Annotated in this window: 52 protein-coding genes; 15 read left to right on the top strand and 37 right to left on the bottom strand. The window is 72.2% G+C overall.

Annotated features, from left to right (window positions below):
* Window positions 1-279: 279 nt before the first annotated feature.
* Window positions 280-1,158, bottom strand: coding sequence for a sugar kinase (locus BXA11_RS38875; RefSeq protein ID WP_076442809.1), 879 nt, complete (start codon window positions 1,156-1,158; stop codon window positions 280-282).
* 67 nt (window positions 1,159-1,225) lie between these two features.
* Window positions 1,226-1,771, bottom strand: a complete 546-nt coding sequence (locus BXA11_RS38870; protein WP_030510804.1) for a type 1 glutamine amidotransferase domain-containing protein — start codon at window positions 1,769-1,771, stop codon at window positions 1,226-1,228.
* Window positions 1,772-1,854: 83 nt separating this feature from the next.
* Here BXA11_RS38870 and BXA11_RS38865 point away from each other — a divergent pair, with 83 nt between their 5' ends.
* Window positions 1,855-2,637 (top strand): DUF72 domain-containing protein, encoded by a 783-nt coding sequence (locus BXA11_RS38865; protein WP_076442807.1) that lies wholly within the window; start codon window positions 1,855-1,857, stop codon window positions 2,635-2,637.
* A gap of 34 nt (window positions 2,638-2,671) precedes the next feature.
* Here BXA11_RS38865 and BXA11_RS38860 read toward each other — a convergent pair whose 3' ends face one another.
* On the bottom strand, window positions 2,672-3,181 hold the full coding sequence (locus tag BXA11_RS38860) for a hypothetical protein (protein WP_143734778.1): 510 nt from the start codon (window positions 3,179-3,181) through the stop codon (window positions 2,672-2,674).
* 168 nt (window positions 3,182-3,349) lie between these two features.
* Between BXA11_RS38860 and glnII the strand changes: the two genes are divergently transcribed.
* From glnII to BXA11_RS38835, 5 genes are all read left to right on the top strand, one after another.
* Window positions 3,350-4,405: a glutamine synthetase gene (glnII, locus tag BXA11_RS38855; RefSeq protein ID WP_239105322.1), complete on the top strand. Its 1,056-nt coding sequence runs from the start codon at window positions 3,350-3,352 to the stop codon at window positions 4,403-4,405.
* A gap of 232 nt (window positions 4,406-4,637) precedes the next feature.
* Window positions 4,638-5,561 carry a metal ABC transporter substrate-binding protein gene (locus tag BXA11_RS38850; RefSeq protein ID WP_076442803.1) on the top strand — a complete coding sequence of 308 codons (924 nt, stop codon included), beginning with the start codon at window positions 4,638-4,640 and terminating at the stop codon, window positions 5,559-5,561.
* Entirely contained in the window at window positions 5,558-6,319 is a 762-nt protein-coding gene (locus BXA11_RS38845; RefSeq protein ID WP_076442800.1) for a metal ABC transporter ATP-binding protein, read from the top strand. The genes BXA11_RS38850 and BXA11_RS38845 overlap by 4 nt, the downstream gene beginning before the upstream one ends.
* Complete coding sequence (locus BXA11_RS38840) at window positions 6,316-7,197, top strand: metal ABC transporter permease (RefSeq protein WP_030510810.1); 882 nt, start codon at window positions 6,316-6,318, stop codon at window positions 7,195-7,197. The genes BXA11_RS38845 and BXA11_RS38840 overlap by 4 nt, the downstream gene beginning before the upstream one ends.
* Complete coding sequence (locus BXA11_RS38835) at window positions 7,194-8,021, top strand: metal ABC transporter permease (RefSeq protein WP_076442797.1); 828 nt, start codon at window positions 7,194-7,196, stop codon at window positions 8,019-8,021. The genes BXA11_RS38840 and BXA11_RS38835 overlap by 4 nt, the downstream gene beginning before the upstream one ends.
* 3 nt (window positions 8,022-8,024) lie before the next feature.
* On the opposite strand, the gene BXA11_RS38830 is transcribed toward BXA11_RS38835, so the two are convergent.
* The 8 genes from BXA11_RS38830 to BXA11_RS38795 all read right to left on the bottom strand — a co-directional run bounded on the left by BXA11_RS38830 (window position 8,025) and on the right by BXA11_RS38795 (window position 14,894).
* A complete protein-coding gene (locus BXA11_RS38830; RefSeq protein WP_076442795.1) occupies window positions 8,025-9,206 on the bottom strand; it encodes a zinc-dependent alcohol dehydrogenase in 1,182 nt (393 codons plus the stop codon).
* A 51-nt stretch (window positions 9,207-9,257) separates the two neighbouring features.
* Window positions 9,258-9,533, bottom strand: coding sequence for an isoamylase early set domain-containing protein (locus BXA11_RS38825; RefSeq protein ID WP_076442793.1), 276 nt, complete (start codon window positions 9,531-9,533; stop codon window positions 9,258-9,260).
* A 76-nt stretch (window positions 9,534-9,609) separates the two neighbouring features.
* The gene (locus BXA11_RS38820; protein ID WP_204054082.1) at window positions 9,610-10,428 is read right to left on the bottom strand and encodes an SAM-dependent methyltransferase; all 819 of its coding nucleotides are present in this window, start codon (window positions 10,426-10,428) and stop codon (window positions 9,610-9,612) included.
* 15 nt (window positions 10,429-10,443) lie between these two features.
* A complete protein-coding gene (locus BXA11_RS38815) occupies window positions 10,444-11,163 on the bottom strand; it encodes a hypothetical protein (protein WP_076442789.1) in 720 nt (239 codons plus the stop codon).
* Window positions 11,160-12,620, bottom strand: coding sequence for a hypothetical protein (locus BXA11_RS38810; protein ID WP_076442787.1), 1,461 nt, complete (start codon window positions 12,618-12,620; stop codon window positions 11,160-11,162). The genes BXA11_RS38815 and BXA11_RS38810 overlap by 4 nt, the downstream gene beginning before the upstream one ends.
* Entirely contained in the window at window positions 12,617-13,471 is an 855-nt protein-coding gene (locus BXA11_RS38805; RefSeq protein WP_076442785.1) for an ABC transporter ATP-binding protein, read from the bottom strand. The genes BXA11_RS38810 and BXA11_RS38805 overlap by 4 nt, the downstream gene beginning before the upstream one ends.
* Window positions 13,468-14,292 (bottom strand): zf-HC2 domain-containing protein, encoded by an 825-nt coding sequence (locus tag BXA11_RS38800; RefSeq protein WP_076442783.1) that lies wholly within the window; start codon window positions 14,290-14,292, stop codon window positions 13,468-13,470. Before BXA11_RS38800 ends, BXA11_RS38805 begins: the two co-directional genes overlap by 4 nt.
* Window positions 14,289-14,894: an RNA polymerase sigma factor gene (locus BXA11_RS38795; protein ID WP_076442781.1), complete on the bottom strand. Its 606-nt coding sequence runs from the start codon at window positions 14,892-14,894 to the stop codon at window positions 14,289-14,291. The genes BXA11_RS38800 and BXA11_RS38795 overlap by 4 nt, the downstream gene beginning before the upstream one ends.
* 103 nt (window positions 14,895-14,997) lie before the next feature.
* Between BXA11_RS38795 and BXA11_RS38790 the strand changes: the two genes are divergently transcribed.
* Window positions 14,998-15,987 carry a zinc-binding dehydrogenase gene (locus BXA11_RS38790; RefSeq protein ID WP_076442815.1) on the top strand — a complete coding sequence of 330 codons (990 nt, stop codon included), beginning with the start codon at window positions 14,998-15,000 and terminating at the stop codon, window positions 15,985-15,987.
* Here the strand turns inward: BXA11_RS38790 and BXA11_RS38785 are convergent.
* Both BXA11_RS38785 and BXA11_RS43535 read right to left on the bottom strand, forming a co-directional pair.
* Window positions 15,984-17,042: a sulfite oxidase gene (locus BXA11_RS38785; protein WP_076442778.1), complete on the bottom strand. Its 1,059-nt coding sequence runs from the start codon at window positions 17,040-17,042 to the stop codon at window positions 15,984-15,986. The genes BXA11_RS38790 and BXA11_RS38785 overlap by 4 nt on opposite strands.
* A gap of 36 nt (window positions 17,043-17,078) precedes the next feature.
* The gene (locus BXA11_RS43535) at window positions 17,079-17,243 is read right to left on the bottom strand and encodes a hypothetical protein (RefSeq protein ID WP_156081127.1); all 165 of its coding nucleotides are present in this window, start codon (window positions 17,241-17,243) and stop codon (window positions 17,079-17,081) included.
* 189 nt (window positions 17,244-17,432) lie between these two features.
* On the opposite strand from BXA11_RS43535, the gene BXA11_RS38780 reads away from it, so the two are divergent.
* Both BXA11_RS38780 and BXA11_RS38775 read left to right on the top strand, forming a co-directional pair.
* A complete protein-coding gene (locus BXA11_RS38780; RefSeq protein WP_030510822.1) occupies window positions 17,433-18,398 on the top strand; it encodes an LLM class F420-dependent oxidoreductase in 966 nt (321 codons plus the stop codon).
* Between the two features lie 59 nt (window positions 18,399-18,457).
* A complete protein-coding gene (locus BXA11_RS38775; protein ID WP_076442776.1) occupies window positions 18,458-19,171 on the top strand; it encodes a dienelactone hydrolase family protein in 714 nt (237 codons plus the stop codon).
* Here the strand turns inward: BXA11_RS38775 and BXA11_RS38770 are convergent.
* Window positions 19,153-20,112 carry a sulfite exporter TauE/SafE family protein gene (locus tag BXA11_RS38770; RefSeq protein ID WP_239105321.1) on the bottom strand — a complete coding sequence of 320 codons (960 nt, stop codon included), beginning with the start codon at window positions 20,110-20,112 and terminating at the stop codon, window positions 19,153-19,155. The genes BXA11_RS38775 and BXA11_RS38770 overlap by 19 nt on opposite strands.
* A gap of 148 nt (window positions 20,113-20,260) precedes the next feature.
* On the opposite strand from BXA11_RS38770, the gene BXA11_RS38765 reads away from it, so the two are divergent.
* Genes BXA11_RS38765 through hypF form a run of 4 tightly spaced genes read left to right on the top strand, consistent with a single transcriptional unit; the run spans window position 20,261 to window position 25,627 of the window.
* Window positions 20,261-21,862, top strand: coding sequence for a PP2C family protein-serine/threonine phosphatase (locus BXA11_RS38765; RefSeq protein ID WP_076442774.1), 1,602 nt, complete (start codon window positions 20,261-20,263; stop codon window positions 21,860-21,862).
* Window positions 21,863-21,888: 26 nt separating this feature from the next.
* Window positions 21,889-22,911, top strand: coding sequence for a cobalamin B12-binding domain-containing protein (locus BXA11_RS38760; protein WP_076442772.1), 1,023 nt, complete (start codon window positions 21,889-21,891; stop codon window positions 22,909-22,911).
* Window positions 22,911-23,237 carry an STAS domain-containing protein gene (locus BXA11_RS38755; RefSeq protein ID WP_076442770.1) on the top strand — a complete coding sequence of 109 codons (327 nt, stop codon included), beginning with the start codon at window positions 22,911-22,913 and terminating at the stop codon, window positions 23,235-23,237. The genes BXA11_RS38760 and BXA11_RS38755 overlap by 1 nt, the downstream gene beginning before the upstream one ends.
* 29 nt (window positions 23,238-23,266) lie before the next feature.
* Window positions 23,267-25,627: a carbamoyltransferase HypF gene (hypF, locus tag BXA11_RS38750; RefSeq protein ID WP_076442767.1), complete on the top strand. Its 2,361-nt coding sequence runs from the start codon at window positions 23,267-23,269 to the stop codon at window positions 25,625-25,627.
* Here hypF and BXA11_RS38745 read toward each other — a convergent pair.
* A complete protein-coding gene (locus BXA11_RS38745; RefSeq protein WP_076442764.1) occupies window positions 25,510-26,379 on the bottom strand; it encodes a LysR family transcriptional regulator in 870 nt (289 codons plus the stop codon). The genes hypF and BXA11_RS38745 overlap by 118 nt on opposite strands.
* A gap of 123 nt (window positions 26,380-26,502) precedes the next feature.
* On the opposite strand from BXA11_RS38745, the gene BXA11_RS38740 reads away from it, so the two are divergent.
* Entirely contained in the window at window positions 26,503-27,222 is a 720-nt protein-coding gene (locus BXA11_RS38740; RefSeq protein ID WP_076442761.1) for an SDR family oxidoreductase, read from the top strand.
* Here BXA11_RS38740 and hypE read toward each other — a convergent pair whose 3' ends face one another.
* The 20 genes from hypE to BXA11_RS38645 all read right to left on the bottom strand — a co-directional run bounded on the left by hypE (window position 27,223) and on the right by BXA11_RS38645 (window position 41,583).
* On the bottom strand, window positions 27,223-28,311 hold the full coding sequence (hypE, locus tag BXA11_RS38735; protein ID WP_076442759.1) for a hydrogenase expression/formation protein HypE: 1,089 nt from the start codon (window positions 28,309-28,311) through the stop codon (window positions 27,223-27,225).
* A complete protein-coding gene (hypD, locus tag BXA11_RS38730) occupies window positions 28,308-29,432 on the bottom strand; it encodes a hydrogenase formation protein HypD (RefSeq protein ID WP_076442757.1) in 1,125 nt (374 codons plus the stop codon). Before hypD ends, hypE begins: the two co-directional genes overlap by 4 nt.
* A gap of 6 nt (window positions 29,433-29,438) precedes the next feature.
* A complete protein-coding gene (locus tag BXA11_RS38725) occupies window positions 29,439-29,687 on the bottom strand; it encodes a HypC/HybG/HupF family hydrogenase formation chaperone (RefSeq protein ID WP_319018774.1) in 249 nt (82 codons plus the stop codon).
* Window positions 29,662-30,069: a hydrogenase maturation nickel metallochaperone HypA/HybF gene (locus BXA11_RS38720; RefSeq protein ID WP_030510834.1), complete on the bottom strand. Its 408-nt coding sequence runs from the start codon at window positions 30,067-30,069 to the stop codon at window positions 29,662-29,664. The genes BXA11_RS38725 and BXA11_RS38720 overlap by 26 nt, the downstream gene beginning before the upstream one ends.
* Window positions 30,070-30,074: 5 nt before the next feature.
* Entirely contained in the window at window positions 30,075-30,179 is a 105-nt protein-coding gene (locus tag BXA11_RS45890; protein ID WP_373320710.1) for a DUF6893 family small protein, read from the bottom strand.
* The gene (locus BXA11_RS38715) at window positions 30,173-30,640 is read right to left on the bottom strand and encodes a hydrogenase maturation protease (RefSeq protein WP_036408247.1); all 468 of its coding nucleotides are present in this window, start codon (window positions 30,638-30,640) and stop codon (window positions 30,173-30,175) included. Before BXA11_RS38715 ends, BXA11_RS45890 begins: the two co-directional genes overlap by 7 nt.
* Window positions 30,641-30,648: 8 nt before the next feature.
* Entirely contained in the window at window positions 30,649-31,929 is a 1,281-nt protein-coding gene (locus BXA11_RS38710) for a hypothetical protein (protein WP_204054081.1), read from the bottom strand.
* The gene (locus tag BXA11_RS38705; RefSeq protein WP_076442755.1) at window positions 31,926-32,561 is read right to left on the bottom strand and encodes a DUF6084 family protein; all 636 of its coding nucleotides are present in this window, start codon (window positions 32,559-32,561) and stop codon (window positions 31,926-31,928) included. Before BXA11_RS38705 ends, BXA11_RS38710 begins: the two co-directional genes overlap by 4 nt.
* Window positions 32,562-32,563: 2 nt before the next feature.
* Window positions 32,564-33,184, bottom strand: a complete 621-nt coding sequence (locus BXA11_RS38700; RefSeq protein WP_076442753.1) for a DUF5947 family protein — start codon at window positions 33,182-33,184, stop codon at window positions 32,564-32,566.
* Complete coding sequence (locus tag BXA11_RS38695) at window positions 33,181-33,675, bottom strand: NifU family protein (protein ID WP_076442750.1); 495 nt, start codon at window positions 33,673-33,675, stop codon at window positions 33,181-33,183. The genes BXA11_RS38700 and BXA11_RS38695 overlap by 4 nt, the downstream gene beginning before the upstream one ends.
* Complete coding sequence (locus BXA11_RS38690; RefSeq protein WP_076442747.1) at window positions 33,672-35,447, bottom strand: nickel-dependent hydrogenase large subunit; 1,776 nt, start codon at window positions 35,445-35,447, stop codon at window positions 33,672-33,674. The genes BXA11_RS38695 and BXA11_RS38690 overlap by 4 nt, the downstream gene beginning before the upstream one ends.
* A 2-nt stretch (window positions 35,448-35,449) precedes the next feature.
* Complete coding sequence (locus tag BXA11_RS38685; protein ID WP_076442745.1) at window positions 35,450-36,499, bottom strand: NADH-quinone oxidoreductase subunit B family protein; 1,050 nt, start codon at window positions 36,497-36,499, stop codon at window positions 35,450-35,452.
* Entirely contained in the window at window positions 36,489-37,154 is a 666-nt protein-coding gene (locus tag BXA11_RS38680; RefSeq protein ID WP_030510842.1) for a D-sedoheptulose-7-phosphate isomerase, read from the bottom strand. Before BXA11_RS38680 ends, BXA11_RS38685 begins: the two co-directional genes overlap by 11 nt.
* The gene (locus BXA11_RS38675; RefSeq protein WP_030510843.1) at window positions 37,151-37,375 is read right to left on the bottom strand and encodes a HypC/HybG/HupF family hydrogenase formation chaperone; all 225 of its coding nucleotides are present in this window, start codon (window positions 37,373-37,375) and stop codon (window positions 37,151-37,153) included. The genes BXA11_RS38680 and BXA11_RS38675 overlap by 4 nt, the downstream gene beginning before the upstream one ends.
* The gene (locus BXA11_RS38670) at window positions 37,372-37,941 is read right to left on the bottom strand and encodes a D-sedoheptulose-7-phosphate isomerase (RefSeq protein ID WP_239105320.1); all 570 of its coding nucleotides are present in this window, start codon (window positions 37,939-37,941) and stop codon (window positions 37,372-37,374) included. The genes BXA11_RS38675 and BXA11_RS38670 overlap by 4 nt, the downstream gene beginning before the upstream one ends.
* A 207-nt stretch (window positions 37,942-38,148) precedes the next feature.
* Window positions 38,149-38,421, bottom strand: a complete 273-nt coding sequence (locus BXA11_RS38665; protein ID WP_076442741.1) for a transglycosylase — start codon at window positions 38,419-38,421, stop codon at window positions 38,149-38,151.
* A 77-nt stretch (window positions 38,422-38,498) separates the two neighbouring features.
* Window positions 38,499-39,149: a response regulator gene (locus tag BXA11_RS38660; protein ID WP_076442739.1), complete on the bottom strand. Its 651-nt coding sequence runs from the start codon at window positions 39,147-39,149 to the stop codon at window positions 38,499-38,501.
* Window positions 39,146-40,321: a sensor histidine kinase gene (locus BXA11_RS38655; RefSeq protein ID WP_076442737.1), complete on the bottom strand. Its 1,176-nt coding sequence runs from the start codon at window positions 40,319-40,321 to the stop codon at window positions 39,146-39,148. The genes BXA11_RS38660 and BXA11_RS38655 overlap by 4 nt, the downstream gene beginning before the upstream one ends.
* Window positions 40,312-41,352, bottom strand: coding sequence for a LacI family DNA-binding transcriptional regulator (locus BXA11_RS38650; protein ID WP_076442735.1), 1,041 nt, complete (start codon window positions 41,350-41,352; stop codon window positions 40,312-40,314). The genes BXA11_RS38655 and BXA11_RS38650 overlap by 10 nt, the downstream gene beginning before the upstream one ends.
* Before the next feature lie 9 nt (window positions 41,353-41,361).
* Window positions 41,362-41,583, bottom strand: a complete 222-nt coding sequence (locus BXA11_RS38645; protein ID WP_076442732.1) for a hypothetical protein — start codon at window positions 41,581-41,583, stop codon at window positions 41,362-41,364.
* Window positions 41,584-41,666: 83 nt separating this feature from the next.
* Here BXA11_RS38645 and BXA11_RS38640 point away from each other — a divergent pair, with 83 nt between their 5' ends.
* The gene (locus tag BXA11_RS38640) at window positions 41,667-42,305 is read left to right on the top strand and encodes a phosphoribosyltransferase (RefSeq protein ID WP_076442729.1); all 639 of its coding nucleotides are present in this window, start codon (window positions 41,667-41,669) and stop codon (window positions 42,303-42,305) included.
* 10 nt (window positions 42,306-42,315) lie between these two features.
* On the opposite strand, the gene BXA11_RS38635 is transcribed toward BXA11_RS38640, so the two are convergent.
* Both BXA11_RS38635 and BXA11_RS38630 read right to left on the bottom strand, forming a co-directional pair.
* Window positions 42,316-42,528, bottom strand: coding sequence for a DUF1918 domain-containing protein (locus tag BXA11_RS38635; RefSeq protein WP_076442726.1), 213 nt, complete (start codon window positions 42,526-42,528; stop codon window positions 42,316-42,318).
* 2 nt (window positions 42,529-42,530) lie between these two features.
* A partial coding sequence (locus tag BXA11_RS38630) for a fructose 1,6-bisphosphatase (RefSeq protein ID WP_143734776.1) occupies window positions 42,531-43,068 on the bottom strand: 538 nt, incomplete at its 5' end.

The following is a 43,068-nucleotide window of genomic DNA, read 5'->3' as shown; positions in this document are numbered from 1 at the left end:
TGATCGGAAAGTGCTCGCGGGCCAGGGAGCCTTCGGACGACCAGAGCGGAGAATCGGCGGTCAACCGGTCCCACCAGCCGTCAGAGAAATTCGAATGACGAGGGCGGTCGGGATCGGCGTCGAACAAATCCGTCGCACCCCCTCATGAGATTCGAAAGCGTGTATGAATTCTTTCGTCTCTCTGTGGGCTGTGCAAGCTCACGCGAGAATCTCTTGGAGCCACAGATTGGGGACCGCAGAATCAGGCCGACGGCGTGCTCCGGCACGTGACGTCGCTGGTCACGGGGGCAGCTCGCCCCGGGTGGGCAGGCCCTGCCAGGAGCTGTGGCTGGCGACCGCGAAGGCGGCCACCGAGATGCCGCGCTTGAGGCGGTCGGCCGGGTGCAGGCCGTCCAGGATCGCGCTGAGGTAGCCCGCGACGAACGCGCCGCCGACCTCGGAGGGGTCGACCGCGGTCACGGGGGCGGCCTGGGTGTCGTAGCGCAGTCCCTCGACGGTGGCGCTGGCTCCCTTGACGCCCCGGGTCACGACCAGTTCGGGCGTGGAGGCGAGCACGGGCTCCACGAGCATGAGCTCGTCCTGGGTAGCGAAGAGCACGTCGGCCGAGGCGGCGAGTTCGGTGAGTCCCTGCCGGGCCTCCTCCGAGCTCTCCCACAGGTTCGCGCGGTGGTTGACGTCCACGGAGACGAGCACGCCGGCGTCCCTGGCGATTTTGACGGCGTGGTGGACGGCGCTCCACGCGAGGCCGCTCAGCCCGAGGGTGACGCCGGTGACGTGCAGGATCCGCGCCGACTGGACCGCCTCACCGGGCACGTCGCCGGTCGACAGGTGCGACCCGGCCGAGCCCTCCCGGTAGTGGACGGCGTGCGACGAACGGCCGATGCGCCGCTGCCGGAGGATCAGCCCGGTCGCCGTCGTCTCGTCCACCCGTACGTGGGAAACCTCTACGCCCTCGCCGCGCAGCACGGTCAGCGTGCGCATGCCCAGTTCGTCGGCGCTGACCCGGCCCAGCCAGCTCACTGTGTGGCCGAGCCGGGCCAGGCCGACCGCCGTCGTCAGCTCGGGCCCCTCCACGTCGAGGCGAATCGTCATGTCGTGCCGGAGCCGGTCGCCGGAGACGACGCCCAATGCCTCTCCGAGCGTGAAAACCTCGGTCATGCCGTAAGTCCGCGGGATCGCACCCGGAAAGCATGACAGAGCCTGATCCGCCCGGGAAAGCCCCGACTCAGGCGCCGAACGCGTCCACGGCGGCCTGGCAGAAGGCCTTCAGATCGTCTGGCTTCCGGCTGGTCACCAGCGTGTTAGGACCGTCCGTGCAGACCATGACCTCCTGGTCCACCCAGGTCGCCCCCGCGTTCCGCAGGTCGGTCTGGAGGCTGGGCCACGAGGTCAGCGTGCGCCCGCGCACCACGTCGGCCTCCACGAGGGTCCACGGCGCGTGGCAGATCGCCGCGACCGGCTTGCCCGCCTCGAAGAACTCCTTGACGAACCGTACGGCCTCCGGCCGCGTGCGCAGGAAGTCGGGGTTGGCGACCCCGCCGGGGAGGACCAGCGCGTCGAAGTCGGCGGCGGAGACCTCTCCGGCCACGGCGTCCACCGGGAAGGTGTCGGCCTTGTCGAGGTGGTGGAACGCCTGGATCTCGCCGCGTTCCACCGAGACCAGCTTCGGAGTGCCGCCCGCCTGCTGGACGGCCTTCCACGGCTCGGTGAGCTCGACCTGCTCGACCCCCTCGGGTGCGACGAGGAATGCGATCGTCTTGCCCTGGATCATCGTTGCTCCCCTCTTTTGCTCGTTCTTGACGTCGCGTGCCCCGTTGGCCGCGATCTATGCCGTCCACGGGGTAGGGGATGGGCATGCCCGTGCTGGTGGGGACCTCTGGATGGCAGTACGCCGACTGGCGCGACCTCGTCTACGGGGGCGTGCCGCAGAGGCTGTGGCTGGAGCGCTACGGCGAGATCTTCGCCACGGTCGAGAACAACAACGCCTTCTACCGGCTGCCGAAGCGGGAGACGTTCGAGTCGTGGCGGGAGCGTACGCCGCCCGGCTTCGTCATGGCGGTCAAGGCAAGCCGCTTCCTGACGCACATCAAGCGGCTGAAGGACCCCGAGGAGCCGGTCGAGCGGCTGATGGGCGTGGCCGAGGGCCTCGGCCCGAAGCTGGGCCCCATCCTGCTGCAACTGCCGCCGACCCTGCAGGTGGACGCCGGGCGGCTGCGGGCCTGCCTGGCCCGGTTCCCGCGCGCCGTACGGGTCGCGGTCGAGCCCCGGCACGCCTCGTGGTGGACCGACGAGATCCGCGCTCTGCTGACCGAGTTCGGGGCCGCGCTGTGCTGGGCGGACCGGCTCGGCCGGCCGGCCGGACCCCTGTGGCGTACGGCCGACTGGGTCTACCTGCGCTTCCACGAGGGAGGGGCGGAGCCCTGGCCCAACTATGGGCGGCGTGCGCTGCGCAGCTGGGTGGACCGCCTGGGGGACGCGCCGGACGCCTACGTCTACTTCAACAACGACCCCGGTGGCGCCGCCGTACGCAACGCGATCACCTTCGCTGAGCTGGCGTGCGCGCAGGGGCGGGACGTCAGCAGGGCGCGGCTCCCCGAGCCGACCTCCAAGCGGACCCCCGAGCCCGTCCGGTCGTGACCGGACGGGCGAGTGTCACCCCCGGCATGACGGATCAGGCGCGGCGGTCGTCGGCCGCGTGACGCCCGCCCGCCACCAGCTGGTCGGAGGACGACTGCTGGGCGGGGATGGAGAGGCGGTTGTGCGGCGCGGTGGGACGCTCCGCCTGCTCGGCCCGCTCGGTCCGGTCGTCGACTCCGTCGCCGTCCCGGTCGACCTTCGGGGTGGACGTCGGGGTCGTCGAGGCCGTCGGGGTCGTCTCCAGACGGCGCTCCAGGTCGCGCTTCTCGGCCTCCAGGCGGGACACGCGGTCCCGCTCCGCCAGGCGCGCCTCACGCAGCCGGCGGCGCTTCACGGCCGCGCGGCGCATGCCGCCGGTGATGAGCAGCAGACCGGCGACGAATACGGCGGCGGTCACGACACCGGCGATGAACAGCTCGAACGGGCTGAGGTTGAACGTGCGGTCCAGGACCGTGATCGGCATGGTGTTCGCGGTGTCGTTCACCGACACCTCGATCACAGCCGCCGCCGCGATCAGAACCAGAAGCAGGCCCAATAAGACCATCTGCGCTCACTCCCAGTGCGGTTGCGATTGGTGGACGCTCATCCGACTGCCCAGGAAAGCGGCGTTCATGTGCTGCGGGTCACAACACCGTCAAGGCAAAGAATGCGCGTTAACACTCCGGTTACAAACGGGCAAAAGCTACGAAATGCCAGAACGGCAATGTCGAGCGTGGCGGACGAACGCCAGGCCGCCTCGTTCGAAGGGATCGACGTGACCTACAAGGCCGAGTACATCTGGATCGACGGCACGGAGCCGACCGCGAAGCTCCGCTCCAAGACCAAGGTCCTTGCCGACGGCGCCGAGCCGCCGCTGTGGGGCTTCGACGGGTCCAGCACCAACCAGGCCACGGGTCACTCCTCCGACCTGGTGCTTAAGCCGGTGTTCACCTGCCCCGACCCGATCCGCGGCGGTGACAACGTGCTCGTCATGTGCGAGGTCCTGCACACCGACTTGACCCCGCACGCGACGAACACCCGCGCCCCGCTGGCGGAGGTGGCCGAGAAGTTCGCCGAGCAGGACTCGTGGTTCGGCATCGAGCAGGAGTACACCTTCTTCAAGGAGGGCCGCCCGCTCGGTTTCCCGCTGGGCGGCTTCCCCGCCCCGCAGGGCGGCTACTACTGCGGTGTCGGCGCCGACGAGGTGTTCGGCCGTGACATCGTCGAGCTGCACCTCGACCGCTGCCTGGCCGCCGGCCTGAAGATCTCCGGCATCAACGCCGAGGTCATGCCCGGCCAGTGGGAGTTCCAGGTGGGCCCGGCGGGTCCGCTGGAGGTCGGCGACCACATGTGGGTCGCCCGCTGGCTGCTCTACCGCACCGCCGAGGAGTTCGACGTCGCCGCCACGCTCGACCCGAAGCCGGTGAAGGGCGACTGGAACGGCGCGGGCGCGCACACCAACTTCTCGACCAAGGCCATGCGTGAGGGCTACGAGCCGATCATCACGGCCTGCGAGGCCCTGGCCGACAACGCCATGGAGCACGTCAAGAACTACGGCCACGGCATCGAGGACCGCCTGACCGGCCACCACGAGACCGCTCCGTGGGACAAGTTCAGCTACGGCGTCTCCGACCGCGGCGCCTCGGTCCGCATCCCGTGGCAGGTCGAGGTGGACAAGAAGGGCTACATCGAGGACCGGCGCCCCAACGCCAACGTCGACCCCTACGTCGTCGCCCGCCTGATGGTCGATACCTGCTGCACCGCTCTGGAGAAGGCCGGCCAGATCTGATCGGCTTCACGAGGAACTGAACGGTTCCCTCATCTCCCTACGGCTCCCGCGTTCCGGCGCGGGAGCCGTACGCGTTTTACGGCGGCTGTGCGGCGGCCGGCGGGCGGTCGAAGTGTCCCGAGTTGACAATGATTTTCATTTGCGAGACATTTGAAAGGGATGTTTCCCCTGATGCATCGCTTGATGCACTGCTTTGACGCACTACTTTGATATGCCGACTTGAGGACTCGTCGTGCTCTCGCCTCTCGCCCGTACGCTGTCGTCCGCCGCCCTGCTCGTGCTGTTCGCCGCCGGGTGCGGCGAAGGGAACGCGTCCTCTTCGCCTTCCGACCCGGCCCAGCCGCTGAAGGTGGTGGCGACCACCACACAGGTGGCCGACTTCGCCCGCAACGTCGGCGGTGACCGGGTCAGCGTCCACCAGTTGCTCAGGCCGAACGTCGATCCCCACGACTACGAGCCGTCCCCGGCGGACATGCAGGCCATCGCCGAGGCCGACGTGCTCGTCAAGAACGGCGTGGACCTGGAGAGATGGCTGGACGAGACGATCTCGGCCGCCGGTTTCGACGGGCCCGTGGTGGACGCCTCCCAAGGCGTGCAGATCCGCGACGGCAATCCGCACATCTGGCACAACCCCCTCAACGCCAAGACGATGGTCGACACCATAGAGAAGGCGTTCGCCGCCGCCGACCCGCGCGACGCCGCGGCCTACCAGGCCAACCGGGTGGCGTACGACGCGAAGCTGGACGCGCTCGACGGCGAGATCGCCAAGAAGGTCGAGTCCATCCCCGCCGACCGGCGCAAGCTCGTGACCAACCACGACGCCTTCGGCTACTACCTCGACCGTTACGGGCTGACGTTCGTCGGCTCGATCATCCCGAGCTTCGACACCTCGGCAGAGCTGTCCGCCAAGCAGGTCTCCGACCTCGTCGCCAAGATCAAGGCGACCGGAGTGGCGGCGATCTTCTCGGAGGCGTCGCTGCCGCCGAAGACGGCCGAGGCGATCGGGCGCGAGGCCGGGGTGCGGGTCGTGGCCGGAGAGGACGCGCTGTACGGCGACTCGCTGGGCCCCGAAGGGTCGGCCGGTGCGACCTACCTGCAGATGGAGGAGCACAATACCGACACCATCGTCAACGCGTTGAGGGGGACCGTCGCATGAGTGAGCGCGCGCCGACCCTGGTGCTCGACCGGGCGAGCGTGGCCTACGGCGACGTCCCGGTGCTGGAAGAACTGAACGGCGTCGTCCACGAGGGCGAGGCCGTGGCGCTGATCGGCCCGAACGGCGCCGGAAAGTCCACGTTCATCAAGGCGCTGCTCGGCCTGGTGCCGGTCGTACGCGGCCGGATCGAGGTGCTGGGCAGGCCCCCGGCGCAGGCCCGCCGCGACGTCGCCTACGTGCCGCAGGCCGACACGCTCGACCCGGACTTCCCGGTGTCGGTCGAGCAGGTGGTGATGATGGGCCGCTACCGGCGGATCGGCTGGCTGCGCCGCCCCTCCGCCGACGACCGGGCCGAGGTGGCCGACGCCCTGGAGCGGGTCGGGCTGGCCGGGCGGGCCCGTGACCGGTTCGGCACGCTGTCGGGCGGGCAGCGCCAGCGGGTGCTGCTGGCCAGGGCCATCGCCGCCAAGCCGAGGATGTTGCTGCTCGACGAGCCGTTCAACGGCGTGGACGCGGTCAGCCAGCACGCGTTGCTGGAGGCGATCGGCTCGCTCAAGGCGCAGGGCGCCTCCGTCGTCGTCAGCACTCACGACCTCGCCATCGCCCACCTCGCCTGCGACGAGGTGTGCCTGCTGAACCGGAGCCAGTTCGGGTTCGGCCCGACCGGCGACGTGCTGACGCCCGAGCGGCTGCGCGCGACGTACGGCGGGCACGCGCTCGAACTGCGCGGCGACCGGGTGATCGTGACCCAGACATGATCTTCTTCGAGCCCTTCCAGATGCCCTTCATGGCGCGGGCGCTGGTCGAACTGGTCCTCCTCGGCGCGCTCGCGGGCACCGTCGGCGTGCTGGTGCTGCTGCGCCGGCTCGCCTTCGTCAGCGACACCCTGACGCACACCGTCTTTCCCGGCGTGGTCATCGGCCACCTCATGGCCGGGAACGGCGGCATCTTCTGGGGCGCGCTGGCCGCCGGGGTCGTCACGGCCGTCCTGCTCACGCTGCTCACCCAGCGCCGCAGGGTGAGCGAGGACGCCGCGCTCGCCATGCTGCTGACCACGCTGTTCGCCGTCGGCGTCGTCATCGTGTCGCGGCAGACCGGCTTCACCGCCGACCTCACGGCGTTCCTGTTCGGGCGGGTGCTGACGGTCACCGAGGCGCAGCTCGCGCAGACCGCCGTCGTGACGGTCGTGGTCGTGGCGCTGCTGGCGGTGCTGCGGCGGCCGCTGCTGCTGCGGGCCTTCGACCCCGAGGGCGCCCAGGCGGCCGGCGTGCGCGTCGGCCTGCTCGACCTCGTGGTGAACGTCGCGGTCGCGCTGGTGGTCGTGGCCGCCGTGAAGGCGGTCGGCACGGTCCTCGTGATCGCGTTGCTCATCGTGCCGGCCGCGGCGGCGCGCAGCCTGTCGGACCGGCTCGCGGTCATCGTGCCGCTGGCCTGTCTCGTCGGCGCGGCCGCCGGGTGGCTAGGGCTGGTCGTGAGCTACGAGGCGTCGGTCGGGCATGGCATCAGGCTCGCCTCCGGCGCGACCGTGGTGCTCGCGCTGGTGGCGATGTACGGCCTGGCCCACGCCGCCGCGTACGTCCGCAGGAAGGCGGGCCTGAGCCGGGCCCGCCGCCGCTCGGTCCTGGAGGCGGCGTGAACTGGCTCGATTCCACCGTCCACCGGGCCCTCGTCGAGGCCGTCCTGGTCGGCGCGCTGGGAGGGGTGGTCGGGGTCTTCGTGGTCGCGCGGCGGCTGCCGTTCTTCACGATGGCCCTCACGCACGCGACGTTCCCCGGCATCGTCGTCGCCGCCCTGCTGGGGGTGAACATCTACCTTGGCGGCGGGCTGTTCGGACTGCTGGTGGTCGCCGCCGTCCTCGCGTTCGGCCGGGGCCGCGGGCAGGACTTCACGACGGCCACCGGCATCGCGCTGTCGGGCGGCTTCGCGCTCGGTGTGGTGCTGGTGTCGTCCCAGGACGGCTTCACCAAGGACCTGGCGGCCTACACGGTGGGCGATGTCCTCGCCGTCGGCACGGGCGACCTGGTGGCGACCGTCTCCGTCGCCGCGGGCGTGCTGCTCGTGCTCGCCCTGGTGGGCAAGGAACTGCTGCTCGCGGCGTTCGACCCGGTGGGGGCGGCGGCGCTCGGGCTGCCCACCGTGCTGCTGGACTTCGCGCTGCTCGCGGTCGTCGAGGTGACCGTCGTCGCCACCGTGCCCGCGCTGGGGACGATCCTCGCCGTGGCGCTGATCGTGGGCCCGGCCGCGACGGCCCGCCTGCTCACCGACAGGTTCGCGCCGCTGTTCCCGCTCGCCGCCGGGATCGGGGTCGCGTGCGCCCTCGCGGGCGTGTGGGTCTCCACGCAGTGGAACGTCGCGACCGGGGCCTCCATCGCCCTGTTCGTGGGCCTGGTGTTCGGGGCGGTCTTCCTCGGCACCGCCGTACGCGGACGGGCCGGACGGGCCGCCGCCGTCAGGGCCTGATCATCAGGGCGTGAGCAGCACCTTGATCGCGCCGTCCTCCTTCTTCTGGAAGATCTCGTAGCCGTGCGGGGCCTGGCCGAGCGGCAGGCGGTGCGTCGCCAGGTCCTCGACCCCCAGAGGATCGCCGTCGCCGGTCAGCAGCGGCATGAGATCGTCCACCCACCGCTTGACGTGGGCCTGGCCCATCCTGAGCGTGACGCCCTTGTCGAACAGCTGCAGCATGGGCATGGGGTCGGTCATCCCGCCGTACACGCCGCTGATCGAGATCGTGCCGCCGCGGCGCACGGTCTCGATGGCGTCCTGCAGGGCGGCGAGCCGGTCGAGGCCGGCGCGGGTCATCATGGCGGCGGCGGCCTTGTCGGGCAGCATGCCGGTGACCGTCTGGGCGAGCTTGCCCACGGTGTAGCCGTGCGCCTCCATGCCGACGGCGTCGATGACCGAGTCGGTGCCCCGGCCCCCGGTCATCGACCGGATCGCCTCGGGCACGTCGTCGGTCTCGTTCCCGTCGATCACCTCGATGCCGTGCCGGCGGGCCATCTCCAGGCGTTCGGGGACGATGTCCACGCCGATCACCCGGTAGCCGCGGTGGCGGGCGATGCGGGCGGACATCTGCCCGATCGGGCCGAGGCCGAAGACCGTGACGCTGCCGCCGTCCGGCACCTCGGCCCACTCGACGGCCTGCCAGGAGGTGGGCAGCACGTCGGAGAGGTAGACGAACCGCTCGTCCGGCGGCCCGTCCGGCACCTTGATCGGCCCGAAGTGCGCCTGCGGGACGCGCAGGTATTCCGCCTGGCCGCCCGGCACCTCGCCGTACAGCTTGGTGTAGCCGAAGAGCGCGGCTCCGGTGTCGTACTCGCGGACCTGGGTGGTCTCACACTGGGCGTACAGCGCGCGGTCGCACATGAAGCAGTGGCCGCACGAGATGTTGAACGGGATCACCACGCGGTCGCCGGGCGAGATGTGGGTGACCTCCGCGCCGACCTCCTCCACGATGCCCATCGGCTCGTGGCCGAGGATGTCGCCCTCGCCGATGAACGGGCCGAGCACCTCGTAGAGGTGCAGGTCGGAGCCGCAGATCGCGGTGGTGGTGACCCGGATGATCGCGTCGGTGGGTTCCTTGATGGCGGGGTCGGGGACCTCCTCCACCCGGACGTCGCGCTTGCCGTGCCAGGTAACTGCCTTCATGGTTCCCCGTCTGCCCCGCTTACGGCGGGGGAAACGGGCTCCATGTCCGGATCAGAGGTGCAGCACGCTGCCCTGCCCGTCCACATGGTCGGCGTGGTCGTCGTCGAACCACACGCCGCCCGTTGCGAGGTAGCGGAACCGGTGTGCGCCGGGCGGGAGGATCACCGACACGGTGCGGGTGCCGTTCCTGCGCCGCAGCAGTTCGTGGCGGCCGGGCAGCCAGTCGTTGAAGTCGCCCACCACGCTGACCGTTCCCGAGGGCTCGTCAACGGGCAGGGCGAAGGTGACGCGGGTCTTCTGCCCGAACAACCTGGTGCGTTTGAGCATGTCGCATAGCCTGGCGTATTGCCCCTAAAGGAAGAAACAAGTACACGCAGGACGTAACACAATATTCACGGCCTTTTCAGGGCGCGTGCCCGACGCCGCAGAGGAACCACGTGGGCAGGTGGCGGCCGGCCTGCCGGGCGAGCAGGTTCTCGTCGTCGGGCCGCCAGTCGTCGAGCGGGACCAGGCCCGGCTCGATGAGCCGGAAGCCGCCGAACAACTCGTGGATCTGCTCGCGGCTCCGCAGCGTGACGCCGTTGCTGGCCTGCCGGTAGACGGCCGCCCCCTCGCGGGCGTCGCCGGCCCGTTCCTCGTCGGTGACGTGGGACAGCACGAGGTGGCTTCCGGGGGCGACGGACTCCCCGAGGCGGGTGACGAGCTCGGCCGGCTTGTCGTCGTCGGAGAGGAAGTGCAGCACGGCCACGAGCAGGACGGCGACCGGCTCCGACAGGTCGATCAGCGACCTCAGCTCCGGATCGGCCAGGATCTCCTCGGGGCGCCGCAGGTCCCCGTGCACGGTGACGGTGGTGGCGGTGGCACCCGACAGCAGCGCCCGGGCGTGTGCGAGCACGACCGGGTCGTTGTCCACGTACGCCACCCGGACACCGGGGTCCAGCTCGTGCGCCACCTCGTGAACGCTGCCCTCGGTCGGCAGCCCGGTGCCGATGTCCACGAACTGCCGGATCCCGGCCTCGGTCACCAGATGGCGTACGGCCCGGCGCAGGAAGGCACGGTTGCGGCGGGCCAGCGAGGGGGCCTCGGGCGCGACCGACATGACCCGCTCCGCGGCTTCCCGATCGGCCGCGAAGTTGTCCTTTCCGCCGAGGAAATAGTTGTACATGCGCGCAGGATTGGGGACGCGCGCATCGATGCCGGGTGGCGGCGCGTCATCGGCCACGCAAGGTCTCCTCACTCACGGTAGTAAAGAGGACTTCATGCGAGCATAAGGGCCGCCGAGGAAAAACCCAACGAAGAACGCCATAACTCTGTGACTCCACCTTCCCACCGGATTTGCGTTCGCCAATAAGAGGCAGGCCACGGGCAGCGGCAGAAGGAAGAGCCACAGCCGGTGGGCGACCGGCCACTGCGGATCGTCCTGCAGGGGCCACAGCCAGAGCTCGGCGGTCAGGAAGAGCGTGACGGTGAGCAGCCCGAACTGGGCCGCCGCGCCCGCGAGGGCCGCGGACCGGCCGTGCCGGGGGCGCAGCCGTACGGCGACGGCGGCGCCGGACAGTCCGGTGAGCACACACGCGGCGGCCTCCAGCGCCAGATCGCCGGCGAGCAACGGAGAGCCCTGGGGCAGGAAGACGACGATCAGCGCGAGGGTCGTCCCCCAGGCCGCGAGGGCGGCCCCGGCGGCGAGAGCGGTGCGCAGCCACATGCGCAGCCACCTCGGCACAGGCGTGGCGAGCGTGCCGTATGCCAGGGGATCGACGAGAGCGAACCCCGCCGTGGCGCCCATCGCCCCGGCCGACAGCCGTGACAGGACCACGGCATCGCAGCTCACCACCGCACCGCGGGTGAGGGCGGCGGCGACGATCACGGCCGCGGACGCCAGCCACGTCCAGGCGAGCGGCGCCCAGTCGACGGCCCGCAGGAGCGGGCGGACGAGGATCAGTGCCGTACGGATCACGAGCAGTCCTTCCTATCGTCGGGGTCCGGGGTGAGGCCGAGCAGCGGAAGCGCCTGCTCGACCGTGGTCGCCGGGTCCAGGAGGGTCGTCCAGTGGGCCCACACGCGTGCGCGGGCGTCCGGGCGCGCGACCAGGCGCTCGGCATACCGGTAGAGGCGCTCGGCGGCGGGCCGCTCGGAGTCCTTCGTCTGTGCCCAGGACGAGGCGGCGACACGTACCGGCCCGGCCTGGCCGCCCAGCCACAGGGCGACGAGCGTGCGCGCCCGTCCCCACTCGGCGCATCCGGGCGTGCCCACACGAACGAAGATGCCGGAGGCGCCGTACAGCGGATCGGTGATCGACGTGCGCCACCACTCGGGGTCCGGCACGCCGGCCACCCGGGCCGCCGCCTGGCCGCCGAGCCAGGCTTCCGAGAGCTCCGCGGTCCCGTGCCTGCCCCACAGGAAGAACGGTCCTGTGGGGTGCGGCCACCCCGGCCTCGTCACCGTCCCCCGTCCCTGGCCGAAGGAGACGTCGCCGATCCGCTGCCTGATCTCGGGCACCCGGGCGTGCTGGGCGGGCGGAACCGCGGCGACCACGGGCCGCACCGCGCGCGCCCAGAGCGGGATCCACGCCTCGTAGCCCGGATAGGCGCAGTAACGCACCCCCTCGGCCTCCCGGCAGCGCTGCGCCTCGGCCGCCGACCATCGCGCCAGCCTCTCCTGAGGCACAGCATCGCGCAGGCCGCTGATCGCGACGGCCCCCGTGGGCACCGCGACCGCGAGCCCGGCCAGCGCGGCGAGCGAGCGCCGGGGCCGCAGGCCGTACCGGGTCATCCCGAGGGCGGCCGCCAGCGCGATCAGGGCCAGGACGTAGACGAGGTGGGTGCCCGACGGCCGAGGGTTGATCTCCACAGGCAGGTCGTGATGCACGATCACCGGAAGCAGCGCCGCCCACGAACCGCCCGACCTGGACAGCTCCGCGGGCGCCGCGATCGCGAAGAGCACGACGGGCCCGGTGGCCGGTCCGGGGAGCCACCGGCCCACGGCGACGCCGAGGACGCCGCAGAGCGCCGCCCCGGCAGGCCCGGTCAGCGCCTCCCACGGATCGAACCGGCCTGCCGGGTGCGCGGGCAGCAGGCTCAGCAGGTGGACCGCCGCGGCCGCGCAGGCCGTCGCGGCGGCGACCGCCGGAGCGGCGACCAGCAGCGCCCGGGTCCTGGCCGGGGCCCGGACCGGCAGCGCCCGGATGGTCTCCGGCATGCCGTGACGCCGCTCCCGGTTCACGGCGAGGTTCGCCGCGAGCAGCGCGCCCGCCCCCACGAGCAGGCAGCCGTACGCCGTGTCGATCGTCACCTCGGGCCAGGCGGGCGCACGGGTCCACGTCTGCCAGACGCGCAGCGCGACCATGAGCACCGCGGCTCCCCAGACCAGCGGGTCGCGCAGCAGCCGGACGGCCTCGAACCTGACCAGACTCATGCCGCCTCCTGGGTGCGGCCGACGAGGAGCAGGTAGCCGTCCTCCACCGTCGGCTCGGCCGGGACGGCGTCCGCCGGGGTATCGCCGATCGTGCGGTAGCGCCCGTCGGCCGTCCGCCAGAAGAGCGCGCCGGGCCCCGGACGGTGGTCGCCGAGGCTCACCCGGCCGGCGGCGACGGCCGCGAGCCCGGCAGGGGTGCCGTCGAACAGGATCCGCCCGCCGTCCATCACGACCACCCGTTCGCACAGCGCCGCGACGTCCTCCGTCTGGTGGGTGGACAGCAGGACCGTACGGCTCTCGCCCAGACGGGAGACCAGGGCGCGCAGCCGCAGTCGCTGCTCGGGGTCGAGGCCGACCGTCGGCTCGTCCAGGACGAGCAGGTCGGGCTCGTCCAGCAGGGCTTGGGCGAGCGCGAGCCGCTGCCGCATGCCGCCCGACAGCTTGCGCACCTTCGTGCGCGCCCGGTCGGCGAGGCCGACCTCGGCGAGCACCCGCGTGACCTCCCGGTGCCGTTCGCGCCGGTCCGTCATCTCCTTGAGGATCGCGACGTAGTCGAGCGTCTCGAAGACCGTGAAGTGGGGGTAGAAGCCAGGGTCCTGCGGCAGGTAACCGAGTCGCCGGCGCACGCCGGTCCGCCCGGACGCCGTGGCCGGATCGAGGCCCAGGACGCGCAACTCCCCGGCGTCGGGCGCGAGGGTCGTGGCCAGGCAGCGCAGCAGCGTCGTCTTGCCCGCGCCGTTCGGACCGAGCAGGCCCGTCACGCCGGCGCCGAACGCGATGTCGAGGCCGTCGAGCACGGCCGTGTGGCCGTACCGCTTGCGCAGGCCGCGCACAGTGACGGTGGGGGTCATCGGGGCTCCGCGGGGTCGAGGCGATGGCGCCGGACGTACAGGACGAGGGTGAGCAGCGCTACGGCGCAGCCGTAGAGCACCTGCGCGCCGGGCCGGAACGGCAGCGTGCGGTCGCCCGTCACCGCTCCCACCCCCGTCACGACTGCGACCCAGCCGCCGCCCAGGGCCACGGCGGCGAGAGGCAGCGGCACTCGCGTGGCCAGTGCCAGGCAACCCGAGGTCGTCGTCAGCGCGGGGAGCAGCCAGGCCCAGGCGACGGACGGCATGGTGGCGGCCGGCAGCAACGGCACGGCCAGAGCGGTCAGCGCGAGCGCCGTCAGGAGCACGGCTGTCGAGCGCACCAGCAGCAGCGGCGCTCCCGCCATGGGTGTGGCCGCGTACGTCTCGTGGGCGGGGTCGATCCGGCGGCCGTACGCGAGCGCGATGCCCGCCGTCGGCAGCACGGGGGCCAGTGTCAGGAACGCGAGGAAACCATGGCCGGCCAGGTGCGCGGCCGCCACGGCGAAGCCGAGGGCGACCGCGACGGCCGCCGCCCACGCGCGGCTCAGCGCGGGCGTCGCGGCGAGCAGCCGGGCCAGGTGCCCGGGTACTCCGGCGCCGTGCAGCAGCCGCTCCGTCAGCGGCGGGGCGGGGGCGGCGACCTCCGCCGCGATCCGCTCCCACGACGTGGCAAGCCACCCGCCGTCGGCGGGAACCGCCGTACGGCACCGGGCGCAGCGGACGAGGTGGGCCTCGACGGACATGACGCCCACCGGATCGAGCGAGCCGTCCAGGTAGCGTTCCAGCAGGCCGGGCGGGATGTGCCAGTCGCCGGTCGTCATGCCAGCTCCTCTCTCAGCCGGGCCTTGGCCCGCATGAGCCGGGTTTTCACGGTGCCTTCGGGAATGCCGAGTAGCCGGGACGCCTCACGGACGGTCAGGCCGTCGAGGACGGTCGCCTGGATCACGGCGCGCAGTTCCGGTGACAGGCGGGCCAGGGCGCCGCCGAGATCGCCGTGCTCGACCCCGAGCAGCACGCTGTCCTCGGCGGAGGCGAGGCGGGCGCCTGTTTCCGCGAGCGCGGTGTCGGCGAGCGCGGCGGCGGCGATCCAGCGTCCGCCGGGACGTCTCAGGGCGGAGGCGAGGCGGCGCACGGCGATCGTCCAGATCCAGGCGGCGGCGTCGTCGCCCTGCGGCGAGTAGCGGCGCGCCCCGCGCCAGATCGCGACGAACGTGTCCTGGATCGCGTCGTCCACGAGGTCGGGGTCGGCGCACCTGCGCAGCAGGCGGGCGCGCAGCCAGGGCGCGTGCCGGTCATGCAGCAGCCGGAGCGCCTCGACGCGTTCCGCCGCCACGGCCGCCATCAGGTCGTGATCGTCACTGGACGGGCTCACGGGCGGTGGATGCGGGCGTTTGCGGGGGAACCGCAGGGAGAGGGGGCGCATGTCTCGTCTATCGCGGCGCGCGCGCCGATCGGTTCACGAGGTACGGACGTCCTAGGACCATCGCCCGATGTGGGGGAGCGGCTCGGAGATCTATAACGGGCACATGTACGCCATCAGATTGCATGCATTCGGTCCCGCTGAGAATCTCCTCTACGAGGAGGTCGAGGATCCCGAGCCCGGGCCGGGCCAGGTCCGCGTGGCCGTACGGGCGGCGGGGGTGCACCTGGTCGACACCACGTTGCGGGCCGGGAAGTACGCCGGTGGTCCGATCCCCGTCCCCGACCTGCCCACGATCCCCGGCCGGGAGGTCGCCGGGATCGTCGACGCCGTCGGTCCCGGGGCCGATCCGGGCCTGGTCGGCAGGCGGGTGGTGACCCATCTGGGGATGGTTCCCGGCGGATACGCGGAACTGGCCGTGCGGGACGCCTCGGCGATCCACGAGATCCCGGACGGCCTCGGGTACGGCGAGGCCGTGGCGATGATCGGCAGCGGCCGGACGACCATGGGCATCCTCGACATCGCGGAGATCCGGGCGGACGACGTCGTCCTGGTGACGGCGGCGGCCGGAGGCATCGGCAACCTGCTCGTGCAGGCGGCGGTGCGGGCAGGCGCCACGGTCGTCGGGCTCGCCGGCGGCGCGGCCAAGGTGGGCCGGGTGCTGGAGCTGGGCGCGCACCACGCCGTGGACTACGCCGTGCCCGGCTGGCCCGACGAGGTGACGGCGATCCTCGGCGACCGGGAGGTCACGCTGGCGCTCGACGGCGTCGGCGGGGCCCTCGGGCGCGCCACCCTGGAACTGCTCGGCGTCGGCGGCAGGATCGTGCTGTTCGGCTGGGCGGACGCGCAGGGCGGCCCGACCGCGCTGACCACGCAGGACCTGTTCGCGCGCGGCATCACCGCGGCGGTGGCGGTCGGCGCGCGGGTGCTGAAGCGGCCGGGCGGCCTGCGGGGCCTGGAGGAGCGTGCGCTGGCGGCCGCGGGGTCGGGCGCGCTGGTCCCGCTGGTGCAGAGCTTCCCGCTCAAGGACGCCGCCGCCGCGCACGCCGCGCTGGAGACCCGCGCGACCACGGGCAAGGTGGTGCTCGTTCCCTAGGTGACCACAACGGGATGGGGGAGCACCGAGGTGTGGCAGTAGCCGAGGTCGTTCCAGGGAGTGGTATCGGGCTGGGATCGGCCGTGCTCGTCGGTGGCCCGCACCCGCACGATGTGGGCGCCGGGAGCGGGATCCCAGGGGAACCGCCAGCGGGTCCAGACGCCCGCGAGGCCGGGTCCGTCGAGGGCGGCGGGCAGCCAGGGGCCGTCGTCGATCCGGTAGTCGACCGCGGTCACGCGGTCCTCCCCGGCGTACGCCCGGCCGCGGATCGTCTGCGGGCCGGGATGCAGCCGCGCGGGCCAGGGCAGCTCGACCAGGCTCGCGACCGGCGTGGAGGTGATCGGCACGGCCGGACGTCCGGGGCCGACGATCACGTAGTCCTCGGTGTTCCACGGCACGCTCAGCGGCCGGTCGGACACCTCGATCCGGCCCACCCACTTGATGCTCGCCGCGCCGAGCCAGCCGGAGACGAGCACGCGGGCGGGGAAGCCGTGGTCGGGCGGCAGGATCTCGCCGTTCATGGCGAGCGCGAGCAGGGTGTCGGGGGCCAGGGCCTTGGCCAGGGGCATCGGGCGGCGCCCGCGCGCCTCGTCGAGCCCCTCCGGCATCACCTCGACGGCGGCGTCGGTTAGGCCGGCGGGTTCGAGCAGGTCGCGCAGCGGGATCCCGGTCCACTCGGCGGTCGCGATGGCGCCCCGGCCCCATTGCACCCCGCCGAAGCGGCGGCCGTGCTCGACGCCGAACAGGGCGCGACGGTTGCCCGCGCACTCCATGGTGCGGACGACGGACACGAGCGGGAACCGGCGCCACAGGTCGTCGTAGGTGTAGCGGACGGCCCGGCGTACGCCGGCGCCCTCGACGCACAGCGTCCAGGTTCTCGCATCGAGGCGGGGGGTCGGTGCGTGGTTGCGGACGAAGAAGCGGTCGAGCGGGGTGAGCAGGCCCGGCAGGCGGTCGGGCCGGGTGCCGTAGTCGAGGCCGGTGCCCGCGTCCTCCATGAGGGCGGCGATGGCCGGCTTCACCACCGGCGTGCGGATGTCGCGTGTCGTGTGCATCGGCCCTTCCCTTCCGGGCCGACGCGGTGACGGCCGTCAGCCCAGGTCGCGGCTCGCCCTCCGGGCCTGACGCTGGGCCCAGGACGCGAGGCGTGACCAGCGCCTGGCCGAGACCAGACGGCTGGCGACGCGGGCGTTGTCGGCCTCGCGGTGCAACTCGGTGACGCGCTCGGTGGCCAGGGAGTAGTCGTAGAACATCATTACCGTCCAGCTCGCCTTTGTAACTGTCTTAATTTTCTTAGGTAGTTACAAAGGTACGACAAAGAGGCGTAACTGGTCAAGTGAATTTGGACGGTCACATGGCTCGGCGGCCGGTTCGCCCATGCCGGTCGGCCGTCGGCCTCGTCACCGCGCCGTCTGACCGGTACGGACGTGGGTAGGGGTGGCCGTATGGCAGAGATCGGTTTCACCCTGATGTGCGAGCAGACGCCCGCGAAGGAGCTGGTGGCGGACGCGGTCGCGGCCGAACGGACCGGTTTCGACTACGCCGTCATCTCCGACCACTACTTCCCGTGGCTGGAGGAGATGGGCCACTCTCCGTACGCCTGGTCGGTGCTGGGCGCGGTGGCGCAGGCCACCGAACGGCTGCCGCTGATGACGTACGTGACGTGCCCGATCATGCGCTACCACCCGGCGGTGGTGGCGCAGAAGGCGGCCACGATGGGAGTGCTCAGCGACGGCCGGTTCACCCTCGGCGTGGGCGCGGGCGAGAACCTGAACGAGCACGTGGTGGGGCACGGCTGGCCGCCGGTCAACACCCGGCACGACATGTTCCGCGAGGCCATCGAGGTCATCAAGGAGCTCTTCCAGGGCGGTTACCGCAACTACCGCGGCGAGTACTTCGACATCGACTCGGCCCGGCTGTTCGACCTGCCCGAGCGGCCGGTGCCCATCGCGGTCGCCGCGTCCGGCGAGCAGTCGGCGGACATCGCGGCCGAGCTCGGCGACGGCCTCGTGGCGACCGACCCGGACGGCTCGCTGGTGGAGAAGTTCGCCGCGTCCGGAGGCGAGGGCAAGCCCGTCTACGGCCAGCTGGCCGTCTGCTACGACCCCGACAAGGACGCCGCGGTCGAGCGGGCGCACCGCATGTGGCGCTGGTCGGTGGCCGGTTGGAAGGTCATGTCGGAGCTGCCCGCGCCGGTCAACTTCGCCGCCGCGACCGAGACCGTACGGCCGGAGGACGTGGCCGAGAAGGTGCCCTGCGGCGCGGACGCCGGCGCCGTGGTCGAGGCCGTGCGGCAGTACACCGAGGCGGGCTTCACCCATCTCGCGCTCGTGCAGGTCGGACGGGAACGCCAGCGGGAGTTCTTCGAGTGGTCGGAGAAGGAGCTCCTCCCCGCGCTGCGCGATCTATAGGCGTGTTGCGCGATCTACAGGCGTGAGATGATCGCCGTCAGCTCGCCATGGGAGGAACGATGCCCGAGCGCACGCAGACGGTGACGGTCACGGACGGTGGCTTCGATTTGCGCCTGTGGATCCCGGAACGGGGGAGCGGCCCGGGGCTTCTGCTGATCCCGGAGATCTGGGGCGTGAGCGACTACATCAGGGCGGTCGCCGCCGACCTCGCCGGGCTCGGTTACGTCGTCGGCGTGCCGGACCTGTTCTGGCGCCTGCGGCCCGGCTGGGCCGCCGCCCACGACGAGGAGGGGCTGCGCGCCTCGCTGGAGCTGTCGGCGAACCTGGACGCCGAGAAGGCCGCGGACGACTGCGCCGCCGCGCTGGCCGCCCTCGCGGCGCGGTCCGAGGTGACGGGCGGAACCGGCGTGCTCGGCTTCTGCCTCGGCGGCTCGCTGGCCTACGCGGTCGCCGCCGGTGCCGGTGGGAGCGGCCTGTCGGCCGTGGTGTCCTTCTACGGCGCGGACGTGCCGGACGCGCCCCAGCTCCTGAGCGGCATCCGCGGCCCGATCCAGTTCCACTTCGGCGGCCGGGACCCCTACATCCCCCGCGACAGGGTGGCGGTCGTGGAGAAGGCGGCGGCCGGACGGCCGAACGTGGAGGTCCACGTGCAGGAGGACGCCGGCCACGCCTTCCACAACTTCTTCGCGCCGATGTTCCACAACCCGGAGGCGGGCCGTACGGCGTGGGGGCTGGCCATGGACCTCCTGCGCCGTCACCTCCCGGCGGTCTGAGCCTCCCGCCGCCAGGGGAGCGCGGGCAGGCCGCACCGCACGCGCAGGACCATCCAGAAGGCCGGCGCGAGGAGCAGCACGGCGACCAGCACCCAGACGGTCGGGGCGTTGCCGAAGCCGAACATCTTCAGCGCCGAGGCGAGCAGCACGAACGCCAGGACGCGGCGGATCAGCCCGCCGGGGGCGCGCGAGGAGATCCGCGAGCCGAGGTAGACGCCGGGGACGGAGCCCACCAGCAGCGCGACCGTGACCGACAGCGTGAACTCGCCGAACAGCAGGTGCCCGAGCGCGGCCGACATGACGAGCGGCACGGCCTGGACCAGGTCGGTCCCGACGAGCTGGTTGGCCTTCAACGCGGGGTAGAGCGCGAGCAGGGCCACGATGATCAGGGATCCGGAGCCGACCGAGGTGATGCCGACCACCAGCCCGCCGACGGCCCCCACCAGCGCGGTCGGCAGCGGCCGTACGGTGACGGAGGGCATCTCGGTCGAGGCCGGTTCGCCGGGGGCGGCGGTGCGGCGGCCGGTCTCCGGGGTGCGGCCCTCGGCGCGGTCGCGCATCGCGAGGTAACCCCGTACGGCCAGGCCCCCCGCCGCGATGAGCAGGGCGATGCCGAGACCCTTCTGGATCACCTCCTGCACGGCCTCGCCCCGGCCCAGCGCGCGGGCGATGAGCACTCCGCAGAACGCCGCGGGCACCGAGCCCGCGCACAGCCAGGCGACGAGCCGCAGGTTGACCGTCCCCCGGCGCAGGTGCACGAGGCTGCCCACCGGTTTCATGACGGCGGCGGCGACGAGGTCGCTGGAGACGGCGGCGAGGGGCGGCACGCCGAAGAACGTCACGAGCATGGGCGTCATCAGGGCGCCGCCGCCCATCCCGGTCAGGCCGACGACGACGGCGACCAGGAACGAGCCGATCGCCATGGTGTAGTCGAAATGCACCCACTAACCCTACCTAACCCATCGGAATTATGGATACCCCCTCTCGTGGTGAACCCTCGGGGGCTGTTCCGGCGCCACCCGCCCTCGTCCTGCCGATATCGGGGTGAAGGTACTGTGGGGTAACGAACAGGGACCGGGGGATGCGGCCATGACGGGAACGCGCAGGGCGGTACGGCCGGCTCCCGACCTCCTGGCGGCGCTGCTCGAAGGCAGCGGCGAGGGCATAGTGGTGTGCGACGCGGACGGCGTCGTGACGCTGGCCAACGCGGCGGCGGTCCGCCTGGTGCCGGGGGTCGAGCCGGGCCTGCCCGCGCCCGCGCCGCTCGACTCCGTCCCGCCCGCCCCCGAAGGCCGGATCGTGACCCACGGCGGCCGGGCGCTCCGGATTCGCACCGAGGCGGTCGGCGATTGCCGGCTCGCCTGGTATCTCACGGACCTGAACGCGGCGCCGCGGACCGAGTTCCTGCTGGAGGCCGGCCGCCGCCTGTCCGCCTCGCTCAACCCGCGCCGGTGTGCCAGGGCCGCGACGGAGCTGGCCGCCGACTTCCTGTGCGACGCGGCGATCGTGCTGCTGCCGGCCACCGCCCGCCGCAGGATCGAGTGGGTGCGCGCCGTCTCCGGCCGGTACGGCCCGGAGGAGGGCACCCTGCCGGCCGTCACGGCGGCGGAGGTGCCCGGCCTGACCGACGCGCTCGCGGGCCTGCGGCACGGCGCCGCCGGACAGCAGGACCCGGGCGGCGCGCCGGATTGGCTGCTGCCGGAGGGGTTCGGCCCGGCGGGCCACCTGCTGGTGCTCCCGCTGCCCGGCAACGGCGTGCCCGCCGGGGCGATCGTGCTCGCCCGCCGCGCCGGGCGGTCGCCGTTCGGCGACGACGACCAGAGGATGGCGCGCGACCTCGCTGTCCGGGCCGGCGCCGCGATCTCCGCGGCCTCCCTGTTCCGGGAGCAGAGCACGATCAACGCCATCCTGACCGGCGACCTGCTGCCGCCCGACATGCCGGAGATCGAGGGCATGCGGCTGGCCGGCCGGCTGCGGGCCTCGCAGCAGGCGGGCGCCATCGGCGGCGACTTCTACGACGTCTACCTGCCCGACACGGCTCCCGACGCCGGGATCGTGGAGCGGCCGCCGCTGATCATTCTCGGCGATGTCTGCGGCAAGGGCGCCCGCGCGGCGGTCCTGGCCGGTCAGGTCCGTCACAGCCTGCGCACGCTGCTGCTGCTGGAAAGCCGCACCGACCGGCTGCTCGAACTGCTGAACCGGTCGCTGCTCGCCTCTCCGTCGCCGAACTCCTACGTGACGATGATCCTGGCCGCGCTGCGGACCGCACCCGGCGATCACGTGCTGGTGGACCTGGCCGTGGCCGGGCACCCGCCGCCGCTGGTCCTGCGCGGGGACGGCACGGTGGAGGAGGCCGCCGCCCGGGGTTCCCTCCTCGGCGCGTTGAAGAAGATCACCCTGCGGCCCGTCACGCTCGACCTGGCGCCCGGCGAGGTGTGCCTGCTGTACAGCGACGGCATCACCGAGGCGTTCGGCGGCCCGACCGGGCGGGAGATGTTCGGCGAGGAACGGCTGAAGGAGGCGCTCGCCACCTGCGTGGGAATGCCCGTCGAGGCCTTGGTGGAGCGGCTGGAGCAGCTCAGCACCGAATGGCTGGGCGGCGGTCCGGGCGCCGATCCGGGCGGCGGGCGGGACGACCGCGCCCTGCTCGCCGTACGCGCGGGGACGGCACGGACGGAGACGTCATGGTGACAGCATGGTGACAGCATGGTGACAGCATGGTGATGAAGGACCTGGAGACCGTCGCCGGGCGCTACCTGGACCTGATCGGCCGGGCCGACGAGCACGGCGCGGTCGACCTGGTCCTGGGCCTGATCGACGAGGGCGTGCCCGCCGAGGACGTGCTGCTGCGGATCGTCGCCCGCGGCCAGCTCCGGGTGGGCGAGCTGTGGGCGTCGAACGAGTGGCCGGTGGCGCGCGAGCACGCGGCGACCGCGGTCAGCGAGCGCGTCGTGGCCGCCGTCAGCGGGCACGTCCGGCCCGCGGCGACCCGCGGCCTGGTGGCCGTGGCCTGCGCCGACGGCGAGTATCACGCCCTGCCCACCCGCATCATGGCCGAGGTGCTGCGCCTGCGGGGATGGCGGATCGACTTCCTGGGGGCCAGCGTGCCCGGCCCGCACCTGATCACGCACCTGCACCAGACCGGGCCCGACGTGGTCGCGCTCGGCTGCACGATGCCGACCCGGCTGGCCCGCGCGCACGCCACCATCGCGGCCTGCCAGGCCGCCGGCACTCCCGTGCTGGCCGGTGGGGCCGGGTTCGGCGCCGACGGCCGCTATGCCTGCCTGCTCGGCGCGGACGCGTGGGCTCCCACCGCCGACGCGGCGGCCGACCGGCTCGCCGCCGGACTGCCGTCCTTCCCCGCCGCCGACGACGGCCCAGGCGCCGCCGCGGTTCATCTCGGCGGCGAGGAGTACGTGTACCTGACCCGGCACCGCGCCGAACTGCTGTCCCGCGTCGTCGACAGGCTCGGGGAGCACAGCGCCGAGGATCTCGGTCACATGGCCGACTTCCTGATCGCCGCGACGTACGTCCACGACACCGCGCTGTTCACCGACTTCGTCACCTGGGCCTGCCAGGTGCCGGCGGCCAGGAAGGTGCCCGCGGAGTCCGTCGTGCTCGGACTGCGTGTTTTCCATGATGTACTGACAGACTGCCCCGACGCCCGCGTGATGCTGAACGAGGGCCTCGCCGTGGCACAGACGTGCTGTGCGAGTCAACGAACCGAGACGAGGGTCTGATGCAGGACACGTCGCCGTTCCAGGTCGAGTCGCTCACTCCCGAGCCCGGTGCCGCGCGCCTGGTGATGGCCGGTGAGCTCGACTTCACCACGGCGGACGACGCGTCCGCGGAGGTGGCGAAGAGGCTCGCGGAAGGCGTCGACGTGCTCGAACTCGACCTGGCGGGGCTGACGTTCATCGACTCGTCGGGAATGGCGGTCGTGATGAACGCCTACAGCGAGGCGGAGGAGCGGGGGACGGTCTTCCGGATCGTCGCCCTCACCCCCTACCTGCGCCATCTGCTCAAGGTCGTCGCCCTCGACGACGTGCTCGACCTGCCCGGCTGAGTCTCCTGCCCGGCTGAGACAATGGGCGGGTGAGCAGGCGTGCCGTCGCCGTCCGGATCGAGGGGATCGTGCAGGGGGTCGGCTTCCGGCCCTTCGTGTACGGCCTCGCCACGCGGCTCGGCCTCGCCGGGCTGGTCGGCAACGACGAGCGCGGGGTCTTCATCGAGGTCGAGGGTGGCAGCGCGCCGGTCGAGGAGTTCCTGGCCGCGCTGACCGGCGACCCGCCGCCGCTGGCGGTCATCGAGCGGATCACGACGGGCCCGGCGCCCGTCACCGGCCGCAGGACCTTCGCGATCGCGCCGAGCGCTGCCGGTGGGGACCGGCACGCGCTCGTCTCGCCCGACGTGGCGACCTGCGACGCCTGTCTGCGCGACCTGACCGACCCGGCCGACCGCAGGTGCGGCTACGCCTTCACCAACTGCACCGGGTGCGGCCCACGCTTCACCATCGTCCGCGACGTGCCCTATGACCGGGCCAACACCACGATGGCGGGCTTCCGGATGTGCGCGGACTGCGCCGGGGAATACCACGACCCCGGCGACCGGCGCTTCCACGCCCAGCCCGTGTGCTGCCCCGCCTGCGGGCCCAGCCTACGGTTTCACGGTCCCGGGGGCTCAGGTGCGGCGGGCGACCCGCTGGAGCCGGCCGTACGGCTCCTGCGGGAGGGTGGCGTGCTGGCGGTCAAGGGACTCGGCGGCTACCACCTGGCGGCGCTCGCGGCGGACGAACCCGCGGTGGCCGCGCTGCGGTCGCGCAAGCACCGCGAGGACAAGCCCTTCGCGGTGATGGCCGGCGACGTGGCCGCGGCGCGGCGGCTGTGCGTGGTGGATCCGGCCGAGGAGCGCCTGCTGACCGGTCCCGCCCGCCCCGTCGTGCTGCTGCGGCGCCTGCCGGACGCGTCTGTCGCGCCGTCCGTGGCGCCGTCCGTCGCGCCGGGCAACCGGTGGCTGGGGGTGCTGCTGCCCTACACCCCGCTGCACCACCTGCTGCTCCGATCGCTGGGCCAGCCCATCGTGCTGACCAGCGGAAACGTGTCCGACGAGCCGATCGCCTACCGGGACGAGGACGCCCTGGAACGGCTCGGCGGCATCGCCGACGCCTTCCTGACCCATGACCGCCCCATTCACATCCGGACGGACGACTCGGTCGTACGGGTCTTCCGGGGCCGTGACCTGCCGATCAGGCGGTCGCGGGGGTACGTGCCGCACCCGCTGCCGCTCGCCCGGGCGGCACGCCGGCCCGTGCTCGCCTGCGGCGCCGAGCTGAAGCACACGTTCTGCCTGGTCAAGGATGACCGCGCGTTCGTCTCCCACCACATCGGCGACCTGGAGAACTACGAGACCCTGCGGTCGTTCACCGAGGGCGTCGATCATTTCCGGCGGCTGTTCGACATCACGCCCGAGGTGGTCGCCCACGACCTGCACCCCGACTACCTGTCCACCAAGTGGGCCCTCGACCAGGACGCGGACCTCGTCGGCGTGCAGCACCACCACGCCCACATCGCCTCCTGCCTGGCCGACAACGGCGTCGCAGGGCCGGTCGCAGGGGTGGCCTTCGACGGGCTCGGCTACGGCTCGGACGGCACCTTGTGGGGCGGCGAGTTCCTCGTCGCCGACCTGGCCGGCTTCGAACGGGCGGGCCACCTGGCTCCGGTGCCGATGCCCGGGGGCGCGACCGCGATCCGGCAGCCCTGGCGCATGGCCGCCGCCTACCTCGATCTCGCCTACGACGGGGACGTCCCCGAGGACCTGGACGTCGTGCGGCGCAACGCCGGGCAGTGGGCGGCCGTCGTCGCGCTGGCCCGCCGGGGTGTGAACGCGCCCCTCACCTCCAGCATGGGCCGCCTGTTCGACGCGGTGGCGGCGGTCGCGGGCGTCCGCGACGCGATCACCTACGAGGGCCAGGCCGCGGTCGAGTTCGAGCAGCTCGCCGACCCCGCGGTGGACGACGCCTATCCCTGCGGGCTCGTTTCCGCGGGCACGCGGTTCGCCGTGCCGGGTGTGGAGCTGGTCCGCGCGGTCGCCGACGATCTGCGGGCCTGCGTGCCGCGCGACGTCGTCGCCGCGCGGTTCCACAACGCCGTGGCCCGCGTCGTCGCCGACGGCTGCACCCTGGTCAGGAAGGCCTGCGGCCTGTCCACGGTCGCGTTGTCCGGCGGCGTGTTCCAGAACCTGCTGCTGCTCGGCCGGGCCGTGACCCTGCTGGAGGAGCGCGGCTTCACGGTGCTCACCCACCACCGCGTCCCTCCGAACGACGGCGGCGTCAGCCTCGGTCAGGCCGCCGTCGCCGCCGCCGCGATGGCGGCGAACTCGCCGATCAGGGGGGTGCGGCGAGAGCTGTCCCAGGCCAGGCACACCTGGTTCGGCGGGATGTCGGAGACCGGGACGTAGGTGACGTCCGGCCGGGTGTAGAAGGCCGCCGCCGACAGCGGCAGGATGACGACGCCGTGACCGGCGGCGACGTGTTCGAGCTTCTCCTCCACCGCGTGGAAGACCGGCGCGGGGCGACGCGGTCCCGGTCCCCGCAGCTCGGTGGCGACGTCGCGCCATTCGGGCACGGCGTCGGGGTTCTGGAGGAGGTGCTCGTCGGCGAGGTCGGCGATGCCGATCATGTCCTTGCCGGCCAGACGGTGGCCGGCGGGCAGCACGGCGACGCGTGGCTCGTCCATCAGCGGCCGGACGCGCAGCCCGCGCCGGTCGATCGGCAGGCGCACGTAGCCGATGTCCACCCGCCCGTCGTGGATGACCTCGGCCTGGTCGTCCCAGGTGGTGCGCACCACCTCCACCGTCAGCCCGGGGTGACGTTCGCGCAGCGCCCGGACCGCCGGAGTGACGATCAGCCCGGGCATGAATCCCACGGTGAAGGTGTCCGTGCCGCGTGCGGCGCGGCTGACGCGCCGGCGCAGCGCCTCGGCCGAGGCCAGCAGCGGGCGGGCGTCGGCGAGCAGTTGCTCGCCCGCGGAGGTGAGCTCGGTGGCCCGCCTGTCGCGTACGAAGAGCTGGACCTTCAGCTCTTCCTCGAGTGCTCGGATCTGGCGCGACAGCACGGGCTGCGCGATGTGCAGCGCCTCGGCCGCCCGGCCGAAATGCAGCCCCTCGGCCACCGCGACGAAATATCGCAGCTTCCGCAGATCGACGTCCACCAGCGCATCCTCTCGCCTCTGATGCCCTCAGGGTATTACAGGCGTGGCAGAGGGTCTTGGACGGCGGCGATGGGGCGGGCGCATCCTGAAGGGGTTGAGATCCCCTAACGAAAAGGACGAGTCATGGATCTGCAGGGGCACCGCGTCGTCGTGCTCGGCGGCACGTCGGGCATCGGACTGGCCACCGCGGAGTCGGCCGCGCGCCAGGGCGCCGTGGTCACGGTCGTCTCCAGCCGGCAGGCCAGCGTCGATCACGCGCTGACCCGCCTGCCCGGCGGCTGCGACGGCCGCGTCGCCGACCTCACCGACGCCCGGGCCGTGGGCCGGCTCTTCGAGGATCTCGGCGAGTTCACCCACCTCGTCTACACGGCCGGTGAGCCGCTGACGATGATGCCGATGGACACGCTCGACCTGGAGGCGGCGGGCGACTTCTTCGCGCTGCGCTACTTCGGCGCGCTGGGGGCGGTCCGCGCGGCTCTGCCGTATTTGCGCAAGGACGGTTCGATCACCCTCACCACCGGCATCGCCAAGGACCGGCCGGGCCCGGGCTGGGCGGTCGCGGCGAGCATCTGCGGCGCCATGGAGGCGCTGACCAAGGCGCTGGCCGTCGAGCTCGCGCCCATCAGGGTGAACGTCGTGTCGCCCGGCTTCGTACGGTCCCCGCTGTGGTCCGCGATGGGGGAAGAGGAGCGCGAGCGGATGTATGCCGAGATCGGCGCCGCGATCCCGGCAGGGCGGATCGGCGAGGTCGAGGACATCGCCCGTGCCTACGTGTTCCTGATGACGGAGCCGTTCGCCACCGGAACCGTCCTCACCGTGGACGGCGGCAACGTCCTCGTGTAGCTAGCAAATGCGGGGCAGCGGGTCGCCGACCAGCACGTCGACGATCCGGGTGCCGCCGAAGGCGGTCTTCAGCAGCACCAGCCCCGGGGGATCGTCCCGGACGCGGCCGACGACCGCGGCGCCCTCGCCGAGCGGATGGCTCCGCAGCGCGGCGAGCGCGGATCCGGCCGCGTCCCCGTCCACCACCGCGACCACCCGGCCCTCGCAGGCCACGTAGAGCGGGTCGATGCCCAGCAGCTCACAGGCCCCGCGTACGGCCGGCCGTACGGGCACCGCGTCCTCCTCGACCACGACGGCGACGCCGGAGGCGCGGGCGATCTCGTTGAGTATCGTCGCGACGCCGCCCCGGGTCGCGTCCCGCAGGCACCGCACTCCTTCGCCGGCAGCGGCCTGGAGGGCGGCGATCAGGCCGTTGAGCGGGGCGGTGTCCGACGTCACGTCGGCCTCGATGTCGAGCTCCCCGCGGGCCAGCATGATCGTCACACCGTGCTCGCCGACCGGGCCGGACACGAGGACGGCGTCGCCGGGCCGGGCGTGTGCGACGCCGAGGCGGGTGTCCCCCTCCAGCAGTCCCACGCCGGCCGTGGTGACATAGCAGCCGTCGGCCTTGCCGCGCTGCACCACCTTGGTGTCCCCGGTCACGATCGACACCTCCGCCGCCGCGGCGGCGCGGGCCATCGACGCGCTGATCCGCCGCAGGTCCTCGACCGGGAAACCCTCCTCGAGGACGAAGCCGGCCGACAGGTACAGCGGCCGCGCCCCGCACACCGCCAGGTCGTTCACGGTGCCGTTGACGGCGAGGTCGCCGATGTCGCCGCCGGGGAAGAACAGCGGGGAGACCACGTAGGAGTCGGTCGTGAACGCGAGCCGCGCGCCGCCCGCGCAGAACACCGCGCCGTCCTCCAGCGGTTCGAGCAGCGGGTTGCGGAACGCGTCGAGGAACACCGCCTCGATCAGGGTCTGGGTCGCCTTGCCGCCGGCGCCGTGGGCCATCGTGATGTGCTCCTCGCGCACGCGGGCCTTCCGCCGCCGGGCGCGGTCGATGCGTTCGAGGACCTGTTCCTCACGGCTGGTCCCAATGCCGGTCACCGGGTCGCCTCCCTCACCCGCTGCCGCGAGAAGCGGCCGAAGTTGTAGTAGGCCGCACAGGCGCCCTCGGACGACACCATGCAGGTGCCGATCGGCGTCTCCGGCGTGCAGGCCGTGCCGAACACCTTGCACTCCCACGGCTTGAGCACGCCCTTGAGGACCTCGCCGCACTGGCAGGCCTTGGGGTCGGCCACCCGGTTGCCGGGGATGTCGAACAGCCGCTCCGCGTCGTACGCCGCGTACTTCTCCCGCATGCGCAGCGCCGAGTGGGAGATGAAGCCCAGGCCGCGCCACTCGAAGTAGGGCCGCAGCTCCATCACCTCGTTGACGGCCCGCAGGGCCTTGACGTTGCCCGCCCACGGCACGACCCGGGCGTACTGGTTCTCGACCTCCGACCGGCCCTCGGCGAGCTGGAGCAGCAGCATGTAGACCGACTGGAGGATGTCCAGCGGCTCGAAACCCGCCACGACCAGCGGCTTGCCGTAGTCGCGGGCGATGAACTCGTACGGCCGGCAGCCGATGATCGTGGAGACGTGACCGGGACCGACGAAGCCGTCGAGACGCAGGTCGGGCGAGTCCAGGATCGCCTTGATCGCGGGAATGATCGTCACGTGGTTGCAGAAGACCGAGAAGTTCCGCACGCCCTCGGCCGCCGCCCGCAGCACGGTCATGGCGGTCGACGGCGCGGTGGTCTCGAACCCGATGGCCATGAAGACCACGTGGCGGTCCGGCTCGCGGCGGGCGATCTTCAGGGCGTCCAGCGGCGAGTAGACCATGCGGATGTCGGAGCCCTGGGCCGTGGAGTCGAAGAACGACCCTCGCCCGCCCGGCACCCGCATCATGTCCCCGAACGACGTCATGATCACGTCCGGCCGTTCGGCGATGTGGATCGCGTCGTCCACGCGGCCCATCGGGATCACGCAGACCGGGCACCCGGGGCCGTGCACCAGCGTGATCGTCTCGGGCAGGTAGTCCTCCAGCCCGTGCTTGTAGATGGTGTGGGTGTGGCCGCCGCACACCTCCATGAACTTGTAGGCCCGGCCCGGCTCGCACAGGCTCGCGATCCTGGCGGACAGCGCCCGCGCCTTGTCCGCATCGCGGTACTCGTCGACGAAACGCACCGCCGCTCACCTCTCTATGGACGAGTCGCGCAGCGCCGCCAGCTCGTCCTCGTACGCCTGGCCGATGCCTTCCAGGAACTCCAGCGCGGCCCTGGCCTCGGCCTCGTCGATCTTCGACAGCGCGAAACCGACGTGGATCAGGACCCAGTCGCCGGGCCGCAGGGGCTGGCCGTCCAGCAGGCCGATGTTGACGGCCCGCCGGACCCCGCTCACGTCGACCCTGGCGAGGTCAGTCTGGCCGGGCGGGATCTCCACGATCTCGCCCGGAATGCCCAGGCACATAGGACACCTCCGCGGTGGTGTCGGGGTAGAGCTGGATGGATTCGAGGACGAGGCTGTCTCCGCCTTCGCTGTCGACGTCGATCCCGCCGCACAGGCCGCAGATCGTGAGCGGGTCGGCGCACAGGGCGGAGTGCCCGCAGCCCCGGCAGATGAGCCGTACGGGCTCGATGACCAGGTCGAGCGTCGCGCCCTCGGCGACCGTGCCGGCGGAGGCCAGGCAGAAGGCCTGGTCGAGGGCCTGTGGGGCGATGCGCAGCAGCGCGCCCGCCCGCACCCGGGCCCGGCGCACCCGCCTGCCGCCGGCCCGGCGCTCCACGGCGTCGACCACGGCTTCGGCGATCCCGAACTCGTGCATCGGGGTCACATCCTTCTGATCCGCAGATAGCGCCGGATATCGGGCAGCGACTGGAGGACCAGCGCGGCCACCCCGGCCGCCAGCAGCACGAAGACCACGCGTTTCAGCATCGCCGTCCCTCCTCTGCGATCAGTTCGAGCACGAGGCCGGCGGCCTCGGGAACGGCCGCCGCGACCGGCGGGCTCAGGTCCATCCCCGGCGTCACGTCGGCCGGTTCGCAGCCGACCAGCAGGACCCGGTCGCCCCGCGGGCGATCGAGGCCGGAGGCCAGGGTGAGCACCGCCTCGGGAGTCATCGCGTGCGCGTCCACGAAGGCCGGCGCCGCTTCCGGCGAAGCGGGCTCCAGGACGCTGAGCGTGCCGGGAGCCCGTCCCGCCGGGATCGCGTCGACGAGGATCGTGAGGTCGTATCCCGAGGTCAGCTCGTAGGCGAGATGGATGCCGCGGATGCCGAAGTCGCCGACCTCCACCCCGTCGGGCACCCCGGTGGCGGCGAGGCGGCGCGCCACCGCCACGCCGAATCCGTCGTCGCCGAGGAAGACGTTGCCCACGCCGGCCACCAGGGTTCTCATGCCGGTTCTCATGCGGGTTCCACCTCGTCCGGCGCGAAGTAGAGGAACCTTCCCTGCTCGCGCTGCAGGTCGGAGCCGGGGTCGTCCTCCAGCGTGACGGCCAGGTGGCGCACCCCGTCCACGTCGAGGAACACCGCCTCGACCAGAGCGATCCGCCCGGCCAGGAACATGTCGTGCGCGTCGGCACGACGGTGGCCCGGCCGCAGCCGCACTCGGCTGCCCTTGGCGATCCGCACCCCGGCCACGGTCACGGTGTCGTCCTCCGACGTCGTCCTGGCGGGGACCTCCAGATGACGGATGGCGCCGTGGAGGCGTTCGAGCAGTTCCGGCGGCAGGTCGGCGGCCCGTTCGAGGATCTCGGCGGCGCGCGGGTCGGTGATCCGGGCCTCCCGCTTCTCCTCCTCGGTCAGGGTCAGCGTGCGCAGCGTGAGCAGTTCGTCGATCTCGGTCGAGTCGAACAGGTCGCCGGGGCTTTCCGGAGCGATGGCCGGGTGGTCGTACAGGATGATCGGTGAGGACAGCACGACGTCGCGGCGGCCGGCCTCGCCCACCAGCACCGGCCAGGTGTTCTCGTTGCGGCACTGCCGCGCCGCCGCCTCGGCCCACATCGGCGGGTCGAGCAGCGAGACGAAGGCCGCACCGCTCACCCCGATCAGCAGGTGGGCGGCGACCAGCGAGCGGCGCAGGGCCTCCTCGCGCGGCGCGTCCGCCCGCTCCCAGTGGGCCGTGTTCTCCACCTCGATCCGCAACCGGACCAGCCCGTACGGCCCGGGCAGCCGTTCCGCGGAGATCCGCAGCTCCGCGTCGAGCGGTTGGTGCTCGCAGACGATCCGGCCGGTCCGCTCGCCGCCGGGGCCGGCGATGTTCTCGAAGACGCGGTCGCCCGGCACCCGGACCTCGATCGTGCGCCGCCCGGCCGTCACGTGTGCCAGGGACAGCGTGGCGCGGGCCTCCCGCTCGGTGGCCTCGTCGAAGCTGAGGTAATCGCGGCCGCCGACGGTCAGCTTCGGCACGGGCCAGTAGCCGTCGTCCTCCTCCCGCTCGACCGTCCTGCCCCTGACGTGCAGGAACCGCAGGCGCAGGTCGAGCGTGGCGTCCTCCCCGGGAGCCTCCAGCAGGCACTCGGTCACGCTGCCCGACGGCTCGCCGGGGTAGTTCGGCGGCACGAGCACGCCGAACTGCCAGCGCATGCGGTTCTTGGCGGCCGAGGCGCGATAGGGGTAGAGCAGGTAGCCCTCGTACAGCACGGCGTCCGCGACTCGGCGGGCGGCCTCCATCGGCGCGGTCACCGGCCGGCCTCCTTCATGAGCAGCTCGATGGCATCGTCGACGGTCGCGAGGACCCGTTCGGACTTGAAGCGGAGGACCTCGCGCACGGTGTCGCGGCGCAGCCGAAGCCACCCGGAGCCGGGGAAGGCGGTGTCGATCGTCTCGCGCCACACCGCGACCGGCAGACGGTGGCGGGTCTCGCAGTGCCAGGGGATCTGCCGCATGCTCACCCCGCCGCCGGAGCGGGCCAGCACGGTCCCGCTGAACAGCAGGAGCAGCGGGATCTCGCCGTCGTCCAGTGAGGCGAAATATCGGCCCGCGGCCACCTCCAGGTCGTAGCCGCACGGCACGGGCAGGTCGATCTCCGTGCTCGCGGTGAAGGCGGGCACCATCGTCTGCGCCATGGCGAACTGCACCGGCTGGAGCGTGTCACCCCATCGGGCCGGCGCGCCGAACAGGTCCGCCAGCAGCGCCGCCTCCTGCGGCCCGTACGGCCTGCGACGCGGCTCGATCCTGATCTGGCAGCGCAGCGCGATGGCGTGGACGCCCTCGGGGGAGGGGTCGACGACGCGCAGGCGGAAGACGAGCGTGGGCGAGGCCGCGTACGGCTCGGGCCGGGCGTCCAGGCAGTCGAAGCGGAGACCATCGTCCAAGGTCAAACCTCCTTCAGAACGCGGGCCCGCCGGCGCAGGGCGGCGAAGAAGCCGTCGATGGCCTCCCACGCCTCCCTCCCGCCGCCGAAGCCCTTCCAGTGCAGCCGCACGAGACCGACGAGCCGGTAGCAGGCGTCGATCGGCACGAGATGGCAGGAGAACGACCCGTCGGGAGCCCGGTCCATCAGCAGGGCCTCGACGTCGGGCTCGGTGTCCGCCAGCGCCGGGTTGGCCGCGATCACCCGCTCCCAGGTGGCGAGCGGGAGCAGCGACTCGGTCGCCCCGGCCGGGCTGGGGTAGAAGGCCACGGTGCGGCCGAGCGAGGAGTTGCGGAAGAAGAACGCAGTACGCACGGGGATGCCCAGGTCGTCCCAGTCGGCGGGGGAGATCCGGAAGGACGGCGCGTAGCGGAAGCGGTCGGGCACGGCGCGATAGCGCCCCTGGCCCGGCCGCACGAACAGCAGACGACAGCCTCGGCAGGCGCACATCAACGCGCGGGTCTCCAGGTCGACGACATGCCCGTGCTCCCCGTCCAGGAGTTCGGCGCACAGCTCGCACCGCTGGGCCGGCTCGGCCGGCTCGGCCCGGGCCGGGTCGCGGAAGCGGCGCAGGCCGGTGCTCATGACGGGCGCCTGCCGATCTGCAGCAGCGGCGTGGCATCCCTGACGGCGCTCTCGACGTCGACCCGCGTCACCTCGGGGGCCACCCGGGCGATGGCCCGCTCGATCGACTCGGTGACGGTTTTCCGTGACGAGGGGCAGCCGCAGGCCCCTTCCAGGCGCAGCCGTACGACCCCGCCCTCCACGCTCAGCAGCTCGGCCCCGTGACCATGAGGGTGGCCGTCGAGCGCGGCCCGCACCCGCTCCGCGGTGGTGAGCGGGTGCAGGTCGTGCAGCACGAGCAGGCCGGAGACCAGCGGGTCCTCCACCAGACCGCGCAGCGCGCCGGCCACCTCTGCCTCGGTGACGATCGCCATGACCCGTTCGAGGCCCGCGCCGTACAGGCCGACGATCTCCCGCACGAGCTCCTCGGCCCTGGCCCGGGCTCCTTCGCCGGTCAGCTCCGCGATGAGCCGCTCGATCCGCTCACCGGTGGCGGCGACGTCGTGGGTCATGGCGTCCCCGTGAACGCGTGCGGGCTGTGCACCACGCGCAGCTGCCTGCCCCGGCCGAGGTACATGTGGACACCGCAGGGCAGGCACGGGTCGAAGCTGCGGACCGTGCGCATGATGTCGATGCCCTTGAAGCTCTCCGGCGGGTTCTCCTCGAAGATCGGCGTGTTCTGCACCGCGTCCTCGTACGGCCCCGGCGTGCCGTTGAAGTCACGCACGCTGGCGTTCCACGGCGTCGGCGGATACGGGTGATAGTTGGCGATCTTTCCGTCCCTGATCACCATGTGGTGGGACAGGACGCCGCGCACGGCCTCGGTGAAGCCGCAGGAGACCGCCTCGTCGGGCACGGTGAACGGCGACCAGGTCTGGGTGTGCCCCTGGCGGACCTCGCCCAGCGCCTGCTCCACGAAGTGCAGCGCGCACGCGGCGGCGTACGCCTGGAAGTACGTCCTGGCCCGGTTGCGCTCGACGGCGTTGGACAGCAGTTCGCCGTTCCGCTGCGGGATGCGCCACTCGAACGTCTTTTCCGGCCGGGTCGCCGTCCTCGGCAGGTTGATCTCCACGCTGTGGCCGGTGGACCTGACGTAGCCGATGTCCACCAGGCCCGACAGGGCGGTGACCCACAGACGGGCGAGCGGGCCGCCGCCGGTGTCGAGCGCGAGCAGGTCCCGCCCGTCGAACCAGCGCGGCGACATCACCCAGCTGTACTTGCCGGCGAAGTCCCGCTTCTGCGGATGCGGGATCGTGTGCTGGTTCCACGGATGACGGATGTCCACCGGATTGCCCAGCGGGTCCTCGGTGACGAACGGCTCCTGGTCGGCCCAGTCGTCGTAGTAGGAGCTGCCGAGCAGGATGCGGATGCCGAGGTTGATGTCCACCAGGTCGTTGGTGACGAGCTTTCCGTCCACCACGATGCCCGGGGTGACGAACATCCTGCGGCCCCAGTCGTTCATGGTCCGGTAGTCGAAGTCGCAGTGCTCGGGGTCCTGGAAGCTGCCCCAGCAGCCGAGCATCACCCGCCGCCGGCCCACCTGCTCGTAGCCGGGCATCGCGTCGTAGACGAAGTCGAACAGGTCGTCGTGCATCGGGACGACCCGCTTCATGAACTCGACATACCGCATCAGCCGGGTGAGGTAGTCGGTGAACACCTGCACGGTCGCCGCCGTCCCCACCCCGCCGGGGTAGAGCGTGGAGGGGTGCACGTGCCTGCCCTCCATCAGGCAGAACATCTCCCTGGTGGTGCGGCTCATCGCGAGCGCCTCGCGGTAGAACCCGCCCTCCAGCGGGTTCAGCGAGCGCATGATGTCCGCGATCGTGCGATAACCGTGGTCGGCCGCGTGCGGGGCCTCGGTGCGCTCGGCCTGCGCCAGCACGCCCGGGTTGGTCTCGCGGACCATCTTCTCGCAGTAGTCGACCCCGACCAGGTTCTCCTGGAAGATGTTGTGGTCGAACATGTACTCGGCCGCCTCGCCGAGATTGATCATCCACTCGCCGATGTGCGGCGGGCGCACACCGTACGCCATGTTCTGGGCGTACACCGAGCAGGTCGCGTGGTTGTCCCCGCAGATCCCGCAGATGCGGCTGGTGATGAAGTGGGCGTCGCGCGGGTCCTTGCCCTTCATGAAGATGCTGTAGCCGCGGAACACCGACGAGGTGCTGTAGCACTCGGCGACCTCGCGGTTGGCGAAGTCGACCTTCGCGTAGATGCCGAGACTCCCGACGATCCTGGTGATCGGGTCCCAGGCCATCTCGACCAGTTCGCGTTCCAGGGTCATCGCTAACTCCAGGGAGCCTTGTAACCGGTGAGCAGCTCGCGGCCCTTCTTGCGCCACTTCGGCTCTTTGTCGAGCGTTTTGGACGTGATGCCGCGCAGCGCCCGGATCACCGTGCCGTACGCCGCGCTCGCGGTGGAGGAGACACGGGCGCCGGGCGGCTCGTCCATGAACGGCATGAATTTGTCGGGGAAGCCGGGCATCGTGCACGCGATGCAGATGCCGCCCACGTTGGGACAGCCGCCGATGCCGTTGATCCAGCCGCGCTTGGGCACGTTGCACTTGACGACCGGCCCCCAGCAGCCGATCTTCACCAGGCACTTCGGCGAGCCGTACTCGGTGGCGAACTGGCCCTGCTCGTAGTAGCCCGCCCGGTCGCAGCCCTCGTGCACGGTCTGGCCGAACAGCCAGGTGGGGCGCAGCGCGTGGTCCAGCGGGATCATCGGCGCCTGCCCGGCGAGCTGGTAGAGCAGATAGAGGATCGTCTCCGACAGGTTGTCGGGGTGGATCGGGCAGCCGGGCACGTTGACGATGGGCAGCCCGGCCTTCGACCGCCAGTCCCAGCCCAGGTAGTCGGCCACGCCCATCGCCCCGGTCGGGTTGCCCGCCATCGCGTGGATGCCGCCGTACGTCGCGCAGGTGCCGGCGGCGAGCACGGCGGTCGCCTTGGGCGCGAGGCGGTCGAGCCACTCACTGGTCGTCATCGGCTGGCCGGTGTCGGGGTTGTTGCCGAACCCGCACCAGTAGCCCTCGCGCTTGATCGACTCGTTCGGGATCGATCCCTCGATGACCAGCACGAACGGGTCGAGCTCACCCCGATCGGCCTTGAAGTACCACTCGATGAAGGTGTCGGCGCCCTGCATCGGGCCGCACTCGAAGTCGATCAGCGGCCAGTGGACCGCGACCTTTGGCAGGCCGGGCAGCGCGCCGAGCACGATCTCCTCGATGCTCGGCTGCGTCGCGGCCGTGAGCGCGACCGAGTCGCCGTCGCAGCTCAGCCCGGCGTTTATCCACAGGATGTGGACGACGGGCTCGTTCTGTCCGTCAGCCGTCATCGTTGTCACCGGCCTTCGCCAGGGCTTGCTGGGTGAGCTCCCAGAGCGCGTGGTAGACGGTCGTCTGGGCCTCCTGGATCCGGTGGACCGAGGCCGAGGGCACCACGAACAGGTGGTCGATGGTGCCGAGCTCGGCCATCTGGCCGCCGCCGTAGCCGGCCAGCCCGACCGTGAGCATGCCGCGCCGCTCGGCCTCCTCGAACGCCGCGATGAGGTTGCGGGAGTTCCCGCTGGTCGACAGGCCCAGCGCGATGTCTCCCGCGAAGGCCGACGCGGCGAGCTGCCGGGCGAAGACCACCTCGAAGCCGATGTCGTTGGCCAGCGCCGTCACGACCGCGATGTCGGCCGTGAGGGCGAACGCCGGCAACGGACGTGCCGTGCCGCCGGGGTTCATGAAGAGCGTGGCCACGTCCTGGGCGTCGGTCGAGCTGCCTCCGTTGCCGAAGGCGAACAGCCGGGCCCCCGCCGCGAACGCCTTCGCCATCGCCGCGGCGCAGGCGGCGATCCGGTCCCCGTCGCGCTCCAGCACCGTCCTGCGCAGGGTGACGATCTCGTCGACCTTCTCCACCGTCGACTGGCGTACGGAGGTCATCACCGCGTCGAGGTCCGAGGACCCCGAGTAGAGGAAGGGGTACAGCGCCTCGATATCGCTCACTGTCTCATCTCCCTCACGCTCATCTCCCTCACGACCGCGATGGCCTCCTTGGCGTGGACCAGGACGGTGGCGCCGGGCTCGGCCTCCACCAGGGCGACGCTGACCACCTCCCGGCCCCGGCCGGTGTCGACGAGGGCGAGGTCCCGCTCCAGGAGCCGTACGACGGTCACCGCGACCGCCTGGTCCGAGCAGGTGACACACGTCTCGTCGTGGCAGTTCATGGGACGACCCGTGGATCCAGCACGCCGGGCTGCTCACAGAAGACGTGCACCAGCTCCCAGAGGATGTGGTAGGTGGTGACGTGCACCTCCTTGACCACGCGGGGGTCGGCGGAGCGCGCGATCAGGACGTGGTCGACGGCCGGGCTGCGCCCGATCGGGCCACCGTCGTCGCCGCCGGTCAGCGCCAGCGTGAGCAGGCCGAGCCGGTGCGCCGTCTCCAGGCCTCTGAGCACGTTCACGCAGCCGCCGTCGGAAGAGACGCCCAGCGCGATGTCCTGCGGCGCGGCGAGACGGCGAAGCTGGTGCGCGAAGACCTCCTCCAGGCCCGCCGTCGCGGCCACCCCGGTGATCGTCGCCACGTCGCTCGTGAGGGAGAACGACGGCAGCGCCCGTTTTCCCACGATCACCGGGTGGACGAACTCCACCGATATGTGCTGGGCGTCGGTGGCGGCCTCGCCGTTGCCGAAGACGATGAGCCTGCCGCCGCCGTGGAAGCGCGTCGCCATGGCGTGACAGGCCCTGGCCACCACGTCGGCCTCGTCGGCAAGGCCGAGCGCCGGCCCCACACGGCGAGCGAACACCTCAGGAACACGTGCAAGGACCGCCTGGTCCATCGCGGACCACTTCCCCCGGATCGTCAAGCCCCTGGTTAACGACCGTACGCCGCGCCGTGACGGGGGGAATCAATAGATGTCGGTGATTTCGCAAAGACCATGACAGTCCGGGCGCGCCGATGGCCCCAGTCGTGCCGGGGCCATCGGCGGAGCGAGGAACTAACCGACGCTTCTGCGGCGGTACAACATTACGGCGGCCATGACGCCGACGGCGGCGAGGGCCACCTGGATGATCAGCTCGATCCAGTCGACCCCCGGGGTGGTGGCGACTCCCACGCCCCGGGCGATCGCCGAGCCGATGAGGGCGGCGATGATACCGATGATCATGGTGAGCCAGATCGGGATGGCCTGGCGCCCGGGAACGACCAGCCGGCCGAGAGCGCCGATGATGAGTCCGATGATTATGGCGGAGATGATGCCGCTGACGGCCATGCTGCCACCCTCCTTGTGTTTCGGCTGCCTGCCTTCTGCCCAGGTCAAACCGGACAAAACATGACAAAGTGGGAGGATTAGGAGCCTGCGATGCGGTTCTCCCAGGCCCAGGCCGCGACCTCGACCCGGTTGCGCAGGCCGAGCTTGGCCTGGATGCCGGCCACGTGGCTCTTGACCGTGCTCAGCGAGATGAACAGCTCGGCCGCGATCTCCTGGTTCGTACGGCCCCGGGCGACGGCCCTGACGACTTCCAACTCCCGGTTGGAGAGCGGATGGTCCGCCCTGCCGGGGGCCGGCAGCCGAGCCGTCAGGTGGCGCAGCAGCCGCAGGGTGACCGAAGGGGAGACCAGGGCGTCCCCCTGGTGGGCGGCCCGCACGGCCTCCACGAGCAGGGCGGGGCCGCAGTCCTTCAGGACGAAGCCGGTCGCGCCCGCCCGCAACGCGCCGTAGACGTACTCGTCCAGGTCGAACGTGGTGACCACGACCACCCGCAGCGGGTCGGGCACGCCGGGCCCGGCCAGGGCACGGGTGACCTCGATGCCGTCGAGCCGCGGCATGCGCACGTCCACCAGGCACACGTCGGGCCGCAGCCGCCGGGCCGCCTCCACGGCCTCGGCGCCGTCGGCCGCCTCCGCGACCACCTCGAAGTCGGGCTGGTCCTCCAGGATCAGCCGCAGGCCGCCGCGGACCATCGCCTGGTCGTCGGCCACCAACACCCTGATCGTCATCGGCGTGCCCGCTCCGGCAGCGCCTTCGACCGGGGCACGGGCAGGGTGGCGCGCACGGACCAGCCGGCCCCGGGACGCGGCCCGGCGCGCAGCGTGCCGCCGAGCGCCTCGACCCGCTCGCGCATCCCGATCAGGCCGTACCCGCCGCGCTGGTGGTGCCGCGAGGGGCCCCGCGACGAGTCGTCGGCGACCTCGACGGTGAGCGTCTCACGGTCCCGTTCCACGCTGACCGTGACCGAGCGGGAGTGCGGAGCATGGCGGGAGATGTTGGTCAGCGACTCCTGCACGACCCGGTAGACCGTGCCGGCCACCTCGGGCGGCCACGTCGCCGTCTCCTCCTCGTCCGGCAGCCGCAGGCGCACCGCACGGCCGCCCGCCTCGAAGCGCCCGACCAGCTCGCCCAGCTCGTCCAGCCCGTCCAGCCCGCCCGGCCCGCCGGGCGCGCGGGCGGCGGGCTCGTCCGGGTCGCGCAGCAGGCCGACGACGCGGCGCATCGCGGCCAGCGCGTCCGACCCTGCGGCCTCGATCTCGGCCAGCGCGTCGCCCGCCTTGCCGGGGCTCTTGTGCGCGACCAGCCGGGCGGCCTGGGCCTGCACCACGATGCCGGTGACGTGGTGGGCGACGACGTCGTGCAGCTCGCGGGCGAGGCGCAGCCGTTCCGCGCGGCGCACCCCCTCGGCGACGGCCCGCCTGCGGGCGTCGAGCAGCCGCGGGAACAGCCCGGCCACGACGGCGGCGGCCCAGACCAGGACGTTCATCGCGGTGACCGAGGGCACTCCGGCGGCGAGCGTGTGCGCCGTCAGCAGGCTGCCGGTGGCCACGGCCAGCCCACCGGCCGCCACGCCGCAGGTCGTGACGACCGGCAGCGCCCTGACCGCCGTGCCGACCAGCACCGCCAGGCCGAGGGCCATCCCCGGACCGGGCTCGCTGGGCAGATCGGCGAACCTGGCGGCCAGGACGGCGGTCGCGGCGACGGCCAGACCGGCCGCCGCCGCCCGGGCCGGGTCGAACCGGCGTGCCAGGGCGATCACACACACCACGGCGCCGGCGGCGCAGTCGAACCCCCAGTAGCCGCCGCCCCAGCTATCGGCGATCCGATAGGCCCAGAAGGCCAGCACCGCGGCGAAGATCACACCGAGTCCGGCGTCGGCCGCCCATCCCCCTACACGCATCCGCGTGGCGGTGCGGTGCTCTCCCGCACGACGAGGGCGGTGGCGAGCTCGACCCGGTGCTGTTCGAGCCGCTCGCCCTGCGCGAGGGCCAGGACCATCCGCGCGGCGGCGGCCCCCATCTGCACGAGCGGCTGCCGTACGGTCGTGATGGGCGGCCCGGCCCACTGGGTGAACGACAGGTCGTCGAACCCGACCACGCTCAGATCCTCGGGGATGCGCGCCCCGGCCCGCCTGGCGGCCTCGTACACGCCGAGCGCCTGCAGATCGTTGGCGCAGAAGACGGCGGTCGGGGGATCGGGCAGGTGCAGCAGTTCGGCCCCGTCACGCAGGCCGCCCTCCACATAGAGGGTGCTGACCCGCACGAGCTCGGGGTCCACGGGCACGCCCGCCGCGTCCATCGCGGCGCGGTAACCGTCGAGCCGCGCCCGGCAGCACGGCCACTGCGTCGGCCCGCTCAACATCGCGATGCGGCGGTGGCCGAGGTCGAGCAGGTGGCGGGTCGCGGCCATCCCGCCGCTCCAGTTGGTCGCGCCGACCGACGGGGTCTCGTGCAGCGGCTCGCCGGTCGGGTCGAGCACGACGAGGGGGATCGAGCGGGTGGCGAGCTGCGACTGCTGCTGCACCGTGAGCTCGGAGAAGACCGCCACGACGCCGGTGGGACGGCGGGCGAGCACCTGCTCGGTCCACGCCCTGCCAGGGGTGAGCCGGCCCTGCATCTCGGTCAGCACCACGGCCAGCTCATGCTCCCTGGCGACCTGCTCGACGCCCTGGATGATCTCCAGCGCCCACAGGCTCTCCAGGGCGTGGAAGACGAGCTCGATGATCGCCGCGGGCTCGCTGTCGCGGCGCCGGTATCCGTGCTCCCGCAGCACCGCCTCCACCCGTTGCCGGGTGGCCAGGGCGACTCCCGCATGCCCGTTGAGCACCCGCGACACGGTCGGCGCGGACACTCCCGCCAGGTGGGCGATCTCGGCCACGGTCAGCCTCTGAGGCGGGATCTCCCCGTCGAGGGCCTGGTCGGTCGAGGTCACGGCGACAGTCTATGGGCCTTCGCTCTCCTTGGGCTGGATCAGACCGGCCGCGAGCAGTAGTTCGTGGGCGAGCCGGGCGGCGTGCTCGGGCCGGGCCCGCCCGGCCTCCTCCAGCGGTCCGCCCTCCAGGCCGCCCGCCAGCACCCGAACGGCCTCGGCGAGCGTGCGCACCTGCCGTTCCGCAGCGTCGAGCCTGGTTTTCAGCTCGTCGATTTCTCCGGGATGGGACATGCTCCAAGTCTTCCCCGGGTCCTTCGGCCCTACCGCCGCAGGCGGCCGGAGCCGACGGTGAAAGACAAGGGTGAAAGGCGGGGATGGCTGCCGTGTTCGTCGATCGTCGTGACGCCGGCCTGCGCCTGGGCGAGCTGTTGCGCGGACTCCCGGGGATGGAGGACGCGGTCGTCGTCGGGCTGCCCCGAGGAGGCGTGCCGGTGGCGTTCCAGGTCGCCAGGGCCCTCGGCGCCCCCCTGGACGTGATCGTCGTACGCAAGCTGGGCGTGCCGTACCAGCCGGAGCTGGGCTTCGGCGCCATCGGCGAGGGCGGGGTGCGGGTGGTGAACCCCGACGTCGTACGGCTCGCCAACATGACCCGCGACGAGATGGCCGGGGTGGAGCGGCGCGAGCGGGCCGAGCTGGAGCGGCGGGCCCGCCGCTTCCGGGCCGGCCGCGAGCCGGTGGACCTGGCCGGCCGTACGGTGATCGTGGTGGACGACGGGATCGCGACGGGCGGGACGGCCCGCGCCGCCTGCCAGGTGGCCCGGGCGCACGGGGCCTCCCGGGTGGTGCTCGCGGTGCCGGTCGGCGCCCCCGAGACGATCGCGAGCCTGCGCAGGGACGCCGACGAGGTCGTCTGCCTGGACACGCCCGACCACTTCTACGCGATCGGCGCGTGGTACGACGACTTCACCCAGACAAGCGACGAGGACGTGATCGACTGCCTGCGCGCGAGCTGATCAGAGCTGATCAGGGGCTTTCGGGCAGCCGCTCCCAGGAGTGCTCGATCCGGGCGTCCGGTCCCGGGTAGAAGCACAGCGTCTCCCGCTCCTCGTCGAGCCATCTCACGAGGTAGGGAGGCGAGCCGTCGGTGTGGTAGAGCGCCATCACGATCCCGACGCGGCCCGCCCTGCCCCGATGGATGCTCTCGACGATCAGGCGGTCACCGACGGAGGCCCTCATCATCAGCCACCCACCGGGGTCGCGACCTCGGTCGTCATCGGCGTCCAGCGGTGTGCCAGGCGCCTGGTGAGGGAGGTCATCGTGGTGTACTCCAGCTCCTCGAGCGGCAGTCGGTGCGGCTCGAACGGGCCATGGCGGCGCAGGTAGTCCATCACCTCGCCGGCCTGTCGCCGGGCTCCGTCGAAGGCCGGGTCGTCGAACATGTCGCGCGGGCCGATCAGCCTGCCGTCCTTGATCTGGAAGCCGAGCGCGACCACGCGCGGCGGACCGTCGAACCGCGACGGATGCGCCTGCCCGACGGCCACCGGCATCAAGGGCGCGTGGTGCGAGCCGCGCATGCACCCCGCCACCGAGTAGGCGAAGGTGAACGGCTCCAGCGCCTCGCCCACGGCCGGCAGGCCCGACTGGCAGCGCACGATCATGACGGGATCGTCCTTGCCGACGTACTTGCCCGCGATCAGCGACAGACGCTGGGTGCTGGTCGCCGCCGCGGTCGCGCCCAGCGTCTTGGAACGGACGCTGTGGATCACGTAGCGCGCC

This window comes from Microbispora rosea (genome assembly GCF_900156315.1).
Taxonomy (GTDB): Bacteria; Actinomycetota; Actinomycetes; order Streptosporangiales; family Streptosporangiaceae; genus Microbispora; species Microbispora rosea.
This window is presented reverse-complemented; position numbering and strand designations above follow the sequence as displayed.

What these genes read in the sequence shown, in the direction of transcription:
- BXA11_RS38875 (WP_076442809.1), bottom strand. Translation starts at nt 1,158, where the DNA reads ATGACCGAGGTTTTCACGCTCGGAGAGGCATTGGGCGTCGTCTCCGGC.
- BXA11_RS38870 (WP_030510804.1), bottom strand. Translation starts at nt 1,771, where the DNA reads ATGATCCAGGGCAAGACGATCGCATTCCTCGTCGCACCCGAGGGGGTC.
- BXA11_RS38865 (WP_076442807.1), top strand. Translation starts at nt 1,855, where the DNA reads ATGCCCGTGCTGGTGGGGACCTCTGGATGGCAGTACGCCGACTGGCGC.
- BXA11_RS38860 (WP_143734778.1), bottom strand. Translation starts at nt 3,181, where the DNA reads ATGGTCTTATTGGGCCTGCTTCTGGTTCTGATCGCGGCGGCGGCTGTG.
- BXA11_RS38845 (WP_076442800.1), top strand. Translation starts at nt 5,558, where the DNA reads ATGAGTGAGCGCGCGCCGACCCTGGTGCTCGACCGGGCGAGCGTGGCC.
- BXA11_RS38840 (WP_030510810.1), top strand. Translation starts at nt 6,316, where the DNA reads ATGATCTTCTTCGAGCCCTTCCAGATGCCCTTCATGGCGCGGGCGCTG.
- BXA11_RS38830 (WP_076442795.1), bottom strand. Translation starts at nt 9,206, where the DNA reads ATGAAGGCAGTTACCTGGCACGGCAAGCGCGACGTCCGGGTGGAGGAG.
- BXA11_RS38825 (WP_076442793.1), bottom strand. Translation starts at nt 9,533, where the DNA reads ATGCTCAAACGCACCAGGTTGTTCGGGCAGAAGACCCGCGTCACCTTC.
- BXA11_RS38810 (WP_076442787.1), bottom strand. Translation starts at nt 12,620, where the DNA reads ATGAGTCTGGTCAGGTTCGAGGCCGTCCGGCTGCTGCGCGACCCGCTG.
- BXA11_RS38805 (WP_076442785.1), bottom strand. Translation starts at nt 13,471, where the DNA reads ATGACCCCCACCGTCACTGTGCGCGGCCTGCGCAAGCGGTACGGCCAC.
- BXA11_RS38800 (WP_076442783.1), bottom strand. Translation starts at nt 14,292, where the DNA reads ATGACGACCGGCGACTGGCACATCCCGCCCGGCCTGCTGGAACGCTAC.
- BXA11_RS38795 (WP_076442781.1), bottom strand. Translation starts at nt 14,894, where the DNA reads ATGCGCCCCCTCTCCCTGCGGTTCCCCCGCAAACGCCCGCATCCACCG.
- BXA11_RS38790 (WP_076442815.1), top strand. Translation starts at nt 14,998, where the DNA reads ATGTACGCCATCAGATTGCATGCATTCGGTCCCGCTGAGAATCTCCTC.
- BXA11_RS38785 (WP_076442778.1), bottom strand. Translation starts at nt 17,042, where the DNA reads ATGCACACGACACGCGACATCCGCACGCCGGTGGTGAAGCCGGCCATC.
- BXA11_RS43535 (WP_156081127.1), bottom strand. Translation starts at nt 17,243, where the DNA reads ATGATGTTCTACGACTACTCCCTGGCCACCGAGCGCGTCACCGAGTTG.
- BXA11_RS38780 (WP_030510822.1), top strand. Translation starts at nt 17,433, where the DNA reads ATGGCAGAGATCGGTTTCACCCTGATGTGCGAGCAGACGCCCGCGAAG.
- BXA11_RS38775 (WP_076442776.1), top strand. Translation starts at nt 18,458, where the DNA reads ATGCCCGAGCGCACGCAGACGGTGACGGTCACGGACGGTGGCTTCGAT.
- BXA11_RS38765 (WP_076442774.1), top strand. Translation starts at nt 20,261, where the DNA reads ATGACGGGAACGCGCAGGGCGGTACGGCCGGCTCCCGACCTCCTGGCG.
- BXA11_RS38760 (WP_076442772.1), top strand. Translation starts at nt 21,889, where the DNA reads ATGGTGATGAAGGACCTGGAGACCGTCGCCGGGCGCTACCTGGACCTG.
- BXA11_RS38755 (WP_076442770.1), top strand. Translation starts at nt 22,911, where the DNA reads ATGCAGGACACGTCGCCGTTCCAGGTCGAGTCGCTCACTCCCGAGCCC.
- BXA11_RS38740 (WP_076442761.1), top strand. Translation starts at nt 26,503, where the DNA reads ATGGATCTGCAGGGGCACCGCGTCGTCGTGCTCGGCGGCACGTCGGGC.
- BXA11_RS38720 (WP_030510834.1), bottom strand. Translation starts at nt 30,069, where the DNA reads ATGCACGAGTTCGGGATCGCCGAAGCCGTGGTCGACGCCGTGGAGCGC.
- BXA11_RS45890 (WP_373320710.1), bottom strand. Translation starts at nt 30,179, where the DNA reads ATGCTGAAACGCGTGGTCTTCGTGCTGCTGGCGGCCGGGGTGGCCGCG.
- BXA11_RS38715 (WP_036408247.1), bottom strand. Translation starts at nt 30,640, where the DNA reads ATGAGAACCCTGGTGGCCGGCGTGGGCAACGTCTTCCTCGGCGACGAC.
- BXA11_RS38700 (WP_076442753.1), bottom strand. Translation starts at nt 33,184, where the DNA reads ATGAGCACCGGCCTGCGCCGCTTCCGCGACCCGGCCCGGGCCGAGCCG.
- BXA11_RS38695 (WP_076442750.1), bottom strand. Translation starts at nt 33,675, where the DNA reads ATGACCCACGACGTCGCCGCCACCGGTGAGCGGATCGAGCGGCTCATC.
- BXA11_RS38690 (WP_076442747.1), bottom strand. Translation starts at nt 35,447, where the DNA reads ATGACCCTGGAACGCGAACTGGTCGAGATGGCCTGGGACCCGATCACC.
- BXA11_RS38685 (WP_076442745.1), bottom strand. Translation starts at nt 36,499, where the DNA reads ATGACGGCTGACGGACAGAACGAGCCCGTCGTCCACATCCTGTGGATA.
- BXA11_RS38675 (WP_030510843.1), bottom strand. Translation starts at nt 37,375, where the DNA reads ATGAACTGCCACGACGAGACGTGTGTCACCTGCTCGGACCAGGCGGTC.
- BXA11_RS38665 (WP_076442741.1), bottom strand. Translation starts at nt 38,421, where the DNA reads ATGGCCGTCAGCGGCATCATCTCCGCCATAATCATCGGACTCATCATC.
- BXA11_RS38660 (WP_076442739.1), bottom strand. Translation starts at nt 39,149, where the DNA reads ATGACGATCAGGGTGTTGGTGGCCGACGACCAGGCGATGGTCCGCGGC.
- BXA11_RS38655 (WP_076442737.1), bottom strand. Translation starts at nt 40,321, where the DNA reads ATGCGTGTAGGGGGATGGGCGGCCGACGCCGGACTCGGTGTGATCTTC.
- BXA11_RS38645 (WP_076442732.1), bottom strand. Translation starts at nt 41,583, where the DNA reads ATGTCCCATCCCGGAGAAATCGACGAGCTGAAAACCAGGCTCGACGCT.
- BXA11_RS38640 (WP_076442729.1), top strand. Translation starts at nt 41,667, where the DNA reads ATGGCTGCCGTGTTCGTCGATCGTCGTGACGCCGGCCTGCGCCTGGGC.
- BXA11_RS38635 (WP_076442726.1), bottom strand. Translation starts at nt 42,528, where the DNA reads ATGAGGGCCTCCGTCGGTGACCGCCTGATCGTCGAGAGCATCCATCGG.